This window comes from Thermonema sp. (genome assembly GCF_026003375.1).
Lineage (GTDB): Bacteria > Bacteroidota > Bacteroidia > Cytophagales > Thermonemataceae > Thermonema > Thermonema rossianum.
In genome coordinates this window covers 740,704-798,374 of the sequence record NZ_BPHD01000002.1, presented here as the reverse complement: position 1 = coordinate 798,374, position 57,671 = coordinate 740,704, and the positions used below count along the sequence as shown (strand labels likewise).

At 48.0% G+C, this 57,671-nt stretch carries 44 protein-coding genes and 1 pseudogene (2 of these 45 only partly in view); 19 read left to right on the top strand and 26 right to left on the bottom strand.

Annotated elements, in window-relative coordinates; all coding sequences use genetic code 11:
• Positions 1 to 2,138 carry the 5' portion of an isoleucine--tRNA ligase gene (gene ileS / locus QVE43_RS08660; protein ID WP_288006132.1) on the bottom strand. It extends 1,276 nt beyond the left edge of the window, so the window shows 2,138 of its 3,414 coding nt (coding positions 1-2,138); it begins with the start codon at positions 2,136 to 2,138; its stop codon lies beyond the left edge, outside the window.
• 403 nt (positions 2,139 to 2,541) lie between these two features.
• On the opposite strand from ileS, the gene QVE43_RS08655 reads away from it, so the two are divergent.
• Positions 2,542 to 3,696 carry an acyl-CoA dehydrogenase gene (locus QVE43_RS08655; protein WP_288006130.1) on the top strand — a complete coding sequence of 385 codons (1,155 nt, stop codon included), beginning with the start codon at positions 2,542 to 2,544 and terminating at the stop codon, positions 3,694 to 3,696.
• A 91-nt stretch (positions 3,697 to 3,787) separates the two neighbouring features.
• Here QVE43_RS08655 and QVE43_RS08650 read toward each other — a convergent pair whose 3' ends face one another.
• Positions 3,788 to 4,549: a hypothetical protein gene (locus QVE43_RS08650; protein ID WP_288006127.1), complete on the bottom strand. Its 762-nt coding sequence runs from the start codon at positions 4,547 to 4,549 to the stop codon at positions 3,788 to 3,790.
• A 152-nt stretch (positions 4,550 to 4,701) separates the two neighbouring features.
• On the opposite strand from QVE43_RS08650, the gene QVE43_RS08645 reads away from it, so the two are divergent.
• Entirely contained in the window at positions 4,702 to 5,691 is a 990-nt protein-coding gene (locus tag QVE43_RS08645) for an aspartate-semialdehyde dehydrogenase (protein ID WP_288006124.1), read from the top strand.
• A 965-nt stretch (positions 5,692 to 6,656) separates the two neighbouring features.
• Here the strand turns inward: QVE43_RS08645 and QVE43_RS08640 are convergent.
• On the bottom strand, positions 6,657 to 7,763 hold the full coding sequence (locus tag QVE43_RS08640) for a Glu/Leu/Phe/Val dehydrogenase (RefSeq protein ID WP_288006122.1): 1,107 nt from the start codon (positions 7,761 to 7,763) through the stop codon (positions 6,657 to 6,659).
• 164 nt (positions 7,764 to 7,927) lie between these two features.
• Between QVE43_RS08640 and QVE43_RS08635 the strand changes: the two genes are divergently transcribed.
• The 4 genes from QVE43_RS08635 to metK all read left to right on the top strand — a co-directional run bounded on the left by QVE43_RS08635 (position 7,928) and on the right by metK (position 14,260).
• Entirely contained in the window at positions 7,928 to 9,694 is a 1,767-nt protein-coding gene (locus tag QVE43_RS08635; protein ID WP_288006120.1) for an ABC transporter ATP-binding protein, read from the top strand.
• 117 nt (positions 9,695 to 9,811) lie between these two features.
• On the top strand, positions 9,812 to 11,857 hold the full coding sequence (locus QVE43_RS08630) for a tetratricopeptide repeat protein (protein WP_288006118.1): 2,046 nt from the start codon (positions 9,812 to 9,814) through the stop codon (positions 11,855 to 11,857).
• A 6-nt stretch (positions 11,858 to 11,863) separates the two neighbouring features.
• On the top strand, positions 11,864 to 12,871 hold the full coding sequence (locus tag QVE43_RS08625) for a glycosyltransferase family 9 protein (protein WP_288006116.1): 1,008 nt from the start codon (positions 11,864 to 11,866) through the stop codon (positions 12,869 to 12,871).
• A gap of 114 nt (positions 12,872 to 12,985) precedes the next feature.
• Positions 12,986 to 14,260, top strand: a complete 1,275-nt coding sequence (gene metK / locus QVE43_RS08620; RefSeq protein ID WP_288006114.1) for a methionine adenosyltransferase — start codon at positions 12,986 to 12,988, stop codon at positions 14,258 to 14,260.
• A gap of 74 nt (positions 14,261 to 14,334) precedes the next feature.
• Here metK and QVE43_RS08615 read toward each other — a convergent pair whose 3' ends face one another.
• The 11 genes from QVE43_RS08615 to gldD form a co-directional block, all read right to left on the bottom strand.
• A complete protein-coding gene (locus QVE43_RS08615) occupies positions 14,335 to 14,853 on the bottom strand; it encodes a hypothetical protein (protein WP_288006112.1) in 519 nt (172 codons plus the stop codon).
• A gap of 352 nt (positions 14,854 to 15,205) precedes the next feature.
• On the bottom strand, positions 15,206 to 18,037 hold the full coding sequence (gene uvrA / locus QVE43_RS08610) for an excinuclease ABC subunit UvrA (RefSeq protein ID WP_288006110.1): 2,832 nt from the start codon (positions 18,035 to 18,037) through the stop codon (positions 15,206 to 15,208).
• A gap of 57 nt (positions 18,038 to 18,094) precedes the next feature.
• Positions 18,095 to 18,928 (bottom strand): twin-arginine translocase subunit TatC, encoded by an 834-nt coding sequence (gene tatC / locus QVE43_RS08605; protein ID WP_288006107.1) that lies wholly within the window; start codon positions 18,926 to 18,928, stop codon positions 18,095 to 18,097.
• A 402-nt stretch (positions 18,929 to 19,330) separates the two neighbouring features.
• Positions 19,331 to 20,608 (bottom strand): serine hydroxymethyltransferase, encoded by a 1,278-nt coding sequence (glyA, locus tag QVE43_RS08600; protein ID WP_288006105.1) that lies wholly within the window; start codon positions 20,606 to 20,608, stop codon positions 19,331 to 19,333.
• Positions 20,609 to 21,081: 473 nt separating this feature from the next.
• Complete coding sequence (locus QVE43_RS08595) at positions 21,082 to 23,661, bottom strand: adenosylcobalamin-dependent ribonucleoside-diphosphate reductase (protein WP_288006103.1); 2,580 nt, start codon at positions 23,659 to 23,661, stop codon at positions 21,082 to 21,084.
• Between the two features lie 121 nt (positions 23,662 to 23,782).
• Positions 23,783 to 25,096 carry an adenosylhomocysteinase gene (gene ahcY / locus QVE43_RS08590; protein WP_038031735.1) on the bottom strand — a complete coding sequence of 438 codons (1,314 nt, stop codon included), beginning with the start codon at positions 25,094 to 25,096 and terminating at the stop codon, positions 23,783 to 23,785.
• A 102-nt stretch (positions 25,097 to 25,198) separates the two neighbouring features.
• Entirely contained in the window at positions 25,199 to 25,405 is a 207-nt protein-coding gene (locus QVE43_RS08585) for a hypothetical protein (protein ID WP_288006100.1), read from the bottom strand.
• A 108-nt stretch (positions 25,406 to 25,513) separates the two neighbouring features.
• Positions 25,514 to 26,914 (bottom strand): NAD(P)(+) transhydrogenase (Re/Si-specific) subunit beta, encoded by a 1,401-nt coding sequence (locus QVE43_RS08580; RefSeq protein ID WP_288006098.1) that lies wholly within the window; start codon positions 26,912 to 26,914, stop codon positions 25,514 to 25,516.
• Between the two features lie 3 nt (positions 26,915 to 26,917).
• Positions 26,918 to 27,214, bottom strand: coding sequence for an NAD(P) transhydrogenase subunit alpha (locus tag QVE43_RS08575; RefSeq protein ID WP_038031730.1), 297 nt, complete (start codon positions 27,212 to 27,214; stop codon positions 26,918 to 26,920).
• 13 nt (positions 27,215 to 27,227) lie between these two features.
• A complete protein-coding gene (locus tag QVE43_RS08570; protein WP_288006094.1) occupies positions 27,228 to 28,358 on the bottom strand; it encodes a Re/Si-specific NAD(P)(+) transhydrogenase subunit alpha in 1,131 nt (376 codons plus the stop codon).
• Between the two features lie 75 nt (positions 28,359 to 28,433).
• On the bottom strand, positions 28,434 to 29,039 hold the full coding sequence (gene gldD / locus QVE43_RS08565) for a gliding motility lipoprotein GldD (RefSeq protein WP_038031795.1): 606 nt from the start codon (positions 29,037 to 29,039) through the stop codon (positions 28,434 to 28,436).
• A gap of 91 nt (positions 29,040 to 29,130) precedes the next feature.
• Between gldD and QVE43_RS12580 the strand changes: the two are divergent.
• The 3 genes and pseudogenes from QVE43_RS12580 to QVE43_RS08555 form a co-directional block, all read left to right on the top strand.
• Positions 29,131 to 29,520 (top strand): annotated as a pseudogene (locus tag QVE43_RS12580) (PDZ domain-containing protein); the annotation flags it as partial.
• A gap of 202 nt (positions 29,521 to 29,722) precedes the next feature.
• Entirely contained in the window at positions 29,723 to 29,899 is a 177-nt protein-coding gene (locus QVE43_RS12575) for a S41 family peptidase (protein ID WP_374758342.1), read from the top strand.
• Positions 29,820 to 30,368, top strand: coding sequence for a S41 family peptidase (locus tag QVE43_RS08555; protein WP_288006090.1), 549 nt, complete (start codon positions 29,820 to 29,822; stop codon positions 30,366 to 30,368). The genes QVE43_RS12575 and QVE43_RS08555 overlap by 80 nt, the downstream gene beginning before the upstream one ends.
• 352 nt (positions 30,369 to 30,720) lie before the next feature.
• Here QVE43_RS08555 and QVE43_RS08550 read toward each other — a convergent pair whose 3' ends face one another.
• The 4 genes from QVE43_RS08550 to truA all read right to left on the bottom strand — a co-directional run bounded on the left by QVE43_RS08550 (position 30,721) and on the right by truA (position 35,681).
• Positions 30,721 to 32,112, bottom strand: a complete 1,392-nt coding sequence (locus QVE43_RS08550; RefSeq protein WP_288006088.1) for a dihydrolipoamide acetyltransferase family protein — start codon at positions 32,110 to 32,112, stop codon at positions 30,721 to 30,723.
• 371 nt (positions 32,113 to 32,483) lie between these two features.
• Positions 32,484 to 33,068: an adenylate kinase gene (locus QVE43_RS08545; protein WP_038031725.1), complete on the bottom strand. Its 585-nt coding sequence runs from the start codon at positions 33,066 to 33,068 to the stop codon at positions 32,484 to 32,486.
• A gap of 65 nt (positions 33,069 to 33,133) precedes the next feature.
• Positions 33,134 to 34,903, bottom strand: coding sequence for an ABC transporter ATP-binding protein (locus tag QVE43_RS08540; RefSeq protein WP_288006085.1), 1,770 nt, complete (start codon positions 34,901 to 34,903; stop codon positions 33,134 to 33,136).
• Positions 34,896 to 35,681 (bottom strand): tRNA pseudouridine(38-40) synthase TruA, encoded by a 786-nt coding sequence (gene truA, locus QVE43_RS08535; RefSeq protein WP_288006083.1) that lies wholly within the window; start codon positions 35,679 to 35,681, stop codon positions 34,896 to 34,898. The genes QVE43_RS08540 and truA overlap by 8 nt, the downstream gene beginning before the upstream one ends.
• Before the next feature lie 90 nt (positions 35,682 to 35,771).
• Between truA and QVE43_RS08530 the strand changes: the two genes are divergently transcribed.
• A complete protein-coding gene (locus QVE43_RS08530) occupies positions 35,772 to 36,356 on the top strand; it encodes a thioredoxin family protein (RefSeq protein ID WP_288006082.1) in 585 nt (194 codons plus the stop codon).
• 152 nt (positions 36,357 to 36,508) lie between these two features.
• The gene (locus tag QVE43_RS08525; RefSeq protein WP_288006080.1) at positions 36,509 to 37,579 is read left to right on the top strand and encodes a gliding motility lipoprotein GldB; all 1,071 of its coding nucleotides are present in this window, start codon (positions 36,509 to 36,511) and stop codon (positions 37,577 to 37,579) included.
• Here the strand turns inward: QVE43_RS08525 and QVE43_RS08520 are convergent.
• The gene (locus QVE43_RS08520) at positions 37,569 to 38,045 is read right to left on the bottom strand and encodes a CYTH domain-containing protein (RefSeq protein WP_288006079.1); all 477 of its coding nucleotides are present in this window, start codon (positions 38,043 to 38,045) and stop codon (positions 37,569 to 37,571) included. The genes QVE43_RS08525 and QVE43_RS08520 overlap by 11 nt on opposite strands.
• Positions 38,046 to 38,109: 64 nt before the next feature.
• Between QVE43_RS08520 and QVE43_RS08515 the strand changes: the two genes are divergently transcribed.
• From QVE43_RS08515 to QVE43_RS08485, 7 genes are all read left to right on the top strand, one after another.
• Positions 38,110 to 40,440, top strand: coding sequence for an ATP-binding protein (locus QVE43_RS08515; RefSeq protein ID WP_288006077.1), 2,331 nt, complete (start codon positions 38,110 to 38,112; stop codon positions 40,438 to 40,440).
• A 59-nt stretch (positions 40,441 to 40,499) separates the two neighbouring features.
• Entirely contained in the window at positions 40,500 to 40,922 is a 423-nt protein-coding gene (locus tag QVE43_RS08510) for a response regulator (RefSeq protein WP_038031715.1), read from the top strand.
• An 18-nt stretch (positions 40,923 to 40,940) separates the two neighbouring features.
• Positions 40,941 to 41,861 (top strand): DUF3078 domain-containing protein, encoded by a 921-nt coding sequence (locus QVE43_RS08505; RefSeq protein WP_288006075.1) that lies wholly within the window; start codon positions 40,941 to 40,943, stop codon positions 41,859 to 41,861.
• A 91-nt stretch (positions 41,862 to 41,952) separates the two neighbouring features.
• The gene (metG, locus tag QVE43_RS08500) at positions 41,953 to 44,013 is read left to right on the top strand and encodes a methionine--tRNA ligase (RefSeq protein WP_288006073.1); all 2,061 of its coding nucleotides are present in this window, start codon (positions 41,953 to 41,955) and stop codon (positions 44,011 to 44,013) included.
• Positions 44,014 to 44,024: 11 nt separating this feature from the next.
• Entirely contained in the window at positions 44,025 to 45,176 is a 1,152-nt protein-coding gene (locus QVE43_RS08495) for a glycosyltransferase (RefSeq protein WP_288006070.1), read from the top strand.
• Positions 45,145 to 45,471, top strand: a complete 327-nt coding sequence (locus QVE43_RS08490; protein WP_038031710.1) for a nucleotide pyrophosphohydrolase — start codon at positions 45,145 to 45,147, stop codon at positions 45,469 to 45,471. The genes QVE43_RS08495 and QVE43_RS08490 overlap by 32 nt, the downstream gene beginning before the upstream one ends.
• A gap of 10 nt (positions 45,472 to 45,481) precedes the next feature.
• Positions 45,482 to 46,561 carry a mechanosensitive ion channel family protein gene (locus QVE43_RS08485; protein ID WP_288006067.1) on the top strand — a complete coding sequence of 360 codons (1,080 nt, stop codon included), beginning with the start codon at positions 45,482 to 45,484 and terminating at the stop codon, positions 46,559 to 46,561.
• A 6-nt stretch (positions 46,562 to 46,567) separates the two neighbouring features.
• On the opposite strand, the gene QVE43_RS08480 is transcribed toward QVE43_RS08485, so the two are convergent.
• The 5 genes from QVE43_RS08480 to QVE43_RS08460 form a co-directional block, all read right to left on the bottom strand.
• The gene (locus QVE43_RS08480; RefSeq protein ID WP_288006064.1) at positions 46,568 to 47,989 is read right to left on the bottom strand and encodes a M28 family peptidase; all 1,422 of its coding nucleotides are present in this window, start codon (positions 47,987 to 47,989) and stop codon (positions 46,568 to 46,570) included.
• A 188-nt stretch (positions 47,990 to 48,177) separates the two neighbouring features.
• Complete coding sequence (locus tag QVE43_RS08475) at positions 48,178 to 49,962, bottom strand: long-chain fatty acid--CoA ligase (protein ID WP_288006062.1); 1,785 nt, start codon at positions 49,960 to 49,962, stop codon at positions 48,178 to 48,180.
• Positions 49,963 to 50,045: 83 nt separating this feature from the next.
• Positions 50,046 to 51,869, bottom strand: a complete 1,824-nt coding sequence (locus QVE43_RS08470; protein WP_288006060.1) for a tetratricopeptide repeat protein — start codon at positions 51,867 to 51,869, stop codon at positions 50,046 to 50,048.
• 574 nt (positions 51,870 to 52,443) lie between these two features.
• The gene (locus QVE43_RS08465) at positions 52,444 to 54,042 is read right to left on the bottom strand and encodes an Ig-like domain-containing protein (RefSeq protein WP_288006057.1); all 1,599 of its coding nucleotides are present in this window, start codon (positions 54,040 to 54,042) and stop codon (positions 52,444 to 52,446) included.
• A 31-nt stretch (positions 54,043 to 54,073) separates the two neighbouring features.
• Entirely contained in the window at positions 54,074 to 54,847 is a 774-nt protein-coding gene (locus tag QVE43_RS08460; protein ID WP_038031701.1) for a ParA family protein, read from the bottom strand.
• A 77-nt stretch (positions 54,848 to 54,924) separates the two neighbouring features.
• Between QVE43_RS08460 and QVE43_RS08455 the strand changes: the two genes are divergently transcribed.
• On the top strand, positions 54,925 to 55,332 hold the full coding sequence (locus QVE43_RS08455) for a response regulator (RefSeq protein WP_038031699.1): 408 nt from the start codon (positions 54,925 to 54,927) through the stop codon (positions 55,330 to 55,332).
• 20 nt (positions 55,333 to 55,352) lie between these two features.
• Here QVE43_RS08455 and QVE43_RS08450 read toward each other — a convergent pair whose 3' ends face one another.
• Positions 55,353 to 56,255, bottom strand: a complete 903-nt coding sequence (locus QVE43_RS08450; protein WP_038031697.1) for a class I SAM-dependent methyltransferase — start codon at positions 56,253 to 56,255, stop codon at positions 55,353 to 55,355.
• Between the two features lie 8 nt (positions 56,256 to 56,263).
• A protein-coding gene (mnmG, locus tag QVE43_RS08445; protein ID WP_288006053.1) for a tRNA uridine-5-carboxymethylaminomethyl(34) synthesis enzyme MnmG crosses the window boundary here: on the bottom strand, positions 56,264 to 57,671 show its 3' portion. Its footprint extends 452 nt past the window's final position; only the last 1,408 of its 1,860 coding nucleotides appear in the window; its start codon lies off the right edge, out of view; its stop codon occupies positions 56,264 to 56,266.

Below are 57,671 nucleotides of genomic sequence, written 5' to 3'. Positions count from 1 at the left end.
CAGGGGGCGGCGTTGCTGACCATGTACCAGCGCGTGGCGTCTGCCCCGTAGGTACCGATGGTTTCGAAGGGGTCAATGACGTTGCCCTTCGATTTCGACATTTTATCGCCGTTTTTGTCGAGTACCAAGCCGGTAGATACCACATTCTTAAAGGCAACGCTATCGAAAAGCATCACCGCCAGGGCATGCAGGGTAAAGAACCATCCACGGGTTTGGTCCACACCTTCGCTGATGAAATCGGCGGGGAAAGAGCGTTTGAATTCTTCTTGATTTTCGAAAGGATAATGCCACTGCGCATAAGGCATGGCACCGGAATCGAACCATACGTCTATCAGGTCGGGCTCGCGGTGCATGGGTTTTCCACTGTCCGATACCAGCACAATCTCATCGACATAGGGGCGGTGCAGGTCGGGCAGGTCGGTGGATTGCTGCAAGCCCAAACGTTCGTTGGCTTTTTGTATTTCGGCGCGCAGCTCTTCGAGCGAACCAATACATTTTTCTTCGCTGCCGTCTTCGGTACGCCATACGGGCAAAGGGGTGCCCCAATAGCGCGAGCGCGACAGGTTCCAATCGACCAGGTTTTCGAGCCAGTTGCCAAAGCGTCCTTCACCGGTAGATGCCGGTTTCCAGTTGATGGTTTTGTTTAACTCTACCATCCTGTCTTTCAGGGCAGTGGTGCGTATAAACCAAGAATCTAAGGGGTAATACAAGACGGGCTTACCTGTGCGCCAGCAATGTGGATAGCTGTGCACGTATTTTTCCACTTTGAATGCCTTGTTCTCTTCTTTCAGAATGATGGCCAAAATAACATCGGTGCTTTTGTAGTCGGGCTGTGACTCGTCTTCATCCAGGTAATTTTTCACATAGAAGTCGTCGGGGGTGAACTCCTTATGTGCCCGGATGCCCAACTCCTTCATTTTTTTGAGTAATGCTTCGCCAATAGGACGAATGAACTTCCCTTCTTTATCTACGGTGGGCATGAGGGTGCCGTCTTCGCCTTCGACCAACATGGCAGGCACGCCGTTTTGTTTGGCTACGCGGGCGTCGTCTGCCCCAAAAGTAGGCGATATGTGCACGATACCGGTACCGTCTTCGGTGCTTACGAAGTCGCCAATAATGACGCGGAAAGCTTTTTCTTCCCATTCTTCTTTTTGCAAGAAAGGCAAGAGCTGCTCATAGCGTATGCCGGCCAGGTCCTTGCCTTTCCATTGCCCGGCTATTTCATAAGGAATCAGCTTGTCGCCCGCTTGGTAATCGCTTAGTGCCAAACCTTCGGCTTTTTTCGAGAAATAGGCAGGCAAGCGGTCTTTTGCCAAGATAACAGACACCGGGCGGTGGGTATAGGGGTTGAAAGTGCGCACCTTCACATAGTCAATATCTTCGCCTACGGCCAGTGCCATGTTCGAAGGCAGCGTCCAGGGGGTGGTGGTCCAAGCCAAGAAAAAGACTTCTTCCTGCTCATCGTCGAAAAGGAAAGCCGACTGCTCATTGCGCTTTACTTTAAACTGCGCCACCACCGAGGTATCGCTTACCTCTTTGTAGGTGCCGGGGTAGTTCAACTCATGCGAGCTAAGGCCTGTGCCGGCTGCCGGCGAGTAGGGCTGTATGGTATAGCCTTTGTAAAGCAGTCCCTTCTTGTAAAGCTCCTTGAGCAAAAACCACAGGGTTTCTATGTACTTGTTGTCGTAGGTGATATATGGGTTGTTCAAATCGACCCAGTAGCCCATCTCTTCGGTGAGGCGGTTCCACAGGTCGGTGTATTGCATCACGGTTTCACGGCAACGGCGGTTGTAGTCGGCAATGGATATTTTCTTGCCAATGTCTTCTTTCTTGATGCCCAGTTCTTTTTCTACCTGCAACTCTACGGGCAAGCCGTGTGTGTCCCATCCGGCCTTGCGCTTTACCTGAAAGCCTTTGAGTGTTTTATAACGGCAAAAAAGGTCTTTAATGGTGCGCGCCATCACGTGGTGAATGCCCGGCTTGCCATTGGCAGAGGGCGGCCCTTCATAAAACACAAACGAAGGTTTTCCTTCGCGTTGGTTTACGGACTTTTCAAAAGTGCCGTGCTCTTTCCAAAAAGATAAGATTTCACGGTTGACTTGGGCTAAGTCAAGCCCTTTATACTCCGGATATGACATAACTACAATGCTTTTTTATGTGAACGGATAAGACAAGAATCGATAACGGAATGTGCCGGCAAGTATGCGGATATGGCAGTGAGCAAGCCTAAGCAGTAGTGCAAAAGATGTGTTATGCATCCCCCCCAAGGGGGATAATCGCAAAAATAGAAGGCGGTATGTGTGTGCTCACAAACATTTGGTATCTGCATGAATGACAGGCTTTGCAAAAAAACTAAATTCTGCGCAGTTGCGCAAATAGAATCAAAGGCAGAATGCAAGCATAAGCCCCTCTCCTGTGCCTTTTATAAACTCCAACATTTTGCTTTTGGATGATGAGAGAAAAACAAATTTTGCTTAACTTTGTTTTGTTTTAAAAAATCTAAAAATCTTCCTATTTTACACACCAAAGAACAACAAAGCTATGACCACCATAACCACCGAAAGAGAGGGGTTACTCAAAGAAATAGCCGAGAGCGTGCGTGAATTTGCCGAGCGTCGCATCCGGCCCCATATCATGGAATGGGATGAAAGCCAGACTTTTCCCGTTGAGCTTTTTCGTGAGCTGGGCGAACTGGGTTTAATGGGCATTTTGGTACCGGAATCCTATGGCGGCGCAGGCCTGGGATACGATGCCTATGTAACGGCCATCATAGAGCTTGCCAAGGTAGATCCGTCCATTGCCTTGTCGGTAGCTGCCCACAATTCACTGTGTACCAACCATATTTTACAATTTGGCACGGAAGAGCAAAAACGGAAATACTTGCCCAAGCTGGCATCGGGCGAATGGGTAGGCGCTTGGGGACTGACCGAGCCCAACACCGGCTCTGATGCCGGCAATATGCGCACCACTGCGGTTCCCGATGGCGACTTTTATGTAATCAATGGCAGTAAAAACTTTATTACACACGGCATCAGCGGGCAGGTGGCTGTGGTCATGACACGCACGGGTGCGCCCAACACTTCGGGCAATGCCACGGCTTTCATAGTAGAGCGCGGCACACCGGGTTTTATGGGCGGCAAGAAAGAAAACAAGTTGGGCATGCGGGCTTCGGAAACGGCAGAACTTATTTTCGACAACTGCCGGGTGCCGAAAGAAAATATTTTGGGCAAAGTAGGCGACGGCTTCCGCCAAGCCTTGGCAATTCTCGACGGCGGACGCATCTCTATTGCCGCCCTTTCGGTAGGCATTGCCGAAGGGGCTTACGAAGCTGCCTTGCAGTATGCCAAAGAGCGTGAGCAGTTTGGGCAGCCCATCGCTAAGTTTCAAGCCATTGCTTTCAAACTGGCCGACATGGCCACAGAAATTGAGGCTGCCAAGCTGCTGACCTACCAAGCAGCGGCGCTCAAAGACCGGAAAATGCCTGTAACCAAGCAATCTGCCATGGCAAAATACTATGCATCGGAAGTGGCCGTGCGGGTTGCCAACGAGGCAGTGCAAATCTTTGGTGGCTATGGCTATGTGAAAGACTTTCCGGTAGAAAAGTTTTATCGCGATGCGAAGTTGTGCACCATTGGTGAAGGCACTTCGGAAATTCAAAAGCTGGTGATTTCACGTCAAATCATCGGACGGCTCTAAGTACTATTCATAGTGTAATACATACATCACTAACAGTCCGGAATATTTCCGGGCTGTTTTTCATTTGGTAGTGAGTAGTGAAGGCAATGACTTAGCGCGCATACACCGGCTCACTTACCGGTGGCAAAGGAAACAGCTTTAAGGCGGCTTCTTTTTTCAAGGGTACGCACAGCCCAAAACGGAATGTCAGCATGTTGTCATTACCGGTGCGCTCGCCCAACTGCCCGATGTTATCGAGGTAGTCGGTGGTGGGGTTCCACCAACTCAATTCGCTATGCACAGCCCAACCATTGTTGAAGAGGTAGCGCAAGCCAAAACCAAAAGGAAAAGCAACAGCCGTTGTACCATATTCTTCTCCGGGCAGGCGGGTATCGAGTTGATCTGCCAGGCTGTTCCCTTCCAAGTCGCGAGGGTCATAGCGCAGCAATCCTATTCCCAGCTGCAAATAAGCCTGAAAGTGCCTTTTGGCTATAAAGTTGAACAATATCCGGTACTGCAAACTTTGAAAAGCAGTTACAAAAGCATTCACGCTACGCACCGAAGGTTCGGTGCTTTGGTAAGCGTAATTTTCGCTGCGCATACTACCCACAAACAAATTCAATGAGCTGTTCCATCTCGTTTTTTTGGTAAAATGCACCGCCACAGCCACATGCGGCGACCAAAAGTCATAACGGCTGCTCAAATCACCCATATAAGCATTGCCCCCAATTCCCAGTTCCAACAGACGGGTATAGCGCTCGCTGCGTTCAATAAGATACTGCGCCCGTAGCGGCGTGACGAAGCAGAGTGCCCATATGCAGCACAGCCCCACTGCCCAAAAAGTTTGCTTACAGAAACCCGGTGTTTGTTTCATGTTTTTCAACTTGATGATTGAAAGATAATGAACTTTTGCCAATGAAAAACATACAGAAAGTAACAGAACTTCATTTCTTTGCGCTTTGCTTACAATCTATATCTTTGGCGGACGTTTAGTAAACATTCAACCATTCAAAAATGAAGAGTTCTATGAAAGTAGCAGTTGTAGGTGCTACCGGCTTGGTAGGCAGCACCATGCTCCGGGTGCTCGAAGAGCGCCACTTCCCCGTATCGAATTTATTGCCTGTGGCATCGCCCAAGTCGGTAGGGAAAAAAGTGAAGTTCAAGGGGCAAGAATACAGCGTAATAAGTATAGAAGATGCCATTGCTCAAAAGCCGGATATTGCTATTTTCTCTGCCGGCAGCAGCACTTCACTCGAATATGCCCCCCGCTTTGCGGAAGCAGGTACGTTTGTTATCGACAACTCTTCGGCCTGGCGCATGCACCCCGGCAAAAAGCTGGTTGTGCCCGAAATCAATGGGGATGTGCTGACAGCAGAAGATAAAATCATAGCCAACCCGAATTGTTCCACCATTCAAATGCTTGTGGCATTGCATCCGCTGCATCGCCGCTATCGTCTCAAGCGCATTGTGGTGGCTACCTATCAAGCCGTTACCGGCACCGGCAAAAAAGCCGTGGACCAGCTCATGGAAGAGCGCACCGGCAAAGAAGCTACCGAAAAGGCATACCCCTACCCTATTGATCTGAATGCACTGCCGCATATAGACGTGTTTCTGGAAAACGGCTACACCAAAGAGGAAATGAAGATGGTGAACGAGACCCGCAAAATCTTGCAAGACGACAGCATAGGTGTAACCGCCACGGCAGTGCGCATCCCGGTTATTGGCGGGCATTCGGAAGCCATCAATGCCGAATTTCATGAAGAATTTGAGCTTGAAGAAGTACGGCAACTGCTGCAAGAAGCCCCGGGCGTGGTCTTGCTCGATAATCCTGCCAAGCTCGAATACCCCATGCCGCTTTACGCCCAAAACCGGGATGAAGTGTTTGTAGGGCGCTTGCGCCGCGATGAGAGTCAGCCGCGCACGCTCAACCTGTGGGTTGTTGCCGATAACCTGCGCAAAGGGGCGGCTACCAACGCCGTGCAAATTGCAGAGTTGCTGGTAAAGAAGTTTTTCTAAGCAAAGCATTTGCTATAGTTGAGCGTAGCAAGCCGCGGGAAAAAAGCGGCCGGCTGCGCTTTTTTTATCTGCCCTTGGATACTCCGGACTTTTTGCTTTTTCATGCCCCTTTGTTGCTTTACCCTTTTTCCTTACCCTTTCGTTATCTTCCTTATCATTCCGGTTCTCCTTTGTCACTTCTATTCCCCTTGGTTATTTCGCCTCCCCCCTTTGTCATTTCGACTTCCCTCCTTGTCATTTCGAGCGTAAGCGAGAAATCTCTTTTTGCTTCCTGTGGCTTGGATTGATGAGATCTCTCACTCGCTGCGCTCGTTCGAGATGACAAGAAGCGTGGGGTGAGAGATAACATGCTCCGCTGCGCCCCGTTCGGAATGACAAGCCACGCTTCACACTGTCGAGGCGCTCCCTGTGTCATTTTGAGCGCCCCTTTTGTCATTTCGAGCGTAAGCGAGAAATCTCTTTTTGCTTCCTGTAGCTTGGCTTGATGAGATCTCTCACTCGCTGCGCTCGTTCGAGATGACAAGTTGCGTGAGGTGAGAGATAACATGCTCCGCTGCGCCCCGTTCGGAATGACAAGCCACGCTTCACACTGTCGAGGCTCTCCCTGTGTCATTTTGAGCGCCCCTTTTGTCATTTCGAGCGTAAGTGAGAAATCTCTTTTTGCTTCCTGTAGCTTGGCTTGATGAGATCTCTCACTCGCTGCGCTCGTTCGAGATGACAAGAAGCGTGGGGTTCGGAATGACAAGCTGCGCCCCGTTCTGAAGTAACCAAAAAGACGGCTTGGCTTAAAAAGAGATGTTTGCTGCATGCGACACGAGAAGAAGGTGAGCCGGAGTTGCTTTAGTGAGATGCCTGGCTGTACTGCGTTTCGTCCGGCATGGCAAAACAAAAAAGAGCGGCGCCGTGGCGCCGCTCCGAACCCCTATGAACAAACAGGCATGTGCACGCGGCACATACCCGCTTGCTTATATACGGCCCTTGATCTTGGCAGCGTTCTGTATGCGCTCCATTGCAGTGCGCAAAGCTGCTTCGTGTGTGGTGATATTTTCTTTCTCTGCTTTCTCGAAAAGAGCCAAAGTATAGTCGTAGATGCGCTGGGTCTGCTCATAGGCGCGCTGCCGGTTATAGGCAGGCAATGCTATTTCGGTGTACACATTGATGATGCCTCCGGCATTGATAAGAAAATCAGGAGCATACAAAATGCCTTTTTCTTGACACATCTTTGCATGCCGCACTTCGTCTTCCAACTGGTTGTTGGCTGCCCCGGCAATGATGGCGCACTTCAGGCGTGCCAATGTATTGTCGTTAATGGTAGCTCCCAAAGCACAAGGGGCATAAATGTCAATGTCGAGGTCGTAAATGCTGTCAGGGTTTTCTATTACCTGAGCCCCTTTCTCTTGTGCGGCTTTCAGGCGGTCTTCGTAAATGTCGCTTACGAACACCACCGCCCCTTCTTTCACCAAATGCTCAATCAGGTGAATGCCCACATGGCCGGCCCCTTGCACGGCTACACGCTTGCCTTGCAGGCTGTCGTTGCCATATACTTTTTTGGCAGAGGCTTTCATGCCCATATATACTCCATAGGCAGTTACGGGCGAGGGATCGCCACCACCACCCAAGCTTTCCGGCTTTCCGGCTACATGGGGCGTTTCCATGGCTACATACTCCATATCTTGGGTAGAAACCCCCACATCTTCGGCAGTAATGTATTTGCCGCCTAAATTATTGACAAACTTGCCGAAAGAGCGGAACAGCATTTCCGATTTATGCTTGCGCGGATCGCCAATGATGACGGCTTTACCACCACCTAAATTCAAGCCCGAGATGGCATTTTTCAGGGTCATGCCTCGCGACAAACGCAGTACGTCACGCAGTGCATCGGCTTCGTTCTCATACATCCACATACGGGTACCACCGGTAGCCGGTCCCAATACGGTGTTATGAATGGCAATGATGGCTTTGAGCCCGGTGGCTTCGTCGTAGCAAAACATCACCTGCTCGTGTTGCAACTGCTCCAGTTGAGTGAACACTGAGCTTTGCAATTGGGTGGGGGTTAGGGTATTCACATCCATCGGCTTGGTGTATAAAATTTGACTACTTTTGTGTATCTACACAGAAATTGACTGCAACAATAGGAAACTTTTTGAGTTGTAACAACATTCCTGCTACATAAAAGCGTGCGCAAGTTAGGCAACTTATTTGAAAAACACAATTTTAAATTACCATAATACAAGAAATGAAAGCACTTAAAGCACTGAATCCGTATTTATGGCGTTACAAGTGGCATCTGCTGGGTGGTGTGTTGTTCACTTTCATCTCGAACTATTTTCTCATACAGCCTGCTCCCATTGTTCGAAAAGCCTTCAACAGCATAGAGGCGCATATTGAGGCTTATCGAGCGGGCAACTTGGAAGCCGAAGCCTTTGAGCAGCAAATCATTATTTATGGGGTGCTGTTGCTGTTGATGGCAGCGGGCCGCGGCTTGTTTTTGTTCTTTATGCGGCAAACCATCATTGTCATGTCGCGTTTGATTGAATATGATTTGAAGAACGATATTTTTTGGCACTACCAAACCCTCCCGCTGGCTTTTTACCGGCAAAACAACACCGGCGACCTGATGGCGCGCATATCTGAGGACGTATCTTATGTGCGCATGTATTTGGGACCGGGCATTATGTACGGACTGAACCTGTTTTCTCTTTTTCTGATGCTCATCCCCTACATGCTGTCGGTCGATGTGAAACTGACCCTTTACACACTCTTGCCCTTGCCGGTACTTTCTACCATCATTTACTTTGTGAACAACATTATTAACAAACGTTCGGCAGAGATACAGCGTAAACTGTCGGAGCTGTCAACATATGTGCAGGAAGCTTTTTCGGGCATACGCGTACTGAAAGCATTTGCCCGGGAAAAAGACAACGGCGAGCGCTTTGCAAAAGAAAGCGATGCCTACCGGCACCAGGCTTTGAAGCTGGCACGGGTCGAGGCACTGTTTTATCCGGCCATCTTGGCATTGATTGGTCTTAGCAACATCATTGTAGTGTATGTAGGCGGCATAGAAGTAGCCGCCGGCAATATTACCAAAGGCAACATTGCAGAGTTTATTTTGTATTTAAACATGTTGATTTGGCCCGTTACCTCTTTGGGTTGGATTACCAGCGTCATTCAGCGGGCGGCGGCTTCTCAAGAGCGTATCAATGAGTTTTTAAACACGCATACCACCTTGGTTTCGCGCCGCCATCTGCGCCCCGAAGTGAAGGGCGATTTACGCTTCGAAGAGGTGAGCTTGGTATATCCCGAATCGGGCATTAAAGCACTCGATAAAATAAGTTTTCATGTACCTGCCGGAGGGAAGTTGGCAATTTTGGGCACCACCGGTTCCGGGAAAAGTAGCATTGCCAACCTGATTTGCCGCCTTTATGACCCTACCGAAGGGCGTATTTTACTGGACGGAGTAGATTTGCGCGACTATGACCTTACTTATCTTCGCAGCCAAATAGGCTATGTGCCGCAGGATGTCTTTTTGTTTTCGGATACTATTGCCAACAACATAGGTTTTGGCATGGACGAGGCACCTGCCGAAGCCATAGAGGAAGCAGCGCGCCGTGCCGATGTGTATGATAACATCATGGATTTTCCGAAGGGATTCAGCACCATACTGGGCGAAAGAGGCATCACACTTTCAGGCGGGCAAAAACAGCGGGTATCCATCGCACGGGCATTGATTCGCAAACCCAAAATATTGATATTGGATGACTGTCTGTCGGCAGTGGATACCAATACGGAACACCGTATTTTGGAAAACCTGCGCGAGGTGATGGAAGGGCGCACCAGCATCATCATTTCCCACCGGGTATCTTCTGCCAAACTCGCAGACCAAATCATTGTGCTGGATGAAGGGCGCATCGTAGAGCGTGGAACACACGACAGCCTGATGCAAGCCGGCGGCCTCTACAAACAGCTTTATGAAAAGCAATTGCAGAGCGAAGAAACTTTATAAAAGTGCTTTTGCACTTCTTTGGCAAAATATTACACAAGCTGCATTGTTTGACAAAATTTATTTGCATAAATTATAAAATACTTGTTTTATGCAGCTTGAATGAGTTTTAATAAATGTATGCTTCGTCGTCTTTGTTTGCTTTGCACATTCATTTTGAATTTATGGATGGGGGGCGTGCCGGCCCGTGGGCAGCAATCAGTAGAAGATAGTCTCTTGCAGCAGGTACCTAAGCTGCGCTCAGAGAAGGAAAAAACCAAAGTTTTCTTGCAATTGGTAGAGACTGTCGAAGCAGACAGTTTGAAGCTGTACTATGCCGATCGTGCTTTCTTGAGCGCTCAAAATGCCCACAACGACAGCCTCGTAGCGCGTACGTGTTTTATCTTGGGCTATTTATTGCAAGACACTCCTTTCAAGCAAGAAGCCGAAAACTACTACCTGCTGTCCATAGAGAAAGCCCAAAAGATGGGGTGGCGCGATTTCCTTTACTCGGCTCATGCTACCTTGGCTGTTTTTTACAACCGTATCGGTATTTATGACAAGGCGCTCAAGCATCATTATGAAAGCCTTAAGCTGGCAGAGCTCTCCGGTGACTCGTCAGAAGTGGCGGCTATACGTAACGACATAGCCATGGTGTATTCCAACCTTGGCAAGCACCGCGAAGCCATTGACTTTTACAAGCAGGCGTTGGCTACTTATGAGCAGCAAAAAGATACAGCCAGCATGGGCACCACGCTCAACAACTTGGGCATAGAATACATGGAAATAAAACAGTATGACCAAGCCATTGAAACCCTGCGCCGCGCTGCACTCTTTTATGAAAAGAGTGGCAGAAGCCACATGCTCTCTTACCCTTACAACAACCTTGGTGACATCTATCTTGCCTTGCACGACTATGACAAAAGCTTTGCCTACTATCAAAAAGCACTGGAAATAGACCGGCAAAACCAAGATGACTTTGGCGTAGCCATTGGTTATTTGAGCCTGGCAAAGGTATATTATGCCCGCGAAGACTACCACAGCGCACTTTTGCTTTTAGGTAAAGCCATTCCCTACTTTGAACAGCACCAAGCCGCCGAGTACCTGCTCGAAGCCTACCCCTTGGCTATAGACTGCTATCGTAAGCTGGGAAAGTACGAGCAAGCCCTGGAGTATTACGACCTCTATACGCGTTTGAAAGAAAATGTGCTCTCGCAGGAAAAGCTGGAATACAGCGAAACAGCCCGCTTCGAATATGAATCGCAATTAAAAGCACAAAAAATCAAAATACTTGAGCAAGAAAAATCAATTGCACAGCTCAAAGAGCGCCAACAGCTCTACTTGAACTATATACTGGGCGTGGTGCTGCTTTTTACCGGCGGCATAGGCATACTCTACTATCGTCGCTACGTTCACAACAAGCAGCTGCGCCAAGACTTGGAAAAGCAAAAAGCCATCATCGAAGAGAAAAACCACCACCTTTTGCAGCTCAATCAAACGAAAGACATGCTTTTCTCCATCATCTCGCACGACATTCGCAGCCCACTCAACTCACTGGTGGGATTCCTCGATGCCATCAGTGCACAAGCAGACTCTTTCGGCAAAGAAGAAATGGTTATGCTGCTGCGCCGCCTTTCCTCTTCGGTTTATGGATTGCGCGAACTCATCGACAATCTATTGGTATGGGCGCGCAGCCAAGCCGACGGCATTCACTTCATCCCTGCCGCTTTTGACCTCACCCATACGATAGATAGCATCATTGCTCTTTTCCGGCAAAATGCAGCGCAAAAAAGAATCCATATCCATACTGAGGTTTCGTCTTCCCTGCCCATAGTAGCCGATCCTCAAATGACCGCCTTCATCATACGGAATTTGTTGTCCAATGCACTAAAATTCACCCCAAGCGAAGGGAATATTTGTCTGCGCGCTTACATACAAGACGGCAAGTGCTATATACATGTGAAAGACAGCGGCATAGGCATTCCCCCGGAAGACATTCCTAAGTTGTTTAAGAAAAATGAAATTTATTCGCGCAAAGGCACCAACGACGAACGGGGCACGGGTTTGGGGCTGAAACTGGTCTATGAGTTTGTCAAACAGCACAACGGCACCATAGAAGTGCAAAGCGAAGAAGGCAAAGGCACCGAGTTTATCGTAACTTTGCCCACCAACCCATCAGTTGCATAAATTGTCATGAATAAAATACTGGTTATTCAAACTGCCTTTATTGGCGATGCCATTTTGGCTACTGCCCTGCTCGAAAGCCTGCACGCTGAATATCCCCAAGCAGAAATTGATTTTCTGGTGCGCAAGGGTAATGAAGGGCTTTTCCACAAGCACCCGTTTTTGCATGAGCTTATTGTCTGGAACAAACAAACAGCCAAATACAAAGATTGGTGGCGAATACTCAGGCATATACGCCGGCGCCGCTACGATGCGGTCATTAATGTGCAGCGCTTTGCCGCCACCGGCTTATGGACTGCCCTCTCGGGAGCAACCTTCACTGCCGGCTTCAATAAAAACCCTTTGTCTTTTGCCTTCACCCACCGTGTGGCACATCACTTCAATCGTGGCATGCACGAAATTGAGCGTAACCACCGGCTGATAGCCCCCTTAGTCAAGCAAGAGACGCCCCTGCGCCCCCGTCTTTATCCTTCGGCTGACGACTATGCCTGCGTTGCCCCCTACCAAAGCGCCGGTCCCTATATATGCATAGCGCCGGCTTCTGTATGGTTTACCAAACAGTACCCCGCGCACAAATGGATTGCCTTTATTCAAAGCTTGCCCCCATCTCTAACCGTTTACTTGCTGGGCGGTCCTGCTGACAAGGCCTTGTGTACACGCATTGCTGCCGCCGCAGGCACACGTCCCGTTTATAATCTTGCCGGCGAGTTATCATTGCTTCAATCGGCGGCTCTTATGCAAAAAGCGGTGATGAACTACGCCAACGATTCGTCACCCCTGCATCTGGCATCGGCTATGAATGCGCCTATCACAGCGGTGTATTGCTCTACGGTTCCCGGCTTCGGCTTTTATCCTGTTTCCGGGCAAAGCCATATAGTGGAAAGCCAAGAGAAGCTTTCGTGCCGTCCTTGTGGTATTCACGGACACAAGCAGTGCCCCAAAGGGCATTTTCGCTGTGCCGAGAGCATACAAACCGCACAATTGAGTGCCTGCCTGCCGGCTCTTCCCTCATCCTAAAAGGCAGGGTATAAGATGCCGGCTTTATTTTGAAGCACTTATGCACAAAATCTTTAACTTTGACACACATTTTTTAAATTTCATCCTTCAAACACCATTTAAAAACTGAAATCTATGGGATACTTATTCACCTCCGAGTCTGTATCTGAAGGGCATCCCGATAAAATTGCAGACCAAATATCGGATGCCATTTTAGACGCCATGCTCATGCAAGATGCAGATTCGCGCGTGGCTTGCGAAACCCTTGTCACCACCGGGCTGGCCGTGATTGCCGGTGAAGTAACCACCAAAGCCTATGTGGAAATCCCGGATGTGGTGCGCGAAACCATCCGCCGCATTGGTTATACCAAACCCGAATACCGCTTCGATGCCGATTCTTGCGGTGTCATCGTCACACTGCACAGCCAATCGCCCGACATTGCCCGCGGCGTAGATGAAGGTGAAGGAAAAGACCAAGGAGCCGGCGACCAAGGCATGATGTTCGGCTATGCCACCAATGAAACGCCCGAGTACATGCCCATGGCTTTGGCTTTTGCCCACCGTCTGGTAGAACGCCTGGCTTACATTCGCAAAAATGAACCCCAACTGATGCCCTACCTGCGCCCCGATGCCAAAGCACAGGTAACCATTGAATATGGCGACGACAACAAGCCGCGCCGTGTGCACACCATCGTGGTATCGACCCAACACGACGAGTTCGACACCGACGAGAATATGCACCGCCGCATCACCGAGGATGTGAAAAAATATGTGATTCAAGAGGTCATCCCCGCCGAATATCTGGACGGGCAAACCATCTTCCACATCAACCCCACCGGCAAGTTCGTCATTGGTGGTCCTCATGGTGATGCAGGACTCACCGGGCGCAAAATCATCGTAGATACTTATGGCGGCAAAGGGGCACATGGTGGTGGTGCCTTCTCGGGCAAAGACCCCTCGAAGGTGGACCGCAGTGCGGCTTATGCCACCCGCCACATTGCCAAAAACCTGGTAGCTGCCGGCGTAGCCGACGAAGTGCTGGTACAGGTGTCTTATGCCATTGGTGTAGCACAGCCTGTATCTCTGACCGTGAACACTTTCGGCACAGCCAAAGTAAACAAAAGCGATGTGGAAATAGCGGCTATAGTAAAGGAACTGTTCGACTTGCGCCCCAAAGCCATTATCGAACGCTTGGGCTTAAAGAACCCCATCTATACACCTACGGCTGCCTATGGTCATATGGGACGCACACCTTATGAAGCAGAAGTGGATATGTTTACCGTGGAGCTGGTAGAAGACGAACACGAGAAAAAAGAAATCCGCCGTAAAACCAAGAAAAAAGTCGAATTCTTCACCTGGGAAAAACTCGACTATGTCGATAAAATAAAAGCGGCATTTGGCTTGGCTTAATCGCAAAAAACCAAAGGGCTCTTTTCGAGAGCCCTTTTCGTTTTTCCGCTGTTTGTTGATGACCGCCTGCGCGTTTACTCTTCGTCTTCGAGCAGTTCTTCGCTCAACTTGTTTTTTTCTATCTCATTGCCTTGCTCATCTACAAAAACGGTCAACACCTGTGCGCCTTTGCGCAGGCGTAGCTTATATACAGGTGCTTTGGAAGTATCTTTAAGCGACCATGTTTTGGAACCGCCCTTCAATTCAAAGCCTTCATAACGGGCGGCTGCCGCTGCTACCGAAGCAGGCAGCTGGTCGGCTTTGTAATAAGAGCTGGCAGACAAAGCCTTGCCATTGGGGCGATAGCGTGCACGTGTACGCACGCCATCATAGTCGAACACGGCTACTATCTTGCCTCGTTCTTTGTCATTTTTGTTTACCCACTTGTGCCCTTCCCAACGAATGACAGACACAGCGGGAAAAAGCGCCGCGTGGGTGTTTTTCACTTCTGCGGGCACTTCGCTTTCATTCAGTACTTTTACGCCCATTTTTTGTGCCTGCACACTCGCGGCACTAACAAGCAAAACCAAAAGCAGTTGCAACATTTTTTTCATAGTCTTCCTCCTTTTAATGAAACTAAACCTTAGACCCCGCTAAAGGGGGCGAAGGTTTAATGGGGAAAGAAAAATATTTGAGCATACCAACTTCAAGGTACTTTTGACAGTCTTTATTTCGTATGGTTCAGGCGCTACAAGACACACCTTGTCATTTCGAACCGAACGCAGTGAGGTGAGAAATCTAATTCCTTCAAGCTTCAAGCTGCCAAAGAAGCAAAAGAGATTTCCCGCTTACGCTCGAAATGACAAAAACGAAGTGCTCGAAATGGTAAAGAAGGAGCACACAAAATGACAATAGGGGGCGACAATATCCAAGAGGAAAGCGCTTGCTTATCCCCACCTCTATTGCTTACTTCCCGGCAAACTGCCCCTGTTTCAGCTCCATACGCAAGAAGCGTCCCGTGTGGCTGTGCGGATGAGCTGCCACTTCTTCGGGGGTGCCTTCGCAAACGATGGTGCCTCCTTGAGCACCGCCTTCGGGTCCTAAGTCTATGAGGTGATCGCACACCTTGATCACATCGAGGTTGTGCTCTATGATAAGCACCGTATTGCCTTGTTCTACCAGGCGGTTGAGGAAATCGAGCAGGCGCTCAATGTCTTGAAAGTGCAGGCCGGTAGTAGGCTCGTCGAGAATATAAAAGGTGTTGCCAGTGCTTTTGCGCGCCAGCTCCGTTGCCAGCTTGATGCGCTGCGCTTCGCCGCCCGACAAGGTGGTGGCCGGCTGCCCCAAGGTAAGGTAGCCTAGCCCCACTTCGTTGAGCACAGTCAAGTAGCGGGCTATCTGTGGGTGGTTTTCAAAAAAGGTGGCAGCTTCTTCTATGGTCATATCCAGCACGTCGGCAATGGATTTGCCCTTGTATCGCACTTCGAGCGTTTCGCGGTTGTAGCGCTTGCCTTTGCACACATCGCAAAGCACCTGCACGTCGGGCAAGAACTCCATTTCGATGGTTTTCACGCCGGCGCCCCCACAGGCTTCGCAGCGTCCCCCTTTTACGTTGAAAGAGAAACGCCCGGCTTTATAGCCGCGTATTTTGGCTTCGGGCAGGTCTTTAAACAAGTTGCGTATATGGGTAAATACGCCCGTGTAAGTTGCAGGATTGGAACGCGGCGTACGTCCGATGGGCGCTTGGTCTATTTCTATGACCTTGTCGATATGCTCCAAGCCCTCGATGCTGTCGTAGGGCAGCGGGTCGCGCTGCGAGCGGTAGAAGTGCTTGCGCAAAATAGGAAATAGTGTATGATGAATGAGGCTTGACTTGCCGGAGCCCGACACGCCCGTGATGCCTATCATGGTGCCCAGCGGGAAGCGCACGGTGAGGTCTTTGAGGTTATGTCCACGTGCGCCTTTCAGTATCAACATTTTGCCATTGCCACGCCGGCGCTTGGCCGGCACTTCTATTTGCCGCTCGCCTTTCAAATAGAGCGCCGTGGCACTGCGCGGGTTGTCCATTACTTCTTGGGGGCTGCCCTGCGCCACCACTCGTCCTCCATGGCGCCCGGCGCCCGGGCCTATGTCTATGAGGTAATCGGCTGCCAGCATCATGTCTTTGTCGTGCTCTACCACAATGACCGAGTTGCCTATGTCGCGCAGGGCTTCCAAAGCACGAATGAGCTTTTCGTTGTCGCGCTGGTGCAAACCGATGCTGGGCTCGTCGAGCAGGTAAAGGACGCCCGTCAGTTGGGTGCCTATTTGGGTGGCAAGGCGGATGCGCTGGGCTTCACCGCCCGACAGTGTGCGCATGGGGCGGTCAAGGGTGAGGTAATACAGCCCCACATCCAAGAGGAAATGCACACGCTTGCTGATTTCTTTGAGTACTTCTCCGGCAATGAGGCGCTGCGTGGGGTTCAGGCGTCCGGGCAATTGGCTTAGCCATGCATCCAGTTGATGCAGGTCCATGGCAGCCACTTCGGCTATGTTCTTGCCGTCTATTTTGAAATACAAGGATTCTTTTTTGAGGCGTGCGCCTTGACATTCAGGGCAGGGCTCGCTCACTACAAACTCACCGACGAAGTCGCGTATTTTGGTGGTTCCTTCTTGCAATTGGCGTTCCAAGAAAGGAATGATGCCTTCGAAGTCGGTTTCCCACTCTTCACCGGGATATTTTTTTGACGGCACCGCTACCTTTTCTTTTGAACCGTAAAGCAAGATATTGATGACTTCTTCGGGTAGTTTTTTGACGGGGGTCGTCAGCTTATAGCCGTGTTGTTTGAGTATGCCGGCTATTTTTTTGAAAATCCATATGTCGCGGTATTCGCCCAGCGGGGCAATGGCGCCCAGTTTAATGCTCAGGTCCGGGTCGGGAAAGATGGCTTCGCGCGGAATGTGTTCTATCACGCCCAAGCCTTCGCATTTGGGACAAGCCCCATAAGGCGAGTTGAAAGAAAACATGTTGGGTGCCGGGTCGTCGTAGGCAATGCCCGAATCGGGACACATCAGGCGCTTGGAATAAAAGAAAGGGTTGCCCGCCTCATCGATGACCAGCAACAAGCCGTTGCCTTCTTTCAGTGCCTTACGTACCGACTGACTCAGGCGGTGGCGGTCGTCTGCTTTGGGACGCAGACGGTCAATGACCAGCTCTATATCATGGATTTTATAGCGGTCGAGTTGCATCTTGGGCTCTATGTCGCGTACTTCGCCATCTACACGCACTTTGGTGTAGCCACTTTTTTCAAGTTTCTTGAACAGTTCGCGATAGTGCCCTTTACGCCCCCGCACCAAAGGGGCAAGCAGTTGTATTTTTTGCCCGGCAAAGCGCTCCAGTATAGAGTTGGTGATTTGCTCTTCGGACTGCCGCACCATTTTCTTGCCGGTCACATAAGAGTAGGCTTCGGCGGCACGGGCATACAACAGGCGCAAGTAATCATATATTTCGGTGGTGGTGCCTACCGTAGAGCGCGGGTTGCGTGAAGTGGTTTTCTGTTCTATGGCAATCACCGGGCTGAGCCCTTCGATGCTGTCCACATCGGGGCGCTCAAGCGTGCCCAGAAAATTGCGGGCATAAGAGGCAAAGCTTTCCAGATAGCGGCGCTGCCCTTCGGCATAGAGGGTATCGAATACCAAAGAAGATTTGCCGCTGCCGCTTACGCCGGTTACCACTACCAAACGGAAACGGGGTATTTCAATATCAATATTTTTCATGTTGTGCACACGGGCACCACTCACACGAATAAACTGCTCCATTGCTTTGTTTTATGTTGCCTTCCGCTTAAACACGCTCGCCGGCAATCGGGTTTTTTTTCAGGCATCACGCTTTTGCAATACTTCTTGCCGTTCTTCTTTCTTCTTTACGAAGCCCGCAATGAAGATACTGATTTCATAGAGTAAAATCAGCGGCAAAGCCACAATAATTTGGCTGAAAACATCGGCAGGCGTAATGATGGCTGCCACCACGAAGATAACCACGATGGCGTGACGCCGGTAAACTTTCATGCTTTGGGCGCTCACAATGCCCGCCTTGGCAAGGAAATAGATGAGTATGGGCAGTTGAAACAAGAGGGCACAGCCCAGCACCAAGGTGAGCATGGTGGATACATAAGAGATAATGTCAAACTCGTTGATGATGGAAGGATCGAGTGTATAGTTGGCTAAAAACTGCACCGAAATGGGTGTCAGTATGTAATAACCAAACAAAGCACCGCTAAGGAAAAGAATGGACACCACCAATACCACACCGGTAGTTACTTGCCGTTCGTTTTCATACAATCCGGGGCGCACAAAACGCCACAGTTCCCAAAACACATAAGGGAAGGCAATGATTAAACCAATAACAAAAGAAGAGGTCAGGTGCATGAGGAACTGCCCCGCCATTTTACGGCTTTGCAGTGTAAAATTCAGTTTGTCGAAGCACAGGGCGGGCGAGTCGAGCAGCTGCCCCAACTCACACAATTTGCGGTAGGTCCAGAAATCGAGGCGTGTGGGTCCCAGTACTATCTTGCCGAAGAAGAAATCTTTATAGGTGAAGGCTACTACCGTAAATATAGCAATTGCCACCAACGAGCGAATCAAATGCCAGCGCAGTTCTTCGAGGTGGTCTATGAAGCTCATTTCTTTGTCATCCACAGGCTTTGCCATCGGTTGTGCTCTTTTTTTGAAAGAACAAATCTACATGCTAAATCAGGAATTTACAATTACACCTCCGGGACCGGCAAAACAGTTGCTGTTTTTCTGCTGTACTCAAAAGGGCAAGGCAAAAGGCGGCTTGTCATCTCGAACAGAGCATAAGCGCAGCTTGTCATGTCGAATCTCACACAGTGAGGTGAGAAATCTAAAGCCCACCAAGTCGGCTCTTTGCAGCTTGTCATGTCGAACGCAGTGAGACATCTCGCCAAAGCAAGCCACAAGATTTCTCGCTTACGCTCGAAATAACAAAGGATACTCGAAACGACAAAAGGAAAGTGCTTGAAACGGCAAAGACGAGTGGGGAAATCTACACCAAGGCACCACATGCGGCGCCTCGGTGTGTGTACAATTTATTTACCAGCTAAACAGCGGGAACTGCTGCATGAAAGTATGCACTTCTTGTTTGATTTGCTCAAGTGCTGCGTCGTTGTCTGCATTTTGCAGGCTGCGGTCTATCCAATCCACAATTTGCTCCATATGTTCGGTACGCAAGCCGCGGGTGGTGATGGCAGCTGTGCCCACCCGTATGCCCGAGGTCACAAAAGGCGATTGGGTATCGAAAGGCACCATGTTTTTATTCACGGTAATATCGGCTTTGCCCAAGGATTCTTCTGCTTTCTTGCCGGTAATGCCTTTGTTGCGCAGGTCTATGAGCATGAGGTGGTTGTCTGTGCCGCCGGAAATGATTTCGTATCCTCTTTTCATAAAAGCGGCCGCCATGGCTTGTGCGTTGTCGCGCACACGCTGCACGTAGGCAGCATATTCATCGGTGAGGGCTTCATGGAAAGCCACCGCTTTGGCTGCAATCACATGCTCGAGCGGTCCGCCTTGGGTGCCGGGGAACACAGCGCTGTCGAGCAGCGATGACATCATACGCAGGTTGCCTTTCTTGTCTTTGATGCCAAAGGGGTTTTCAAAGTCATGACGCAGCATAATCATGCCCCCACGTGGTCCCCGCAGGGTTTTGTGTGTGGTGGTGGTCACGATATGACAATGCTCGAGCGGGTCGTTGAGCAGGCCACGGGCAATCAAACCGGCCGGGTGCGAAATGTCTGCCAACAACAAAGCCCCTACACTGTCGGCAATGGCACGCAAGCGGGCATAGTCCCAGTCGCGCGAATAAGCCGAAGCACCGCATATGATGAGCTTGGGACGCTCTTTATGCGCAATTTCCTCTACTTTGTTCCAGTTGATGCGTCCGGTTTCAGGTTCTACCCCATAAAATGAAGGCTGATAGAGCTTGCCGGAAAAGTTGACGGGCGAGCCATGTGTCAGGTGCCCTCCGTGTGCCAAGTCGAAGCCCAGAATTTTGTCGCCGGGCTTGAGTACTGCCAGCATCACGGCGGCATTGGCTTGTGCGCCGGAATGCGGCTGCACATTCACCCAAGTAGCCTTGAACAATTGCTTGGCGCGCTCGATGGCTAAGGTTTCTACTTCATCTACAAATTGGCAACCTCCGTAGTAGCGCTTGTAAGGCAAGCCTTCGGCGTACTTGTTGGTGAGCACGCTGCCCATGGCTTGCATCACCTGCTCCGAAACGAAGTTTTCGGAAGCAATGAGCTCAATACCGCTCTTTTGGCGGTTTTCTTCTTTGGCTATAAGGTCGAAAATAGCTTGGTCGCGATGTGTCATAAATCACAAGAAATTGAAGGGTGAAAGAAAAGGTGTCGTTGTGCCAAATATACGGCAGCTAAAGAGTTGGCACAAATTTAAAAAGACGTTCAGGCTGTTTGTTTTTTAAAGTGAAAAAATGCTTTTTCTTGCTTTGTCGTTTCGTACTTTCTTGCTTGTCTTATATCATTTTACCTGTCTCTTTTTTAATCGCCTTCTCCTTTGTCCTTTCGATTCCACCCTTTGTCATTTCGAGCGCAAGCGAGAAATCTCTTTTGTTTCTTGTGGGTTGGATTGATGAGATCTCTCACTCGCTGCGCTCGTTCGAGATGACAAGGTGCAAAGAGCAAGCTCCGATTGATGAGATTTCTCACTGCGCTCCGTTCGAAATGATAAACTTTGCTTTTTCCGCTACAAGTAAGCGATAAAAAAAGCGATGCCGCTTTTCCGGCATCGCCCTGTGCTTTTTATTTTATCGAAGCTTATGCACTGCCTTATGAGCATTGGCTCATGCCACAGCTCTTGCAGTTAAGGCAGCCCTCTTCATAGACCAGTGCGTTGTCGCCACAGTTGGGACACTCATTGTCTGCGGGCACCGTGCCGTCCGGAATATAACGTTTGAGTGCACGCACCACGCCGTTTTTCCAAGTATTCAGGCTTTCGTCGTTCAGGTGCAGGTCATTGACCATATCCACCACATATTCAATGGGCATGCCATGGCGCAACACTCCGGAAATCAACTTGGCATAGTTCCAATATTCTTTATTGAAGGTGCGCGACAAGCCTTCGATGGTTACCCGGTAGCCGTCTTTGTCTATGTATTGAAAATCGTAGCGCGAACGCCCTTCCTCGGTGCGGTTTTTAATCACCCAACCTTTGCTTACCTGCGACAGAATAGAGAAAGAATCTTCGGCACGCCCGGTAAATATTTCATAGGGGCGCCCGTTGAGTAAGCCCACCACGGCTACCCAATCTTCGTCGTTGTTTTTGAACTGAATCACGTCGGCTTCCAGCACTTTGGGGCGCTTGGGCGCATTGGTGTTTTTGAACTCTGTATTTTGAGCGTCTTCTTTTTTCTTCTTGTCTGACACAAGCACACCCGAGCGCGAGCCTTCGCGGTACACGGTGATGCCTTTGCATCCGGCTTCCCAACCGGTCATGTAGATTTTGGCTACCATCTCCTCAGAGGTTTCTTCGGGGATGTTCACCGTCACGCTAATAGAGTGGTCCACCCACTTTTGAATAGCCCCCTGCATCTTCACCTTTGCCACCCAGTCTATGTCGTTGGCTGTAGATTTATAGTAAGGTGATTGCTTGATGATGGCTTCCAGTTCTTCATAGGGCAGCTTGGCTACTTCTTCGGGGTCATAGCCTTTTATCTTGAGCCAGTCTGCAAATTTATGATGGAATACATGGTACTCTTCCCATGCATCCCCTACTTCATCGATAAAATCGACCCGCACATTTTTATCGTTGGGGTTCACTTTGCGGCGGCGTTTGTAAGACACCAAAAAGACGGGCTCGATACCCGAAGTGGTCTGTGTCATGATGCTGGTGGTGCCGGTGGGGGCAATGGTCAACAAAGCAATGTTGCGCCGGCCGTATTGACGCATTTCTTCATAAAGGGCGGGGTCTGCCTCACGCAAACGCTTGATGAAGGGGTTATTTTCTTCGCGTGCAGCGTCATAAATGGGAAATGCCCCACGCTCTTGTGCCAGCTTCACCGACGATCGATAAGCCTCAAGAGCCAGTGTTTTGTGTACCTGAACGGAGAAATCAATGGCTTCATCGCTGCCGTAACGGTAGCCCAAAGCCGCCAGCATATCGCCTTCGGCCGTGATGCCCACGCCGGTGCGACGCCCTTGTATGCACTTTTCGCGTATTTTATGCCACAGACGCAACTCCCGCTCCTTAATTTCCAAATCTTCGGGGTCGTTCTCTATTTTGGCTATGATTTGGTCTATTTTTTCCAGTTCCAAATCCACGATGTCGTCCATGATGCGCAAGGCAAGTTGCGCGTGCTCTTTGAACTTGTCCCAATTGAAATAGGCTTCTTCGGTAAAGGGTTTTTCTACGTAGCTGAACAGGTTGATAGCCAACAGGCGGCAGCTGTCATAGGGGCAGAGAGGTATTTCGCCACAGGGGTTGGTCGATACGGTACGGAAGCCCAAGTCAGCATAGCAGTCAGGCACTGACTCCCGCAAGACAGTATCCCAGAACAAAACGCCCGGCTCTGCCGACTTCCATGCATTATGAATGATTTTTTTCCACAGCTTGCGGGCATCTATTTCTTTTTTGAAGCGGGGCTCGGGGCTGTCTATGGGGAACTGCTGCACATAGGGCTTGCCTTCTTTGACTGCCCGCATGAAGTCGTCGTCTATTTTCACCGACACATTGGCACCGGTTACTTTGGTGCCATCCAGTTTGGCATCAATGAAGGCTTCGGCGTCGGGGTGCTTGATAGAAATGGTGAGCATCAAAGCGCCACGCCGTCCGTCTTGCGCCACTTCGCGGGTAGAGTTGGAATAGCGTTCCATGAAAGGCACCACGCCGGTCGAGGTCAGGGCGCTGTTCATCACGGGTGAGCCCTTGGGGCGTATATGAGAGAGGTCATGCCCTACACCACCGCGCCGCTTCATCAATTGGATTTGCTCCTCGTCTATTTTCAAGATACCGCCATAGGAATCACTGGGTCCGTTATGCCCAATGACAAAGCAGTTAGAAAGAGATGCTATTTGAAAAGGATTGCCAATACCGGTCATGGGACCGCCCTGGGGCACGATATAGCGGAAGTCCTTGAGCAGCTGATAAATTTCTTCTTCGGAAAGGGGGTTGGGATATTTCAGTTCAATGCGGTGAATCTCTTTTGCCATGCGCCGGTGCATGTCGTCGGGCGTAAGCTCGTAGATTCTGCCAAAAGAGTCTTTCAATGCATATTTGTTGACCCACACACTGGCTGCCAGTTCATCACCGCCAAAGTATTTTTTCGAAGCCTCGATGGCTTCGGCTGCAGTGTACACGGGGCGGTCGTCAAGGGTTTGTTTGCCGGTTGATTTTAGTTCTATTTGATTCATAGGACACAAGGCTTTTATGGGGTGAGCGTCGAAGGGAAATAAGGTATGCACACAAGATAGGAAAAGAAAAGAGTGTGGCTTCCGGGAAGCCAACACTCTTGTTTATGCTTTATAGACCGTATTAATAACGGTAATGCTCCGGTTTGAAAGGACCTTCTACGGGCACGCCGATGTATTCGGCTTGCTCGGGGGTGAGGGTATCGAGCTGGGCGCCCAGCTTGCCCAAATGCAAACGGGCCACTTTTTCATCCAAGTGCTTGGGCAGAATATACACTTTGTTTTCGTATTTCTCGTGGTTGTTCCACAATTCTATTTGCGCCAACACCTGGTTGGTGAATGAACAAGACATTACGAACGAGGGGTGTCCGGTAGCACAGCCCAAGTTCACCAGACGGCCTTCGGCAAGTAAGATGATTTCCTTGCCGTCCACATTGTACATGTCCACCTGCGGCTTGATGTTCACACGGGTATGCCCATAGTTTTTCTTGAGCCAAGCCACATCTATTTCATTATCGAAGTGCCCGATGTTGCAGACAATGGCCTTGTCTTTCATCATCTTGAAGTGACGCCCTACCACGATGTCGCGGTTGCCGGTGGCAGTTACTATGATGTCGGCTTGGGGGATGGCGTCATCCATACGCATGACTTGATAACCGTCCATACAGGCTTGCAGCGCGCAAATGGGATCTATCTCCGTTACAATCACACGCACGCCCTGGCTGCGCAGCGATTGTGCCGAGCCTTTTCCTACGTCGCCGTAGCCGGCTACTACTGCCACCTTTCCGGCCAGCATCACGTCCGTAGCACGACGGATGGCATCTACCAACGATTCGCGGCAGCCATAACGGTTGTCAAACTTCGATTTGGTTACCGAGTCGTTCACGTTGATGGCAGGCACGGGCAGGGTGCCTTTTTTCATACGCTCGTAAAGACGATGCACACCGGTAGTGGTTTCTTCCGAAATGCCGCGAATGTCTTTCACCAATTCAGGGTATTCGTCCAATACGAGATTGGTCAGGTCACCACCATCATCCAGAATCATATTCAGAGGCTTGCCGCCTTCAAAGGCAAAGAGGGTTTGCTTGATACACCAGATATATTCCTCTTCGGTCATGCCTTTCCATGCGAATACGGGAATGCCCCGGGCAGCAATAGCCGCTGCCGCATGGTCTTGGGTAGAAAATATATTACAAGAAGACCAGGCAACTTCTGCGCCGAGTTCTACGAGTGTTTCAATCAACACGGCAGTTTGGATGGTCATATGCAAACAGCCGGCAATGCGGGCGCCCTTCAAGGGTTTTTTATCGCGATATTCCTCACGGATGGCCATCAAGCCGGGCATTTCTGCCTCTGCCAAATGGATTTCCTTTCTTCCCCAGTCTGCTAAGTTAATGTCTTTTACCTTGTACTTCAGGTTGTCTTGAGTTGTTGCCATACTTAAATTGCCATTTATGATAATAAAAATTGAGAGTACAAAAATACGAATCTACTTCACGAAAGCCAAACGCAAAAAAGCTAAAGCATCTGATTGTCAATATTATTCATGCCGGTAGTCGCAATACCATCGTTCTTCAAAAGTATGCAGGGGTGCTTTATCGTTTTTCAATACGTCATAAACCATGTGTATGATGAAAAGGGGCGATACGCCGAAAATGAAAAATACTATTCTCGTTGCCCATGAAAAAGGAAGCAAGAAGACAAAGAGCAGAAGCAAGAGGGTAGTCCAAATAACAGAAGGGCGCATGGCTTTCGTTTTATTTTGAAACGCCCTGCTCAAGGAAATTGTTCGTGACGGGGATAATAAAAAAAGGGCAGCCTTCGATGACTGCCCTTGCTTGCTATGTTTTTGCTGTCAAGCATTTTCTTTTAGCTCGTTCACCACTTCGGTGATGGTTTTTTTGGCATCGCCAAACATCATCAGCGTATTGGGATAACCAAAAAGCTCGTTTTCGATGCCTGCATAGCCGGGGTTCATGCTGCGCTTGCACACAATGACGGTCTTGGCTTGATAGGCGTTCAGGATAGGCATGCCGTAGATGGGGCTGTTGGGGTCTTTGAGGGCAGCGGGGTTCACCACGTCGTTGGCACCAATGACCAGCACCACATCGGTATTGGCAAATTCGTCGTTGATTTGCTCCATCTCTACCAGTTTGTCATAAGGCACGTTGGCTTCTGCCAAGAGCACGTTCATGTGCCCGGGCATGCGGCCTGCCACCGGGTGTATGGCAAATTTCACATCAATCCCCCGCTTTTCGAGCAGCTCCATCAACTCACGCACCACGTGTTGTGCCTGCGCTACTGCCATACCGTAGCCGGGCACGATGATTACCGAAGAGGCACCGTCGAACAACATAGCGGCTTCTTCGGGATGCACTTCTTTCACCACCATATCGCTGCTGCCTGCGCCACTACCGGAACCACCGGTTTGTCCGAAGCCTCCCAGCAACACATTCACCAACGAACGGTTCATGGCTTTGCACATAATTTGGGTGAGGATAAGCCCGGAAGCCCCCACCAACGCACCTGCAATGATAAGCACCTGGTTGTTGAGTACGAAGCCGGTGGCACATGCCGCAATTCCGGAATAAGAGTTGAGCAAGGAAACGACTACCGGCATATCGGCTCCGCCAATAGGGATGACCGTCAGCACCCCCAAGAGCAGCGCAATGCCCAGCATGAGCAGTAAGGGTACCACATTGGCAGGTGCCTGTATGCTCCACACAGCTGCCCCCACCATTGCCAATGCCAACACCAAATTAAGAAGGTGCTGCCCGCTGAATACGATGGCTTTGCCGCTTACTTTGCCGCTCAACTTGCCGTAGGCAATGAGTGAGCCGGTGAGCGTGATGGCACCAATGATGATACTAATCACAGTGGTAATGGCAGTGATGAGTTCGGGACTGCCCCCCTGCTCCATGGCCACATGCCACTGCTCAGAGGTAGCTACAAACATGGAAGCGGCACCGCCAAAGCCATTGAAGAGGGCGACCATTTCGGGCATCTGTGTCATCTCTACACGCTTGGCGGCAATCAAACCGATGGCACTGCCCACCAAAATAGTAGCGAAGATTTCGGTCCAGCTTAGTATGTTTTGGTGCATGAGGGTAACCCCTACGGCAATGAGCATGCCCACGGCAGAGTAGAGGTTGCCACGCCGCGCCGTGGAAGGCTTGCCCAATAATTTAATGCCCAATATAAACAACACACTGGCAACCAAATAGCCCAGTGCAATGATGAGTTCACGGTTTGTCATGGCTTATTTTTTCTTTTTCTTAAACATCTGCAACATACGGTCGGTCACGGCATAGCCCCCTACCACATTGATAGTGGCAAACAGCAAAGCAGCAATGCCCAATATCTTGGAAATGGCAAAATTTCCGGGTTCGGGTCCTGTTGCCAATATAGCCCCCACAATGGTAATGCCCGAGATGGCATTGGAACCGGACATGAGCGGGGTGTGCAAGGTAGGCGGCACTTTGGTTATCAGCTCAAAACCGACAAATGTTGCCAATATGAGCACATATAAAAGTGTAATGAGTGTTTGCGTATCCATAGAATTTTTGCTTTTAGTTTTTCTGAAGGATTTCTTTGGTCAAAGCATGCAGCAGCTCCCCATTGTGAGTAATGATGCTCTTGGTGGTGATTTCCTCTTCCATTTCCAGTTTAAACCCTTCGGCTGTGGCCAAGTGGGTCAAAAACTCATAGATGTTGCGGGCATACAGCTCGCTGGCGTTCACAGGCACCAAAGAGGGCAGGTTCGATTCACCAATGATGGTGACGCCGTGCTTCACCACGGTCTTGTCTTTTTCGCTCAAGGCACAGTTTCCGCCCGAAGCCACTGCCATATCCACAATCACCGAGCCGGCTTTCATCGATTGCACCATTTCTTCGGTTACCAGCAGGGGCGCGCGTTTGCCTATGACCAAAGCGGTCGTAATCACCAAGTCGGCTTCTTTGATGCGACGGCTGATGAGTTCTTTTTGTTTCTGCAGAAACTCTTCCGACACTTCACGTGCATAGCCGCCTTCGGTTTTCACGCCTTCGGCTTCCACTTCAAGGAAGCGCCCGCCCAATGATTCCACTTGTTCTTTGGTTTCGGGACGCACGTCGGTCACTTCTACCACTGCTCCCAGCCGTTTGGCGGTGGCTATGGCTTGCAAGCCGGCTACCCCGGCGCCAAAGATAAGTACGCGTGCGGGGGTGATGGTGCCTGCCGCAGTCATCATCAAGGGGAAGATTTTACCCAGCGCGTCTGCCCCCATAATCACGGCTTTGTAACCCGCCAAGTTGGCTTGCGAACTGAGGGCGTCCATTTTTTGTGCGCGCGAGATACGCGGGATGGCATCCATGGCAAAGGCTGTCAGCTTTTTTCGCAAGCAAGCCTCCACCAAAGGGGGATTGGTATAAGGATACATGAAGGAAATGAGCCCGGCACCTTCTTTCATCCAATCGATTTCAGCGGGTGTGGGCGCATTCACCTTCAATACCACATCGGCTTGGGCATAAAGAGCCTGCTTATCCGCTTCTATATGTGCGCCGGCGGCTTGATATGCTTCATCGCTAATGAAAGAGCCGGCGCCGGCTCCTTGCTCTACGTGCACCTCAAAGCCCGCTTTGCAGAGCTTTTGCACGATTTCGGGCGTGAGCGCTACTCTTCGTTCACGCTCCGCCAATTCTTTGGGAACACAGACTTTCAAGGTTTCTTTTATTTTTTAATTGCCTAATGTTCCCAAATATTAAGACAAGAAAAAAGATTTAGCAAGAAAATCTTACTACTTTTTGGCAGGCAGGCTGTCGTTCCAGCGGGCGGTGTTGAGCATATGGATGATGTCTTTCTTGATAAAATCGATAACCGGTGCCAAAGAGTCGTTTTTAGTGGCCGTACGGAAATACAAGGCTCCACGCAAAAAGTGGCGCACGGAATCGGTAGTGTAAAACTGAAACTGGCTGGGTACTTCGCCGCTTAGTTCAAATACGGCTGCTTTTTGCCCCAAGGCATTTTTGAAAACCGTTTCTTCAATAGAGTATGCCTTGATTTGGTGTTTGGATGTAAGATGATAAGAGTCGTTGATTAACTCCATGAGCTTCTTTTCGGTGCTGTCGCTAATGTCTTTGTAAGTAACCTGCACTTCGGCATAGCCAAACTGCGGATAAATGATGTGAATCCAATAGGGCTCTGCCATCCACGAGCTGTCGGGGCGAATGATGGCATGTTTCGAATACTCAAAGAAGTAAGGGAAGGTATCGGGCAATGGTTGGTATTCATGCTCGGGTAAATCAATGCGGTTGTAACCTTTGGGCTTGGGCACATACTCCACTTCGCCTCCACAGGCGGCCAGCAATAGCACACAAAGACAAGCGCACCAAAATTTTCTCATCTGCATAGAGCTCAATTTTTTGCTAAATTTAGCAAAAAACAACGGTTACGAAGCTGTTTTCGTAAAGCATTCAAGAAAAAAGCAAATCATCATGAAACGAGTTCTAATCAGTCTTTTGGCTTCTGTGCTGCTGTTGACTGCCTGCCGCCGGCAAGAAAGCGTCATGCCCATCACTCAATTTGTGTGGGAAGTGATGGACCTCTATTATCTTTGGAACGACCAAATGCCCCGCGTGGATTGGCGCACCTATACCGACCCGCATCAGCTGTTGGAAGATTTGCGCTACAAACCGCGCGACCGCTGGAGTGTGCTCTACGACAACGGTCCCGAATTTTTGGCTTACCTGCAATCGGGACAGCGCAAGGCCTTCGGCTTCGGCTTGAAATGGGATGCCAACAATCAACTGCGCGTTGCTTATGTGTATGCCAACAGCCCTGCGGCACGTGCCGGCTTGCAACGCGGCGACATCATCCTGGAGGTGAACGGGCAAGTGCCTGACCCTAACACCGGCCTCAGCTTCACGGAAACCAGCACGGTGAAGGTGAAAAAAAGAGACAGCGGCACCGAAGAAAGCATTACCATGACCAGTGAGCTACTCGACATCAATCCCATAGTAGCCACGAAGGTAATAGACACCAACGGCGTGAAGATTGGTTATGTGTGCTTCAATGTCTTTTTGAGTGATGCCGGTCCTCTTATTGGATCAAACTTTCAATTATTTGAAAAACGAAGGCGTGCAAGAACTGATATTGGATTTGCGCTACAACGGCGGTGGCGAGTGTGGCCACAGCCCAACACTTGGGCAGCCTGCTGGCACCTTCTGCTGCCATAGGCAAGGTGTTTATGAAACAGGTGTATAATCAAAAGAACAGCGCCAACAACAAAGAGCGTTATTTCGAAGAAAAAGCTGCCCGCCTCAACCTCAGCCGCCTGGTAATCATTGGCACCGGCTCTACGGCTTCTGCCAGCGAGTTGATTATAAACGGGCTGCGCCCATTTATGGAAGTGAAACTGGTGGGCGACACCACCGCCGGTAAGAACGTAGGCTCGGCGGTCTTTACCCATCTCAACTACGCATTTCTGCCCATCATCTTCGAAAGCCGCAATGCCAACGATGAGTCGGATTATTATAACGGTTTTGTGCCCGACCACCTGAGTGATGACGACCTCATGCATGACTTTGGCGACCCGCAAGAAGCTTCGCTGGCAGCTGCCATCAATTATTTGCTCAATGGCAGTTTCCCGGCTGCTCAGCGCCGGCAAGTGCCACGGCAAGCACCGATATGGCAAGATACCCCGCCTGTGAATATGATGATAGAGGTGGAATAAGGCAAGCCGCCGGAATGGCTGCACACATAACACATAAAGGGCACCCTCTCATGGGTGCCCTTTGTTATATGCTTTTCTGCCGGAAATCATAAAGCAAATTTTTTGGGAAATATTTTATTGAAGGGGACTTAGGCGCCGCTTGTCATTTCGAACGGAGCGAAGCGTAGTGAGAAATCTCAATTGCATCAAGTAACAAAATCAAAAGAGATTTCTCGCTTACGCTCGAAATGACAAATAGAGTGCGCAAAAGAATAAAGAAACCTCTAATTTTAGAAGGAAGCAACAAAACAAGATACCAAAAAACAGGGCTGCCCCGTTAAGCGGGGCAGCCCTGTAAGCGTTTTATACAATTTTAGTACAGCTTACGCTCGAGGTTGAAGTTTTCGAGATAGTCGGCTACCCGGCGCACAAACATACCGCCCAGGGCGCCATCTACCACACGGTGGTCGTAAGAGTGCGACAGAAAGACCATATGACGGATACCAATCATGTCGCCGGTGGGAGTTTCAATCACCGCCGGTTTTTTGCGGATGGCACCTATTGCCAAAATGCCCACTTGCGGTTGCATGATGATGGGGGTTCCCATCACGTTGCCAAACGAACCCACATTGGATATGGTGTAGGTGCCACCGGTCAATTCGTCGGGTTTCAGTTTGTTTTCACGGGCGCGGCGCGCCAAATCGTTGATGGCTTTTGCCAAGCCCACGATGTTATAACGGTCGGCATTTTTCAATACAGGCACAATGAGGTTGCCATTGGGCAGTGCCACGGCAATACCTATGTTGATGTCTTTGTGCTTGATGATTTTATCCCCATCCACAGACACATTCATCATGGGATAATCTTTAAGCGCCTTCACCACTGCCTCTACAATCATAGGCATATAGGTGATGGTGTCGTTTTCTTTTTGTTGAAACTCGCCTTTGATTTTGCGGCGCCAATATACCAGGTTGGTTACGTCGGCTTCTACGAAAGAAGTAACGTGGGGCGATATGTGCTTGGATTCCACCATGCGCTGCGCAATGATTTTGCGCATGCGGTCCATCTCAATGATTTCGTCGCCTTCATACACGGGAATAGGCTGCGAAGGGCGCACTTTGGCGAAGAAGTCGGCAGTAATGCCCTCTGCCAACTGCACGGGTTGTGCTGCCGGCGTACTTTTCTCGGCTGCCGGGGCAGTAGTTTGTGCCGGTTGCTGCACGGCGCCTTTTTTCTTCTGTTCTACATAAGCCAAGATGTCGGCTTTAGTTACGCGCCCGTCTTTGCCGGTGCCGGGTATGCGTGCCAGCTCATCCATGCCAATGCCTTCGGTCTTGGCAATGCTCATCACCAAGGGAGAGTAAAAGCGCCCGTCTTGGGGTTTGTCGAGCAGTTGAATGGTTTCGGTCATTTGGGCTTCCAAAACAGCTACTTCCTGCGGTGCTGCTTCTTCTGCCTGTTTGGCACTGCCGTTCAAAGCTTGTGCTTCACCTGCGCCACCATCGGTGGTTTCGTCGCCTTCGCCTTCGGTTTCGATGATGGCAATAGGCTGCCCCACGGGTACCACCTCCCCTTCTTTTGCCAAAATTTGTTTCAAAATGCCGGAATGGGTAGCGGGCACCTCGGTATCTACTTTATCGGTGGCCACTTCCAATATATACTCGTCTTGCTCGATGCGGTCGCCTTCTTTTTTCAGCCAGTTGATGATAGTACCTTCCATGATACTTTCGCCCATCTTGGGCATCACCATTTTTACAAGTGCCATCTGCGTGTATGTTTTAGGTTAAGGATTTGTGTATGCATTTCAAGTGCATACAAATTTAATACAAGCTATCTCTTTCACAAAAAGCAAGATGCTATTTGACAGGGTGTTTCTATCTGTCTAAAACAAAAGATATAAGGAAGAGCCGTTGCAATGAAGCGCTTGTATTTGTCAATAGGTGTTTTTTAAAAAAGTTTTTTAAGCAAAGGAAAGGAATTAAAAAAGATTCAATTTAATCTTTGAATGAGCCTATTTGGGTTTTTAAAGTAAAGATTCACAAGAAAAAACTTGCTTAGCTCGCCCGGGGCATAATAAAAATGCCCTTTGTTTGTAGCAAAGGGCAATGATGTTGTCTTTGTGCAGATTGTATTGGCTTATGAGCGCACCAGGGCTTCTTCTACTGCTTCACATATTTTGGCAAAGATTTCTTCTATCTCACCTACGCCGTCAATTTTGCGCAGCTTGCCTTGTTTTTCGTAATAGTCGGCTACGGGAAGCGTCTCTTCCAAGTACACCCGGATGCGGTTGTTTATTTTGGCTTCGTCTTGGTCGTCCACACGTCCTTCCAGCTCGGCACGCTTCTTCAAGCGTTTTTTCAGCTCTTCTTCAGGCACTTCCAAGGCAATCATCACGCTTACCGAGGTGTTGAACTCTTTGAGCATCTCGTCGAGGGCTTCTGCCTGTGACACCGTGCGCGGAAAGCCGTCGAAAATAAAGCCTTTGGCACCTTGGTGCGCCCGTATTTTATCGGCAACCATATCAATCACTACTTGGTCGGGCACCAATTCGCCTTGGTCCATGTATTTTTGAGCCAACTGACCCAAAGGGGTACCTTCACTCAAATGCTTTCTGAAAAGGTCGCCGGTTGAAATATGCACCAAGTCGTACTTCTCGATAAGCTTTTTGCTTTGAGTACCTTTCCCCGCGCCGGGCGGACCGAATAAAACTAAATTTATCATGCTGTTTTCCAGTTTTGATATTTAGGTTATGCACAAGCGCTTAAAGATACAAAAAATAGTGAATATCAAGCGCGTGCCGCCATATATTGCATGCGGTAAAGGCGGGCATAATACCCGTTTTTTTCAAGCAATTCTTCGTGATCGCCGATTTCTACAATTTGCCCTTTGTCAAGTACAATAATTTTATCGGCATGTTGTATGGTAGAAAGGCGGTGTGCAATCACCAGGGCGGTGCGTCCTTTCATCAGTTTTTCGATGGCTTCCTGAATCAGCTCTTCGGTTTCAGTATCTACCGAAGAGGTGGCTTCATCGAGCACAATAATTTCGGGATGATACACCATGGCACGAATGAAGGAAATCAGCTGGCGCTGCCCTACCGAAAGCGTGGCGCCCCGCTCCATCACGTTGTAGTCCAATTGCCCGGGCAAGCGTTCGATGAAGGCTTTGGCGCCTACCATCTCGGCAGCCTCCCATATTTGCCCGTCGGTAATGGCAGGATTGAAAAGCGTGATATTGTCGCGGATGCTGCCTGAAAAGAGAAATACATCTTGCAGCACCATGCCTATATGACGCCGCAACACTTCCACATCGTAGTCTTTAATATTCACCCCATCGACCAAAATGCTGCCGCGCTCAATTTCATAGAAGCGGTTCAGCAAGTTGATGATGGAAGTTTTGCCGGCACCTGTTGCCCCTACAATGGCTACGGTCTCGCCTGCCTTTACTTCAAAGCTGATTCCTTTCAGCACATATTCGCCGGGATTGTAGGCAAACCATACATCGTCGAAGACCACCTCACCACGCAACGATTCGGGGCGGTAAGTGCCCGAGTCGGTAATCATGTTTTGGTTGTCGAGCAGTTTAAAAATACGCTCTGCACTGACAATGCCCATTTGTAATATATTGAAGCGGTCGGCAATGAGACGTATGGGCCGGAAGAAAAGGGAAATATACATCATGAAGGCAATGAGTGTACCCAGCGATACTTCTTGCTGCACCACCTGGCCTGCGCCGTACCATACCAGCAAAGCAGTACCCAAGGCACCTATGACTTCAGCCACGGGGAAGTAGATGCTATAATAAAGTACCGATTTCAAGTTGGCGCGCCGGTGCTCGGCATTGATTTTTTTAAATTTTTCAAACTCGTGCTCTTCGCTGCCAAATATCTGCACGATGTTCATGCCCGTGATGTGTTCTTGCACAAAAGCATTAAGATTGGCCACGGCATTGCGCACCTCTTTAAAGGCTACTTTTATCTTCTCTTTGAAAATGTAAGTACTCAGCAGAAGCAAAGGCAACATGGAAAGGCTCACCAAAGTCAGGCGCCAGTCGGTATAGAACATCACCGCCAAAATAGCCAGCAGCTGCAGCACGTCGGCAATCATGGCAGCCAAACCTTGGCTAAATACGTCGGAAAGTGTTTGCACGTCGGAAACCACCCGTGTAACAAGGCGGCCAATGGGCGTTTTGTCGAAAAACGAAAGACGCAGCCGCAAAATATGGTGATAGAGCCGGACACGTATATCACGGATGATGCTTTGTCCCAACCATGCCGCCCAGTAAGTATGCAGATATTGGGCAGCGGTTTGCAATGCCAACACCAACAACATCAGAAGCACCATCCACAGCAAGCCTTCGTATTGGCCTGCTTCCATGTAATGGTCCACGGTATATTGCACCAGATAAGGGCGCACCGGTCCCAATACCGCCAAGGTGAGGGTAAGGGCTACCACTGCCCAAAACACGCCTTTGTAGGGCTTGGCAAAAGCAAACAGCCGCTTGGCAATATACCAGTCAAATACATTTCCCGATTGGGCTTGTTTTTCTTCACTCATGATGATAAATCTGTTTTTCGGGCAAATAAGGATAACGCACTTCGGTCAAATAAAGACCATTGGGCAAAGCAGAAGTGCCCAACAAACGACGGTCGCCGGTTTGTAAAGCTTCATACCACGCTTCCGCGGGGCGTTTGCCGGCACCTATCTCCCACAAAGAGCCTACTATGGTGCGCACCATGCCCCGTAAAAAACGATTGGCACTGATGGTAAAACAAAGGGCTTGTGTGCCCGCTAAAGGCAAGGGCTTCCACTCCCAAATCGCTTTTGAAATATGACAGTCGTAATGTTTCACTTCTGTTTTGCCCGTTGCAAAGCAACGAAAGTTCGTATGATACAACAAGCTTTGCGCCAATTGGTTCATTTGTTCCACATCGGCCGGATAGGCATAATAAGTGGCCAGCTCATGCAAAAAAGGCATGGGCGTGGTATATACCCAGTACTCGTAGGTGCGAAGTGAAGCATCGAAACGGGCATGGGCTTTGGCATCGACTTCTATCAGGTCACGGATGACAATATCTTTGGGCAAAAGACCATTCATTTTGCCCAGAAAAGTGCGCTTGTCGAAAGGAATAGCTGCATCGAAGTGGGCAAACTGTTGCCTTGCATGCACGCCCGCATCGGTGCGCCCACTGCCGGTGATGGTCGTAGGTGCCCGCAATAAAATACTCAGGGCTTCTTCTATTTTTTGCTGAATACTGATGGCATTGGGCTGCCGTTGCCATCCACTGTATTGAGTGCCTTTGTATTGTATTTCAATGAAATACCTGCGTTTCATAAGTCTTTACTTGGGAACAAAGCTAAGGATTTATTTTTTTATGAGATAGTTTTACCTTTGTTTTAAAGAAGCAGTAAAAAACCATCAATCATGGCAAAAACCCCTACTTACTCCATACCTTTGGGCTTTGAAGCACCTGCTTTTGCTTTGCCGGATGTCATTTCCGGTAAAACCATCACCCTCGAAGACGTGAAAGGCGAAAAAGGCACGGTGGTGGCTTTCATCTGCAACCATTGTCCGTATGTAAAACACATGATAGACGCTTTCGTGGAAGTGGCACAAGAGTTCATGCCACAGGGCATCGGTTTTGCAGCCATCAACGCCAACGACGTGAGCCGCTATCCGGACGACGCCCCCGACAAAATGCTGTTGTTTGCCCAACAACACCGTTTTCCGTTTCCTTACCTCTTTGACGAAAGCCAAGAAGTAGCCAAAGCCTACTTTGCTGCCTGCACACCGGATATCAATGTGTTCGATGCCGGTTTGAAATGTGTATATCGTGGGCAGTTCGATGCCTCCCGCCCGGGTAACAATATACCGCCTACGGGCGAAGACCTGCGCAAGGTGCTGCACGCCCTCTGTGAAGGGGGAAGTATTCCCAAGGAACAGATACCCAGCATCGGCTGCAATATCAAATGGAAAGAAGGCAACGAACCGGAATACTTTAAAGTCTAAAAAAAGTAAGCCGATAGATTGGTTTACTTATCATTCCGCCCCTTGTCGAACAGAGTGCAGTAGAACCTTGGCGCTGCCTTTTGTATCTTAAATGCCGTCAGCTTGAATATAAAAACCAAACGAAGCTCACGCTCAAAATGCAAACTATAAACATGATGCGTATAAACTGCCGCCTACAATGGCATACCATTCTTTTCAGTGCATCGCTTTTGCTTGTGCTGCTTGCCTGCGATTTCTCAGACAATGAAACAGACAATGGCTGTCTGCCCGATGTGGATACGGAAAACATAGATGTACAGGTGCAAATCGTGCGCACCGACAGCACCCTCTTTGCCTGCCGCAGTAAAGAAGAAGTAGCCCGGTGGCTTGAGCAATATCCGGACTTTGCAGAGCGTTATTTTTTGCGTTCACGATGGCCCAGTGACTCCCTTTTGGTTGAGGAGCTTTACAGGCTCATCGATACGCCTTCCTTGGACAGCGTGTACCAAGAGGTGCAGGCGGCTTATGGTGACATGCAGTGGTTAAAAAAAGAGTTTGAAGAAGCTTTCAAACGAGTGAAATATCACTTTCCCGGTTTCACCCCGCCTGTCATTTACACTTTCTTCACCGGCTACGGTAGCGGTGCCACGGTTACCCGCACCCCCGACCTCATGGTATCGGGCGACATGGCAGTCATAGGCATGGAGTTTTTTATGGGACCCGAATACCGCTTTCAGCCTCCTTATCCGCTCTATATTGCACGCCGCTATCATAGAGGCTCCATTGTGCCTTTTGTGCTGCAAATGTTGGCGCCCCGTTTTATTGACGAAGACCCCGAAGACAAAAGCATGCTTGCCGATATGATTTTTTATGGCAAAGCCTTCTATTTTGTTAAAAACATGTTGCCCTGCTTGCCCGACAGCACGCTTTTCGGCTATACCGAAAAGCAGGTGCTTACCCTGCAGGCCAACGAGCAGGCCATATGGCGGCACTATATCGACCAAAACGTGCTTTATGAAACCAGTCACTTGGTGAAGAAAGACTATGTGGACCCGGCACCTTTCTGCTACCCCATAGGCAAAGAATGCCCCGGCGAAGTAGGACGATGGACAGGCTATCTTATCGTGCGCCGTTACCATGAACGCCATCCGGAGTTAAGTCTTAAGCAAGTGTTGGCTGAAAAAGATGCCAAAAAAATATTAAGGGAATCAAAATACAAAGGCAACTACTACACTACCGATTAGCCCATGTTTTAAACGGATGAAATGCCAAGTATTGGTTAAAATAGCGGGCATCGTTTGATACCTCCTTGCTCACCCAAGGAGGTATTGCTATGCTCTCGGCTTCATGTGTAAGTTCCACTTCTGCCAATACCAAGCCTTCGTTTTCACCGTGAAACCAATCTATTTCCCAACATTTTCCGGCATATTCTACTTCATAACGTGTTTTTTCTACTCTTGGCAAAGGCATTGCGGCAAGCATTTGTTCCACATCTTGTGCCGGTATTTCGTATTCAAACTCTACCCGCCGGATGCCCTCGCTTTTCCCTTTGATAGTTAAAAAACCTTTATCGCCTTTTTTTCGCACTCTTACACTTATTTCCGTGCTTTCTGTCAGGTAGGCTTGAATGATTGCCTTCCCTTCTTTGTTTCTAATAATATTTGCAACTTCCTCTTTATCAACAATAAACTTTCTCTCCATCTCAATCATATCAAAACTTTATTTTAAGTTATACTTTTTTTTATTACTTTATTTGCTCAATCGTAGGTTGGTTATGATTATTCAAAGACAAAAGCCCCTGATTCAACTTATCAGCAATGACCATGTTTCAGCCATGGAATTGGAAGAGCGGCTGTTATCTCTCGGTTATGTGGTCTTAGCCAAAAATAAAAGTTTTGAACAAGGGGCAGCTGTGTTTGAAAGTCATCAGCCGGAATTAATCATTGCCGAATGGGACGATGCCTTCATAGATGATATTTATTTTCAACAACTGTTGCAAGAGCTGTCTGTACCCATTTTGTTTGTAAGTCTGGCGTTGACCCCTGCCTTGCATCAGCTGTGCCAAACAAGCCGCATGGTTCATTTGATTCAACGCCCTTTTGCAGACATCGACCTGCACAGTGCCATCCAACAAGTGCTTGGCACGGCTTCTATTTACAAGCAATATACCAAATATGAAGAGGAGCTCAAACAAAACGCGCGGCTCCTTCAGCTGTTTTTCAACCAAGTGCTCTCGGCTATTTTCTTTGCCATTACCCCCACTCCCCTGCGTTGGCGCAGCGAATTGCAAACGCCGCCTTTAGCTGTCCTTCGTCACCTGCAAGAGACCCTGACAATCACCAAGCATAACCGTTCTTTGGCAGAACAGTACCGTTTAAAACCGGAAGAAGGATTGATCAAACAACCGCTACGGTGCTTGTTTCCTTCAAACGAAATTTATGAGCACTTCCTGGCTACCCTCCTGGAAAAGAAGCAATGCCGCTTTGCCTTTTCCAAAGAGCTCGCCGATGGCAGTGTGGCTACCTATGAGGGCAACTACAGTCTTATTTTAGATGAACAGGGGGCAGTTATCGGTGTGTTGGGCATTCAGCAAGACATCACCCACCGCAAGCGCCATGAACGCCTGCTGAAAATAAGCAAACAACGCTTCGAACGTCTGGCAGCCTACTCACCTGATATTATCATTGTTGCACACACACAAGACTTTCAAAAGATACGTTTCAGTTATGTCAATAAGCCTAATATTTTAGGTTTTAAAGAAAAAGCCATTGACAGCCCGGATAAACTCATGGAGCTTGTGCATCCACAGGACTTCCCTACCGTGCGCGCCTATTTTCAGGATATAAGTCAAAAAAACGAATATCCTCCCATACAAGTACGCTTGAAAAACCAAGCCGGCGAATGGGAGTGGTTTCAATGTCAGTACGTGGTGTTGAGTCCTGAAGATGAGCAAGAAGGCAAAGGTTATTATGAAATACTTTTCTACCTGCACAACCTGACTGAAAAAATACGCTACGAAAATCAATTGAAAGAAGAGAAAGCCAATCTGCTGGCACTCATCGAAAGTTCTCATAATCCCATATTTTCCGTTGACAGGAAGTTGCATGTCAAAACTTATAACACGGCATTTTTAAACTTGATACATCACTTTAAGCCTGCTCTTCATGAAGCCGCCGGTCAGCCCCTATCCGGTGTATTTCCTAAAGAAGAGCTGAATTTCTGGCTTGAGCATATTCAAAAAACATTCCTTGGCGAAAAGCAGGAAGTTCCCCACCGCTTGCATTTCAAGGAAAAAGGCACTATTCACTATGAAGTAGCCTTTTACCCCATTATCGAAGAATCCCAAATTACAGGCGTCACGGTCATTGCCCGCGACGTCACAGAGCAAGAAAAGATGCGTCTTGCCCTTGAAAAAAGCAATTACGAGCTCGATACTTTCATTTATCGCTCTTCACACGACCTGCGTGCCCCGCTCAGCTCAATTTTAGGCTTGCTGCAGCTGCTGCGCATGCCTGTGTCCGACCAAGAAAAAGCGCACTACATTCAACTCATAGAAAAAAGTGTGGCCAAGCTGGATCGAGTCATCTACAGCTTGATAGATTTCTCCCGAAACATGCACTTACCCCTGGATTTTGACTATGTAGATGTAGAACAAATTGTGTATGACTGCTACGAGCAACTGCAAAGCCTGCCCCATGCTGACCGCCTCCGTATTCATTTCATAAATGGATGCCCCAAAGAGCTTGTTAGCGACGAAAACCGTCTCCGTATCGTGCTCTACCATCTTCTTTCCAATAGCATACGTTACCAGGATTTGCATAAAGAGGAAACGCATATCCACATTACCATCGAGTGCCACCAAGACACTTGGACACTCTCGTTCAAAGACAACGGTAAGGGCATTGCCGACAACATAAAACAGAATTTGTTTCACATGTTTCAGCGAAGCAATGAAGAAAACCGCGGGGCAGGACTGGGGCTTTACATCATCAAACAAGTAGTGCAAAAGCTGCAAGGCGAGGTGGAAATAAAATCGCAACTGGGCGAGGGCACCGAAGTCATCATCACACTGCCACTATTGAAAGAAAAGGCGGTTGTGCTTTAAGCATTTTTATTTTTGCCAAAAAAGTTTATTTTTGCTTAAAACTACAAGCTAACAACATTATGGAAAAAGCACCTGCCGTTGACCTTGTGATGCTCGTTGATGACAACGACACAGATAACTTCATCAGCAAGCGAATTATAGAAATCACCAAATTCGCCAATCGAGTTGAGATAAAGAACTCAGGAAAAAGCGCCCTCGAGTACATCGAAGCCAATGTAAACACACCGGAAAACCTGCCCGATTTAATTTTCCTTGATATCAACATGCCCATTGTTGACGGCTTCGTGTTTTTGTTCGAGTTCGAAATGTTTCCCGAAGAAGTAAAGAAAAAGTGCAAAATCGTCATCTTATCAAGCTCCGACAACAAACGTGACATCGATAAGATCGTGGACAACGAGTATGTAATTAAGTTCATCACCAAACCATTGACCGAAAACTCGCTCAATAGCGTACGGGATTTACTCAGTTCTATGGCATCATAAAAAACCCTCGTTTTTGATATGAAACATGTTTTTTTGCTGCTCTGCTTCTGCATGAGCACTTTTTTTTCTTTTGCGCAGTCCGATAACCCGCAAGACAGCACCCGCCAAATATCGCCCTGGACCAAAAAGGCTTCTTTTGGTTTGAACTTTTCGCAAGTAACCCTTTCCAACTGGGCAGGTGGTGGGCAAAGCTCTATTTCCATCACCGGCTTGGCAAGCTTCAATGCCAACCGCGAAACAGAGCGCAGCACCTGGCAAAACAGCCTCGACCTTGCCTATGGGCAAGCACGGCAAGGGGGCAAGGAACGTCCTTTTCGCAAAACCGACGACCAAATTATTCTGCGCTCCAACTACAGCCGCCGTCTCTTCGACAGCAAACACTGGAAGTTCAATGCCAATGTAGATTTCCGTACCCAATTTGACAAAGGCTTCAAATACGAAGAGGATTCTTTGGGCAATGAACGGGAAGTATTTGTGTCCCGGTTCATGGCACCGGCTTATCTCAACACTGCCTTGGGGATTACCTACAAAGTAGATGGCTTTTCGGCTTCGCTTTCGCCTTTGTCTTCAAAACTTACTTTTGTGCTGGACGACACCCTCTCTCAACAAGGTGCCTATGGTGTAGAACCGGGCAAAAAAGTACGCACCCAGATTGCAGGCATCAGCATGCAAATCAATGTCGATTATGAGGTAATGGAAAATCTGCAGTTTAAAACCTCCTTCCTTGCTTTTTCTGAATACAAAGACAAATTTCAGGAAATAGACATATTCTGGGAAAACCAGCTCATTTTCAAAGTAAACAAGCTGTTCAATGCCACAGTAACCACCAACTTGATTTATGACGAAGATGTGGCCGTAACCCGTGATGATGGCACCGTAGGTCCTGCCACTCAGTTCAAAAGTGCCATCAACATAGGTGTGCTTTATACGCTCCCCTAAGTTCAAACAAGCATCCGTTCAAAATCAACATAAAGGATGCGAAGTCTCGCATCCTTTTTATATTTGCATACTATCGCAAATTCAAACAGTTATGTCCAAAACATTTCAACGTTATACCATCACGGCTGCTCTGCCCTATGCCAACGGACCGGTACATATCGGGCACTTGGCCGGTGTATATATCCCCGCCGACATCTATGCGCGTTATCAGCGTTTGCGTGGGCGTGAACTGGTGTTTGTCTGCGGCTCTGACGAGCACGGCGTGCCTGTCACCATCCGTGCCCAAAAAGAAGGTATGAGTGTGCAGGAAGTCGTCGATAAATATCATCAACTCATTAAAAACTCATTCGAGCAATTTGGCATCAGCTTCGACATTTACAGCCGCACTTCTTCGCCGCTGCATCATGAAGTGGCCGCTGCCTTTTTCAAAAAACTCTACGATGAAGGCAAGTTGATAGAAAAAGTAACGGAACAATTCTATGACCCGGAAGCCGGTCAGTTCCTTGCAGACCGTTACATTCAAGGCACCTGCCCCAAATGCGGCTATGAAAATGCCTATGGTGACCAATGCGAACGTTGTGGTTCCACCCTCAGCCCGGAAGAGTTGTTGAACCCGCGTTCTATGCTGAGCGGTGCCCAACCGGTCAAAAAAGCAACCAAGCATTGGTATTTGCCACTGAACGAATATGAAAACTGGCTGCGCCAATGGATACTTGAAGAGCACCGTCACGATTGGAAAACCAACGTTTACGGGCAATGCAAATCATGGATAGACGCCGGCTTGCAGCCCCGGGCTGTTACCCGTGACCTGGACTGGGGCGTGAAAGTGCCCGTCGAAGGTGCCGAGGGCAAAGTGCTTTATGTGTGGTTCGATGCCCCCATCGGCTACATATCGGCTACGATGGAATATTTCCGGCAAAAAGGCGAGACCGACAAGTGGAAAGACTACTGGCAAAAGGAAGATACACGGCTTATTCACTTCATAGGCAAAGACAATATCGTTTTTCACTGCATCATATTCCCGGTGATGCTCAAAGCGCATGGCGGCTATATTTTGCCCGATAACGTACCCGCCAATGAGTTTCTGAACTTAGAAAATGAAAAGATATCCACTTCCCGTAATTGGGCAGTGTGGCTACATGAGTATTTGGAAGATTTTCCCGGCAAACAGGACGTACTGCGCTATGTACTCACAGCCAATGCCCCCGAAACAAAAGACAACAACTTCACATGGAAAGACTTCCAAGAGAAAAACAACAGTGAGCTGGTTGCCAATATAGGCAACCTGGTGAATCGTGTCTTTGTGCTCACACACAAATTCTTTGAAGGCAAGGTGCCGGCAGCAAGCCAACCCACCGGCGATGACCAAGTGTTGATAGACGCCATCCGGCAATATCCCGAAAAAATAGCTCAAGCCGTCGAGCAGTTTCACTTCCGGGAAGGCTTGCAAGAGCTGATGAATTTTGCGCGTGTGGTCAACAAATACCTTACGGACCAAGAGCCTTGGAAGCTTTTCAAAACAAATCCGGAACGAACTGCCACCGTGCTGCACTACTGCCTGCAGATGATAGGCAATTGGGCTATCCTTGCCCAGCCTTTCTTACCTTTCACCGCACAAAAATTGCTTCAAGCCTTGGCGATGGAAGGCGCTTGCAGCTGGGAACAAGCCGGCAATCCGCAGTTGCTTGCAGAAGGAACACCGGTGCAAAAAATAGGGCATTTGTTCGAAAAAATAGAAGACGAAGTTATTCAAAAACAAATTGAAAAATTAAAGAGCATGAGCCAAAGCAATCAGGATATTGCCCAAGGCAATAGCTACAAAGACACCATACAATACGAAGACTTCGCCAAGCTCGATATCCGCATAGGTACCATACGCGAGGCGGAAAAGCTGCCCAAAAGTAAAAAACTGCTCAAATTGAGCGTGGACATGGGCAACGGTGAGGTACGCACCATTTTAAGTGGCATTGCCGAGCATTTCTCAGCCGAAGAAGTGGTGGGCAAACAAGTGTGTGTGCTGGCTAATCTGGCACCCCGTAAGATGATGGGGGTAGAATCGCAAGGCATGGTACTGATGGCAGAAGATAAAGACGGACGGCTGGTATTTGTGTCGCCTGAAGCGGTCGTGCAGGCCGGGGCTGTAGTCAGCTAAAAGCCTCTGTCATGAACCTGTTTCTTCTTTTTGGGCTCCTTACTTTTCTTTTGATTATTTATTACTTGCTGCTTGCCCGGGCTGTATTCCGGGCAAGCAGTGTTTCTTTCGACAAAAAAGCTGCAGAAGACTACCCCCAAGTCAGTGTCTTAATAGCAGCCCGCAACGAAGCCGCCACCATCCGGCGCTGTTTGCACTCGCTCACCCGGCTCGATTACCCACCCCACCGCCTGCAAATACTTATAGGCAATGACCAATCGACCGATGACACCGCTGAAGTGGTTTCAGCTTTTATCAAACAACTGCCGGCAACGCAACAAAAAAGTTTTCAACTGCTCGACATAGCGCCCTCGCGCCACCCCAACCTGCGTGGAAAAGCCAACGTTTTGCATCAATTGATGCAACATGCCACCGGAAGTTTTGTCTTTATTTTAGATGCCGACACGGAAGCGCCCGTTTCATGGATAAAATCCTATTTGCACGCCTATTCGCCGGGCGTGGGCATCGCCACCGGCTTCACCTTTGCCGATGGAAAAGGGCTTTTGGGCAAATTGCAAAGCATCGATTGGACTTTCGCCCAAACCATGCTTTATGCTTTCTTTCGCATGGGGCGCCCGCTCACGGCTCTGGGCAACAACATGATGGTTTGCCCCAAGGCTTACCGGGCAGTGGGCGGCTATGAAAATATACCTTTTCATGTGACCGAAGATTATGCTCTCAGTCATGCCATACAGAAAAAGGGCTACCGGCTACTGCATACTTTTTCTGCGGAAGTCAGCTGTCGTACCCTTGCCCTTGACAGCTGGAAGGCACTACTGAAACAACGCCGCCGATGGATAGAAGGACTCTTTTCACTTCCGTTAGGCATCCGGGCAATACTTGCCCTTCCCATGCTATGGGGCATTGCCGGCGTGGCACTTGCTTTCAGCATGCCGCTTCACGTGGCAGAAGTGTGGATGGTCAAATGGCTGTTGCAGTCTGCAATTATTGCCTTTGCTTTCAGAAAGCTGAACTACCCCTTGCCTTCTCTCTTTTATTTCGTAGCCTATGAATTGTATGCTTATGTCTTTCATCTTTTATTGCTAATTTACATAGTCTTTCAAAAGGAAATAGAATGGAAAAACCGGAAGTATGACACTAAAAGAGCTGCAACAAACCGTTGATGAATGGATAAAAAGTCATGGTGTGCGCTATTTCAATGAGCTTACCAACACCGCCATACTTATGGAAGAAGTAGGCGAACTGGCGCGTGTGATGGCACGTCTTTACGGCGAACAGTCTTTTAAAGCAGGCGAAGTGCCCAATCTTGCAGAAGAAATGGCTGATATACTCTTCGTATTGACCTGTCTTGCCAATCAAACAGGCGTGGACTTGGAAGAAGCCATGCAGCGCTCACTTGAAAAAAAGACCCGGCGCGACAAGGAAAGACATAAAAACAACCCGAAATTAAAAAGCTAAGGTAAAAGCTATGAGTATCCAGGATATTGTTCAGTACATACGCACGGAAATTCCCTTCACCTTTTCTATTCTTTTTGTTTTGGCTGCCTACTTTGCCGGGCGCCTGCTTGAAAAGATCATAGTGCCTTGGTTGCAGAAACTGGCACACAGGTCCCGCACCGATTTTGACGACCTGTTGGTCAAAGCACTACGCCATAAGCTCACCTTGGTGCTGGTTGTGCTCTCCTTTCACTTATCTGTTCATCTGCTCCATTTCAAGCCGGCGGTAGAAGCAACCCTGCGGCAGAAACTCCTCCCTTCGTTTTACATTGCCATTTTTATACTCTTTGCCCAAGGCTTCATGGCCGACTTGGTGCAAAACGCACTACGTTCGGCACGGGGGCTTCACCTGCCTTCCACCTCGCTGTTTTCCAATATCATACGAATCATTATCATCTCCATTGGCATCACTTTTATTTTGGATGTGTGGGGCGTATCGCTGGCGCCCATTCTTACTACCCTCGGGGTTGGTGGTTTGGCGGTGGCTCTGGCACTACAGGACACCCTGAGCAACTTTTTTGCAGGTGTGCAAATTATTCTTTCAAAAAAAGTGCGTCCCGGCGATTATGTAGTATTGGACAGCGGACAAGAAGGGTTTGTGCAAGATATTTCATGGCGCAATACGGCGGTGCTTTCGTTGGAAAACAACTACATCATCATTCCCAATGCCAAGCTGGGCAGTGCCATTGTGACCAATTTCAACTCGGGCACGCCGGAATTGCTGCTACCCGTGACTGTGGGGGTCAGCTATGACAGCGACCTTGAATTTGTGGAAAAAATAACCAAGGAAGTAGCCAAAGAAGTCATGAGCAGCGTGGAAGGTGGCGACCCTTCCTATGAGCCTTTTATGAACTTCCACACTTTCAACAATTCAAGCATCGATTACACCATTCGCCTGAAATGCATCGGTCCCCAACATCGCTTCAAACTGGTGCATGCCTTCATCAAGGCGCTGCATAAGCGTTACGGTGAAGTAGGTATCAACATACCCTTCCCTATTCGCACGGTTTATATGCACAATATGGCTTCCAATGCTCCAAAAAACGACTAAGCAGTACTATTCCTTGTATTTGCTAAAAGAATAAGTGACTCTTGGGCGGGTATCTTGTTCAGCAAGCGCCCAGCCTACTTGAAAAACCAAGCGACTAATAAGCACCGCACGGGCGACATTTATCTTTTCGGGGTCGTCGCTATGTTTGTGGTAATCTTCGTGAAAGCCGGAAAAAAAGAAAACAACCGGAATATCGTGCACGGCAAAGTTGTAGTGATCGGAGCGCGTAAACAAGCTTTCCGGATGGCTCAATGAATTATAATATTCATCTAAGTAGAAACCACAACAAGCTTTGTTTACTGCATACACCAAGCGGTGCAAATCATGGGATATCAAACGTCCCCCTATCAAATACACATACTTTTGTCTGCCTGCGTGCTGCTTATCCACACGTCCTATCATATCCACATTGACATCAGCTACAATCTGCTGAAGAGGCACGGGGGGATAAGTCGTGAAAAAGCGGGAACCATGAAGCCCTCCTTCTTCTCCGGTGAAAAAAACAAAGAGCATGCTTTGCTTGGGCTTGTGTCCGTTGCAGGCAGCCATTGCACAAGCACGTGCTATGCTCAAAAGACCGGCCGTCCCTGATGCGTTGTCGTCTGCCCCATTGTACACTTTGCGGTACCTTATCCCCAGATGGTCGTAGTGAGCACTCAACACCACAAATTCTTCTTGTGGCGTAAAGGCTTGTTGCCCCCGTACAATCCCTATGATATTTTCAGTTGTTTGGCTTTCTCCGCCTTTTATATCTTGCCTGACCAACAATTCTTTGGGATAGCTCAAATCTACTTCCCCGGCAAAAGATGCCGGCACAATAAAAATGTTTTTTCCGGGCGGTTTTAAGTAATGATAGCCGGAATTCTGCTTAAACTTTTTCAAGAGAGCTTTCCCGGCGTTTTTTTCGAAGTCCAACACCACTATCACCGTTTTATTGAAGGGCATTTGCGGCAGCAACTCCATTTTCAAGGTCATATCCAATGCTTTGTAGGAAGCAAAATCTTTTTCGTGCCAAAGAAACACATCTACAATGTTCACATCTTCGGAAGGCTTGCCATCTGTTGCAATGCGTGCCTTTTTTGTCCATTGCCGGCTTCCTGCATCGGGCACTATGTAAGGCACCAGCTGCTGCTTGCGTATGTCGTAGGTTTTGCCGTCTATGTGCAGGCTTAGGTTCTCAATGGTGTACCACGGCACATAATCGAAAGCCTGCCTGTGTACTTCCAATCCCGCCTTTTTCAACTCATTTTCTATGTAAAGCGCTGCTTTTTTCTGCCCTGTGGTGCCCATGGCTCGCCCTTCCATACTGTCGGCGGCTAAGGTAAAGAGGTGTTCACGGTAAATTTCGGCATCTATTGTTTTTACATACTCACTTGGTGCCAACCAATGACTTACAGACTGCGCAGTAAGGGATAAACTCCCAAGCATGCTCCACAAAAAAAATGCTCCAAACACTCTCATAATGGAAAAACGTTGATTTACAAATATTTTTAATATACGAAAATTCACCTTTTGTGAAACAGCTTGCCAAGCTTGTTTTATTACTGTTTCAAAAAGCAAAGACACGATACCAAAGGGCATCGTGTCTTTGCTTTGAGTTTTGAAGAAAGGTTTTATTACGCCAACTCTTCATTGAGTTTGTAGATGTCTTCTTCCAAGTGTTTATACTTGGCCAAGATATTGCGGCGTTTGAGTTTTAGTGTGGGCGTCAGCTCCCCGCCTTCTATGCTCCATTCGTCCGGTACCAGGCGGAATTGCTTGATTTGCTCGTATTTCGCCAACTTTTCATTTATCTTATCCACTTCTTCCTGGTACTTTTCCAGCACTTTGGGGTGCTGTATCATGGCTTCGCGGCTGTCTGTAGGAATGCCATGTTTTTTGCACCAGTCGGTAAGGGCTTCCCAATCGGGCATAATGAAGGCTGCCGGGAATTTGCGCCCTTCGCCTATCACCATGGCTTGGGCTATCAAGAAACTGGCTTTCAATTGATTCTCTATGGGTTGCGGTGCAATGTACTTACCGCCCGAAGTTTTAAACATTTCTTTTTTGCGGTCTGTGATTTTCAGGTATTTGCCCTGCACAAACTCCCCGATGTCGCCGGTATGCAACCAGCCTTCTTCATCGAAGACTTCCTTGGTTTTTTCGGGGTCTTTGTAATATCCTTTCATCACGTTGGGTCCTTTCACCAATATTTCGCCGTCTTCGGCTATTTTCACTTCCACACCGGGAATCACCTTGCCCACAGTTCCAATGCACACATCTTCTTTATTGGGACTGGTTGCCGTAATCACAGGCGAAGTTTCGGTCATGCCGTAACCTTCCAAGATAGGAATGCAGGCAGCCCAAAAGACACGGGCTATCATGGGGTTGAGTGCGGCACTGCCGCAAATAATGTATTTCAAGTTGCCGCCCAAGGCTTCACGCCATTTGGAAAATATCAGGTTGTTGGCAATGGCAAGCTGAATGTTGTAGAGCAACCCCTGATCTTTTTGCGTGTCGTATTCTTTGGCCAGGTCCAATGCCCAGAAATAAAGACTCTTTTTCAAGCCGGAAAGCTCGTAGCCTTTTTGCACCAGTTTGGCATATACTTTTTCAAGTACGCGAGGCACGGCCGTAAACACATGGGGCTGCACTTCGCGAATGTTGTCCCCTATTTTATCCATGTTTTCGGCATAGTAAATAGAAATGCCTTTGTAGATATAGGCAGCTACCAAGGTGCGCTCAAAGATATGACAGAGAGGAAGAAAACTAAGTGCCTTGTGACGGTAGTCCAAAACCAGATTATCGATAGCTGCCAATACGTTGCTTACTACATTGCTGTGGGTAAGCATGACGCCTTTGGGCTTGCCGGTGGTTCCGGAAGTGTAAATGATGGTGAATAAGTCGTCCGGCTGAATCTCTTGGTCTCTTCTTTCAAGTAAGACCTTGTTTTCTTGCTTGCCGGCCTCTCTGACCACAGTCCAATGCTGTGCGCCTTCTATTTGGTCAAAAGTGTAGATGTTTTTTTCCGTCAGATGTTTGCTTTTCTTTACCGCTTCAAGTGCTTTGGCGTAGATTTCCTCATTTTCTACGAAGACGATTTTACTCTCAGAATGCTCCAGTATGTATAAATAATCGTCGGCAGTGATAGTCGGATACAAAGGCACACTCACTGCCCCTATCTTCTGAATGCCAAAATCCACAAAATTCCACTCGGTGCGGTTGTTGGAAATAATGGCTACTTTGTCATCCTTCTGAATGCCGAGCGTATGCAAACCCAAAGCTACCTCATCTGAGATTTGCATCAAGTCTTGGGTACTGTAAGTTTTCCACTCGCCGCTTTTTTTGTCAGCAACGGCATCTTTTTTTTGGTAGTGCTCCAACTGATAGCGCAACAGGTCGTAAACACGCTTAATTTCCATAATTTATTCTGTTTTAAAGCCCGTTTTTATACTTTCCAATTTAACAAAAACTTACATACAATACCATATTTGGGTAAGTTTTTTTAGTTGACCTGCTGCTCTTCTATTTTTTGAAGCAAAAAGCGGGCTTGCGAAATATATACACTGTCGGGATGCTCTTTGACGAGGCGCAGCGCACACTCTCCGGCTTTTTTGTAGTCTTTGTATTGATAAAAATACAGCTGCATTAATTCGAAGAGAGCATCATCTGCCCATATTTCATAGGCATAACGCTCTGCTATTTGCCGGTAAAGCGCCGTGGCATCGTCATACTTTTTCCACTGCCTGGCAATTTTAGCCTGCATCCACAATACATCATCCAAAATAGGATGTCCCGCTGCAGTGCGTTGAAGGCTGTCAAGCAAAAGGTGCGCCCGGGAATATTGCTGTTGAAAAAACAGCAAATCTGCTTTTGCATAGGTTAAAAGCACATTGCTGCTCGAATCGGTATCTTGGTTTTCACTAATGAGCAAACTCATCTGCAGTGCATCATTGGCTATTTGCCGCGAAGTGGCTGCTTTTAAAATGTTGAAGTACTCTTTTGCCAACTCAAATTCACCGGTATAGTAAAAAAGTTTGGCGCGCCGCAACTTAGCTTCATAAGCCACCGGACTGTCTTTTACTTCCTTTTCGGCTTGTGCATACAGCAAAGCTGCTTCCCACGGTTGGTCTATGAGCAAAAGCACATCGCCTTTTTGTATTTTCACCCATGCAACAAACTCCTTTTCTTGTGGATAAGTCTTCAGAGCTTCGTCTAAAATGTAAAGTGCCGAGTCAGCTTGATGCAAATAATTGGCATACAGGAAAGCCAGACCGGTATAGGCTTCTTTTACTTCGGGGCGCCCGCGCCCGGTACGAATCATCTGACGGTATTCTTCTGCAATGCGCTGCAGTTGCTCTTGTGAGTGCTCATTTTGCTGCTTAATAAGTGCTTCTTTGGAAGCGATGCTGTAGCGGGCAGCCGCATAGCTCAAATAAGAATCTTTGTATTGCTGTTTGATGTAGGTAAAAAAACGGTCAGCGGCTTCATAAGCCCGGTTGTAATAGGCTATCATGCCCATCTGAAAGAGATGCTGCCCATTTAGTTGAAAACGTTTATCCATGGCCCTGCTAAGCAAAAAAGCGTTGTCGAAGTCGCCTTTTTGCACATACAGCCAAATCAAGAGATCGAGAAACACTTTTTCATCCGGGTATTGCCGGCTCAACTCCAGCATGCGCTGCTCTGCCCGCTGTATCAATGCTTGGTTGTCGAACTGTTCTTGCAAAGCCTGTTTGACCAAATCTATTTGAGCTGGGTCATTGTAGGCAATCAAAAGGTACTCGTCAAGCATGGCCTCCACATTACGTTCCAAAGCATAAATTTCGGCCATCTCTATGGCAAAGGCATATTCATATAAACGCCGCCGCGCTTCTTTGATAAAAGCCTTCGCCCACGCCCATTGCTGCTTTTCCATAAGCCAATGCACAACGCCCACGGCCTGTTCATAAGAAGCAGCAAACTTATCCACAAGCTGTTGATAAGTCTTCTCTGCCTTGCGTTTTTCGCCTTGCTCTTCGTAAAAGCTCAGCAGGTCTATTTTATAAGCGGGATTGTCGGGGGCTTCTTTTGCTGCCTTTTCAATCAGTTTTTCCAAGTCCTTCCAAGAGCGACTTTTCCACAAACACTCTTTGTATTGTGGATAAACCACCAAAAAATATTCCGGGGCTTCTTTGATAATATTTTCGTATTCGGTAATGGCTTTGTCACACTCACCCTTTTGGAAGTATTCTCTTGCCAATGATAAGTTGACATTGATTTGTGCACACAAGTTGGTGGATAGGCTCAACAGCAGAAAAGTTATCCACTTGATTTTTTGTATTTTTTCCATACACTACTTTCAGGCTTATAGTATATAACGATTTTTTTTGAAATGTGCAAGCCCTGTTTTTCTACTAATAACAATAATTTTTAATAAAAATTTAATTCTCTATTGTTATTGTTATAGGCGCAAAAAATGTGGATAAGTCTTCGACGAACGAAAAAAATATTTGTAAAGTACTATTTTTAAAAAGTTTTCCACATGAGTTATCCACAGGGGTGTGGATAACTTTTTTACTGATAGTCAATTAGTTAAGTATAGTTATCCACAATGTGGATAACTGTTATCCACATATCCACATCTTACTTTTGTTTTATGTGTAAATGTGGATAACTCTGTGGATAAGTGGGCTTTAGCTGTGGATAACTTGTGGATAACTTCAGTGGACTGTGGATAACTTTTTGAGTGTGGAAAAAGTTATCCACAAATTTTTTTTAAATGTGGATAAGTGCTCGAGTTATCCACATACTTATCCACAAAAAAACGGGAGTTATCCACAGCTTTAGAAGCAAATGTGGATAACTTTTCCCTGCAAACGGGCGTTATCCACATTTAGCTTTATTGTACTTTTCAAAGAATTCAACTACTCTATGACGAGGCGCTCTTCTACTTCCCAATTGGCTTTTAAACGAAGGGCTTTGTTATATATGAATATTTTTTCATGTAAAATTTTCTCTTTGTAGTTGCCACTATCCCACCGTCCGTTGGCGTTGCTGTCTTGAAAAAAACGGAGTTTGTACTCACCGGGGGGAAGTCCTTTTATTTCGATAGGTTCACTACCCACTTTGTGCTCTTGGATTACTTTATTTTCTTTGTTGAGCAGCTGCATAATCCAGCGCTCGCCTTCTTTTTTTTCTATGTAGAGCCGCAGGGTAGCGAACTCTTTAGGGTTGGCGCGATTCACTTTTTTGATCCATTGGGTTTGGCTGCTGTCCTCTTCTATAGAGATGAGCCAACCTTTGTCGATGAATATTTTGGCACTGTCGCGAAAATCAATTTTTTGTTTGAATACCAGCCGGTTGGGGGTTGGCTGTTGAAAATACGCCCGGGCAAACAATTGCTTATTCAGCGTATCTTGGTCTATGTAAGCATAGAACAGACTATCGACTTGCCGGGCAATGGGTTTATTGGCATGTATTTTCAATTGTAGTTCCTGTGTATAGGCTTGGTAGCTTTCGCTAATATCCACTTCAAATTTTTCTTTTTCTTTTCCTTGGGGCGCCGCCAACTGCAAGGTATCGTGCAGCAGGTTGCCTGTTGAATCTCTTGCCGTGATTTGCACTTCGAGGCTGTCGCGATGATACAGCTTTAATATGCGGCCCGATTTGTCGAGCACGAAGGGCAAAGCGGGTTGTAAGTGGCAGGAGTCGATTCCTTCATTAAAGGTAATGACTGTATAGGCATATTGTCCGGAGGCGCGCTTGCCGACTATTTGGGGCGCCTTTACGTCTTGTGGTACCAGTTCTATGTAAAGGCTATCTATAGAGTTTTGCAACGAAAGAGCTTCGGGCAAAAAGCCCAATAGTTCCGTTTTGTCCCATTTGCCGTTGTTGTTTTGGTCATCGATGGCAAACAGTTGATAGCTGCCCGCTTTCACAAATTGCAAGCGAAACTGCCCCTTGTTGTTGGTTTTTGTCAGATATAGAGGTTCATGCAGGGCGGGGTCTATGCTGTCATGAGCGGGGTAAAGTCCTACCAGGGCGTTTTCGATGCTTTCACCACTAAGTGCCTGCGTGCATGTTCCGCCTACTTGCAGGGAGTCCAATTGGGCGCCCGTACTGAACACAATCATGGCTTCTTGGGCGGCGTTGCCTTCCGTGGCATCTACTATGCCGTTCCGGAAGTGGATGCTGTAGGTTGTGTTTTCCAAAAGTGGTTTTTTGAAGCGTAAAATGATGCTGTATTTCTTTTCTATGATTTCATAAGCGTCTTTTTCTTGCAGTCGTGGTGTGATGATAAGTTCTTGCTGAAGGTTCTTGCTGCGTACGGGCTCGTTGAAGGTAATGCTTACTTCTTGTGATTTGAAGTTTGTTTGTCCGAGCGGTGGTATTCTTTTAACCACTTGCGGCGGTATGGTGTCTTTAGGACCGCCGGTGAGGGCTCCGGGGTTGGCACAACGGCACAATAGCAATAAACCGATGCCGGTAAGCATCGCAGAGCAAAACCAACGACTTGCTTGCATGGTGTTGAAAAGTTATGAGTAAAACAGAACGTTATTTTTTTGTGAGCTGAATGATTTCTTTTGCAAAATCCAGATAATCTTCTGCGCCTTTCGAATTGGGGGCGGTTTCAAAAATATTGTTCCCATAGGCCGGTGATTCTATGAGGCGGGTATCCAGACGTATTTTGGTTTTAAACGTAAGCGTATCGGAAAACTCTTCTTGTATAGCAGTCAGTAGTTGGGTGGTGATACGGCGTACAGGTGAATATTTCACAACCAAAATGCCCAGGATGTTGAGTGAAGGGTTGAGCGTTTCTTTCACCGCCTGCACGGTGTCTTTAATCAGGTGCAGCCCGTGAAAACTCAATACTTCCATCGGAATAGGGATGATAATATGATGAGAGGCCACCAAGGCATTGACTGTGAGCAAGGAAAGCGAAGGCGAGCAGTCGATAATAATATAATCGTAGTTTTCTTGGATGCGGCTCAAATACTCTTTTAATAAAGACTCCCTTGCATCGTAATTGGCTAAGGAAATTTCCAAGTCGGCAAGTTCCGTATTGGATGGCAACACGTGCATGCCGCTGACCTGAAGCAGCGCATCTTCTATGTTGGCTTCGCCAAGAAGCACATCGGCTATGTTGGGGCTTGCATCTTCTATGTCGAGGTAATAGGAGAGGCTGCCTTGTGGGTCAAAATCGACAAGCAAGACTTTGTATCCAAGCAATTCCAAGGCTTTTGCCAGATTGACTGCCGTGGTGGTTTTGCCTGTTCCGCCTTTTTGATTGACTATGGAAATAACTTTTGTCTTTTGATTCTTTTTCATTGATTCCTTTTTATTAAGGAAGTTAAAAAATTTCTATATTTATCATAAAACTGCAAAGCCCTTAAATTCTTAAAATTATGAGCCTTAGAAATGTACTAATTATCGATGACAGTAAATTGGATGCGATTTTAGCAAAAAAAATTTTGGAAAAGTATCAGTTTGCCGATAACATTTTGTTGTTTGAGCGTGCCATGGATGCCTTGGATTATCTGACTGCTTTTGACTTGGGACGCTTGGATGATTTCCCTCAGGTGATTTTTTTGGATGTGCTCATGCCTGAAATGAATGCACATAGTTTTTTGGAAAGTTTTTTGAAGTTACCGGCTTCTTTACGGAAGGAGGTTACTTTTGTGATTATGTCGAGTGCCATACAGACGGAAATTGATGAAAATGCTTTTGCCGACTATCCCCACAAAATATTCTTTATAAGCAAGCCTATTTCAGAAGATGTGTTGCAAAAGGTTTCGGTGTTGTACAAGGTTTGAAAGTTTTTGAGAGGTCTGTTTTATTGGTTGATTTTGTTAACTATATACACCAAACTTGAGTAGTTTTTATCTTTGAGTGCCCGTAAGTTAGACAAGCTGCCGTGGTAAAAAGCTTGTATCCATTTTTTCCTGCCCGAGCGGTATTCGCTACTCAACAAACTGATATAATAGGCATCGAGGGGCATGCCTATAGTTTTTTGCAATTGAAATTTATTGTTTTCTAAAAGTAGTCTTATGTGCGAAGGAGCGAAATGGTAAAGGTGACGGGGCACGTCTAAGGCTGCCCAATGTGCTCCATAGAGTTGAGCATCGTAAGCGTTGATATTAGGAACGGCTATGAAAAGATAACCATCCGGTTTTAGCAGTTTTTTTAATTTTTGCAGATAGCCTTTCAGGTCATGCACATGCTCCAGTACGTGCCACATGCTGATGGCATCGAACGGGGCATGGGGTGCTGCTTCTTCTAAGTGGCTGTAAACCTGAATGCCGTTTTCCTTTACTTTTTTGCTTGCTTCTGCTGCGGGTTCAATACCTGTCACTTCCCATCCATGCTTTTGCATATGAAGCAGAAAGTGGCCGGTGCCACAACCTACATCCAACAGTTTGCCTTTGTGTGGCAGCATTTGCTCTATCCACTTCCGTTTTTGTTTAAGGGTGATATGTTCACGTATCCACTTATACAGTAAGGGCATAAGCCCGCGCTTTTCGTCATGGTGAGAAATGTAGTTGCTACTATCGTAATACCGGCTGATGGCAGATTCAGCCGGGCGCGGGTTGGTGAATTTAAAACCACATTTTTTACAGGATACTATATCGAAATCTTCTTGGCTGATGCTGAAGTCCTTGGTGCGTATCCAGAGGGAAAACGCTGCATGTCCACAAACAGGACACGCAGCGAGTTCTTCTATTTGACTGTTGTTCATGCTCGCTTTTATTTGCCTAAGTAAACCATAAGAATGGATACATCGGAGGGCGACACGCCACTGATGCGGGAGGCTTGCCCCAGTGTTTCGGGACGCAAGCGCTTGAGTTTCTCTCTGCCTTCGGCCGACAGAGCTTTTACCAAATCGTAATCGAAATTTGCGGGAATGCGGTAATCTTCCAATGCCATCATTTTTTGAGCCATTTTTTCTTCCCGCTCAATGTAGTCTTCATATTTAATCATGATTTCTATTTCTTCACATACTTCATTGCTGAAATGCCGCAAGGGTTCTAAGTGGCTAATGTGTTCTATCAGCTGATAGATATTCAACTCGGGGCGTTTCAACAAGCGCTCAATGCTTACTTTTTCTTTGATGGTAGCAGAACCAATACTTTCAAGATAACCATTGATTTCTTCGGGACTAATACGGGCTTCTTTTACCAAGCGAATGCCTTTCTCTATTTTTTCTTTTTTATCTAAAAAGCGGCGGTAGCGCTCTTCTGAGGCCAGTCCCAGCTTGTAGGCTTTTTCTGTCAATCGCCAATCGGCATTGTCTTGCCGGAGCAGCAATCTATATTCTGCGCGTGAGGTAAACATACGGTAAGGCTCTTCAGTGCCTTTATTAATGAGGTCGTCGATCAGCACACCTATGTATGCCTCCGAACGCTTCAGAGTGAAAGGTGGTAAGTCATGTACTTTCAAATGCGCATTGATACCGGCTATCAATCCTTGGCAGGCTGCTTCTTCGTAGCCGGTAGTGCCGTTGATTTGCCCGGCGAAGAAAAGGTTTTCCACCAGTTTGGTTTCCAGAGTGGATTTTAACTGTGTGGGAGGAAAAAAGTCATACTCTATGGCATAGCCCGGACGAAACATTTTGGCATTTTCAAATCCGGGAATAAGCCGTAAAGCTTTGTATTGCACATCTTCGGGCAAAGAAGTCGAAAAACCATTGACATAGATTTCAACCGTTTCCCAGCCTTCCGGTTCTACAAATATTTGATGGCGTTCCCGTTCGGCAAAACGATTGATTTTATCTTCTATGGATGGACAGTAGCGTGGTCCCAGCCCTTTGATTCGGCCGGTAAACATGGGCGATTTATCAAAGCCCGTTGCCAACACTTCATGCACCTTGGGGTTGGTGTAGGTCATCCAGCAGCTTCTTTGCTTGGTAAGCGGGCTTGTATCCATGAAAGAAAACTTACCGGGTGGGTCGTCGCCGGGTTGCTCTGTCATTTTACTGTAGTCGAGTGTGCGCCCATCTACGCGGGGGGGCGTGCCTGTTTTCATTCTGCCGGCTTCAAAGCCCAGCTCAACCAGTTGCTCGGTAATGCCGGTAGCCGCCCGTTCGCCTGCCCTGCCTCCACCAAATTGTTTTTCACCTATGTGTATGATACCATTCAAGAAGGTGCCGCTGGTA

Bases quoted from the DNA above. Each gene is read 5' to 3' on its own strand.
- truA (WP_288006083.1), bottom strand. From the start codon at position 35,681: ATGAAACGCAGGTATTTCATTGAAATACAATACAAAGGCACTCAATAC.
- QVE43_RS08530 (WP_288006082.1), top strand. From the start codon at position 35,772: ATGGCAAAAACCCCTACTTACTCCATACCTTTGGGCTTTGAAGCACCT.
- QVE43_RS08625 (WP_288006116.1), top strand. From the start codon at position 11,864: ATGAATAAAATACTGGTTATTCAAACTGCCTTTATTGGCGATGCCATT.
- QVE43_RS08455 (WP_038031699.1), top strand. From the start codon at position 54,925: ATGAGCCTTAGAAATGTACTAATTATCGATGACAGTAAATTGGATGCG.
- QVE43_RS08450 (WP_038031697.1), bottom strand. From the start codon at position 56,255: ATGAACAACAGTCAAATAGAAGAACTCGCTGCGTGTCCTGTTTGTGGA.
- gldD (WP_038031795.1), bottom strand. From the start codon at position 29,039: ATGAGAAAATTTTGGTGCGCTTGTCTTTGTGTGCTATTGCTGGCCGCC.
- QVE43_RS08480 (WP_288006064.1), bottom strand. From the start codon at position 47,989: ATGCTTGGGAGTTTATCCCTTACTGCGCAGTCTGTAAGTCATTGGTTG.
- QVE43_RS08615 (WP_288006112.1), bottom strand. From the start codon at position 14,853: ATGAAAAAAATGTTGCAACTGCTTTTGGTTTTGCTTGTTAGTGCCGCG.
- QVE43_RS08540 (WP_288006085.1), bottom strand. From the start codon at position 34,903: ATGAGTGAAGAAAAACAAGCCCAATCGGGAAATGTATTTGACTGGTAT.
- QVE43_RS08475 (WP_288006062.1), bottom strand. From the start codon at position 49,962: ATGGAAATTAAGCGTGTTTACGACCTGTTGCGCTATCAGTTGGAGCAC.
- tatC (WP_288006107.1), bottom strand. From the start codon at position 18,928: ATGGCAAAGCCTGTGGATGACAAAGAAATGAGCTTCATAGACCACCTC.
- uvrA (WP_288006110.1), bottom strand. From the start codon at position 18,037: ATGGAGCAGTTTATTCGTGTGAGTGGTGCCCGTGTGCACAACATGAAA.
- QVE43_RS08510 (WP_038031715.1), top strand. From the start codon at position 40,500: ATGGAAAAAGCACCTGCCGTTGACCTTGTGATGCTCGTTGATGACAAC.
- QVE43_RS08650 (WP_288006127.1), bottom strand. From the start codon at position 4,549: ATGAAACAAACACCGGGTTTCTGTAAGCAAACTTTTTGGGCAGTGGGG.
- QVE43_RS08505 (WP_288006075.1), top strand. From the start codon at position 40,941: ATGAAACATGTTTTTTTGCTGCTCTGCTTCTGCATGAGCACTTTTTTT.
- QVE43_RS08545 (WP_038031725.1), bottom strand. From the start codon at position 33,068: ATGATAAATTTAGTTTTATTCGGTCCGCCCGGCGCGGGGAAAGGTACT.
- QVE43_RS08630 (WP_288006118.1), top strand. From the start codon at position 9,812: ATGCTTCGTCGTCTTTGTTTGCTTTGCACATTCATTTTGAATTTATGG.
- QVE43_RS08490 (WP_038031710.1), top strand. From the start codon at position 45,145: ATGACACTAAAAGAGCTGCAACAAACCGTTGATGAATGGATAAAAAGT.
- QVE43_RS12575 (WP_374758342.1), top strand. From the start codon at position 29,723: ATGCCGGTCCTCTTATTGGATCAAACTTTCAATTATTTGAAAAACGAA.
- QVE43_RS08580 (WP_288006098.1), bottom strand. From the start codon at position 26,914: ATGACAAACCGTGAACTCATCATTGCACTGGGCTATTTGGTTGCCAGT.
- QVE43_RS08485 (WP_288006067.1), top strand. From the start codon at position 45,482: ATGAGTATCCAGGATATTGTTCAGTACATACGCACGGAAATTCCCTTC.
- QVE43_RS08515 (WP_288006077.1), top strand. From the start codon at position 38,110: ATGATTATTCAAAGACAAAAGCCCCTGATTCAACTTATCAGCAATGAC.
- QVE43_RS08525 (WP_288006080.1), top strand. From the start codon at position 36,509: ATGATGCGTATAAACTGCCGCCTACAATGGCATACCATTCTTTTCAGT.
- QVE43_RS08495 (WP_288006070.1), top strand. From the start codon at position 44,025: ATGAACCTGTTTCTTCTTTTTGGGCTCCTTACTTTTCTTTTGATTATT.
- QVE43_RS08520 (WP_288006079.1), bottom strand. From the start codon at position 38,045: ATGATTGAGATGGAGAGAAAGTTTATTGTTGATAAAGAGGAAGTTGCA.
- QVE43_RS08635 (WP_288006120.1), top strand. From the start codon at position 7,928: ATGAAAGCACTTAAAGCACTGAATCCGTATTTATGGCGTTACAAGTGG.
- QVE43_RS08645 (WP_288006124.1), top strand. From the start codon at position 4,702: ATGAAAGTAGCAGTTGTAGGTGCTACCGGCTTGGTAGGCAGCACCATG.
- QVE43_RS08550 (WP_288006088.1), bottom strand. From the start codon at position 32,112: ATGGCACTTGTAAAAATGGTGATGCCCAAGATGGGCGAAAGTATCATG.
- QVE43_RS08655 (WP_288006130.1), top strand. From the start codon at position 2,542: ATGACCACCATAACCACCGAAAGAGAGGGGTTACTCAAAGAAATAGCC.
- QVE43_RS08595 (WP_288006103.1), bottom strand. From the start codon at position 23,661: ATGAATCAAATAGAACTAAAATCAACCGGCAAACAAACCCTTGACGAC.
- metG (WP_288006073.1), top strand. From the start codon at position 41,953: ATGTCCAAAACATTTCAACGTTATACCATCACGGCTGCTCTGCCCTAT.
- QVE43_RS08640 (WP_288006122.1), bottom strand. From the start codon at position 7,763: ATGGATGTGAATACCCTAACCCCCACCCAATTGCAAAGCTCAGTGTTC.
- metK (WP_288006114.1), top strand. From the start codon at position 12,986: ATGGGATACTTATTCACCTCCGAGTCTGTATCTGAAGGGCATCCCGAT.
- QVE43_RS08465 (WP_288006057.1), bottom strand. From the start codon at position 54,042: ATGCAAGCAAGTCGTTGGTTTTGCTCTGCGATGCTTACCGGCATCGGT.
- QVE43_RS08470 (WP_288006060.1), bottom strand. From the start codon at position 51,869: ATGGAAAAAATACAAAAAATCAAGTGGATAACTTTTCTGCTGTTGAGC.
- ahcY (WP_038031735.1), bottom strand. From the start codon at position 25,096: ATGGCAACAACTCAAGACAACCTGAAGTACAAGGTAAAAGACATTAAC.
- QVE43_RS08585 (WP_288006100.1), bottom strand. From the start codon at position 25,405: ATGCGCCCTTCTGTTATTTGGACTACCCTCTTGCTTCTGCTCTTTGTC.
- QVE43_RS08460 (WP_038031701.1), bottom strand. From the start codon at position 54,847: ATGAAAAAGAATCAAAAGACAAAAGTTATTTCCATAGTCAATCAAAAA.
- glyA (WP_288006105.1), bottom strand. From the start codon at position 20,608: ATGACACATCGCGACCAAGCTATTTTCGACCTTATAGCCAAAGAAGAA.
- QVE43_RS08575 (WP_038031730.1), bottom strand. From the start codon at position 27,214: ATGGATACGCAAACACTCATTACACTTTTATATGTGCTCATATTGGCA.